The sequence below is a fragment of the Brevibacillus dissolubilis genome (genome assembly GCF_006170445.1).
Taxonomy (GTDB): Bacteria; Bacillota; Bacilli; order Brevibacillales; family Brevibacillaceae; genus Brevibacillus_B; species Brevibacillus_B dissolubilis.
In genome coordinates this window covers 115343-173013 of sequence record NZ_VCNA01000010.1, presented here as the reverse complement: position 1 = coordinate 173013, position 57671 = coordinate 115343, and the positions used below count along the sequence as shown (strand labels likewise).

Sequence of the window (57671 nt, the reverse complement as noted above, 5' to 3'; positions counted from 1 at the left end):
ATCTCGCCTTCGTCTGGTTGTGTATAGGCGTGCAGAATCACGTTATTGCAGGCTTCCGATACAGCCACTTTCATATCTTCAATCTCTTCAAAGGAAAAGCCCATCCGTGTCGCCAAGCCATACAGGGAGAGGCGCACGACGTCGATAAATTCGGCATCGGCAGGAATCGTGATGCGGATGCGTTTGGTGGTCTGAATCATACCGCACCGCCTTTCTGTTCAGCGGTCTGGTCCGGTACTGGCCGCAGGAACTTAGAGATACCGGTCAGGTCGAGGAGACGCTGTACCTTTGGCGTCACATCCTCCACGATGAGCGTCTGACCCACTTCCTCCCGCACCTTGAGGATCGCCACGAGGATGCCCAGACCCGTACTGTCGATATAGCGCAGATCGCGCAGATTGAGCGTCAGTGTCTTGTCAGCATTCATCGCCAACGGTTCGACAACCGAGCGGAAATGAACAGCCATTGACAAGTCAAGCTGTCCAATCAAATATAGGGTTGTACCTGTGTCCGTCTCCTCGTGATGAATATGAAACAGATTAGGGTTAGTCACGTTCGGTCACCTCTTGGTCATGTGTTCGAGTCCTCTATAGCTTTCTTTAACCAATATGCGGGAAGATGAATCAGCCTTCCATAAAAATTAAAAATTTGACAGTTCATGTGGAAAAAGGTTCAGCCCTGGGGGTCGATTTTTTGACCTGGTGGGGGGCTGAACCTTCTTTTTCATTCGTCTGTTTGGGGGGTGAGAGCGGGAGACTCATCTGTTTTCCAGTCGCCTTTCCCCCTTTGGGGCCGGTCTCCTTACAAACAGATGAGTCTCCCGCTCTCTGCCGAGTGTCGTGCTTGATTTGAAAGTGTAGATGACAGCAGCCGGTCAAGAAAAATCTTGCGGGGCTGAATTGCGAGTGGGTTTATTTATACGGACGGCCGCCGGCGATGAAGCGGTAGCCCCATGAGGTGCCTTGGAAGTCGGTGATTTTGACGCCGCCGGATTCTTTGCTGTAGGTGTGGAGGACTTTGTTGTCGCCCATGTAGATGCCGATGTGGGTGATGCTTTGGGTGGCGGCATCGATGCCTGTGTAGTCAGATGCTTTGTAGCCGCGGTATTTCATGAAGAAAATCAGGTCGCCGCGTTTGAGCTGGTTGACGTCATGGAAGTAGACACCGTTGGCTTTGACGTATTTGGACTGGGAGGTAGCGCCTCCGCGTCCCATGTCGATGCCTGCGCCCTCTTTGTATGCCCACATGGTGAACTCGGAGCAGTCCATGGTGGTTTTGGTAGAACGCGTGGAGGCATATTCGTATGGAGTGCCGAGGTATTTGAGACCAGCTTGGATTACTTTTTCAGCGATGTCTGTAGAGGCTGGTGCAGGAGCAGGCGCTGGTGTCGGAGTTGTCGTTGGTGCGGTAGTGCTTGTCCCCAGCACACGGCGGCCGTCTGCAAAGCTTATAGCTACATTGCTGATGGTCTGCTCGACCACTTGGCCTTTTCCTTGGGATGCATATAAAAACTTGTCGTTGCCCACGTAGACGCCTGCATAGGTAGATGTGGACGATTTGAGAATCACGATGTCACCTGGCTGCAGGTTGACTCGAAGGACACTTGTCCCTGCGCTTTTGATTGCGGTCAGGTTGTCTGCGACAGTGACTCCCATCTGTTTCATCACATAGCTGACATAACCGGCGGAATCGAATCCTTCCGGCGTATTTCCATTGCTTACGTAAGGTTTGCCCATCATATTGTAGGCCACACTTACCACGTCTGCCGCATCTGCTTGCGGAAGCGGCATGCCCATCAGCAGGGAGGTGCTGAGCAAGACGGCGATTGACGATTTTTTCAACCATTCTCGTTTCATCATTGTTTGACTCCTCCTCTTTAGGTTTTCTTGCGTGGTGACTTGGCTGCGTCTCCAGCTTAATGCAAGAATTCCAGTGAAAGAAGAGTGAAAAAAATCCCAATTGGGAATATGGTTGAAACGGACTATGGTTTAGTGAGGTTGAACAATCGGGTTCGCCCTCAATAGATTAAAGGGACTTTCGTCTCTATTTATATAACAAAATAATCCAGATGAAATTCATTTTATCTACTTCTAAGCCAAGCATGGGTGTTCTATAATTTGACCAGAAATAAAAAAACAACGCATCACAGGGATGAGTTGTTTTTTGGTCAATCTCGCACTCCGGGGAATGAGAGAGGTTGGCTTATCGTTATCGGTAACCCGATGATAATACAGGGTAAAAATAATGTCAATGGGCGTGGTTTTCACATGGTGAATCATCTTTTTCAGTCTTTGGGCACGAAGGAACTCAAGATCTTTTTTGATGAATCCGGAAAAGGCGCAGACCGTCCCAATTTATTGGGCTCATTATCCATCCCGAAAAAAATCTACGATGAATCTGATGAGTACCGCTACTATAATCAATTCTTAAAAAGAATGGATCTGAAAATCCACTGGAATAAATACAGTGGCGATGCATTGAAGCGTTATAATCTGAAACATCTGATGGAACTCCTTTTGATTTACTCCCCTTTTATTGAGTTTCACGTCATTCACTATCACTACCATTACTTGATTGGAAGAGAGAATTTTCAGGAACGAGAGATTGAGAACACCATTTATCTGAAATTCCCGGAGAGACTGATTTACGGTCAAATGAGAGGATACGGCAACGAAATCTCGGTACTTGCAGATATCTTTATTGAGAAGGGTACCGAATATAAGAAGATGCAATTGGAACAAAAAATGAAAGAGATCTTAAATTCACATTCATTATATCGCAGCGGAAATTTCTACACGCGGAATTGTCTCATGCTCCCCAAAAATTCGGAAATAGGACTCGAGATGACCGATGTTCTGCTAGGAATCACCCGTATGCTCATCCAGAATCCCGATGCCTCTTCCAATGGAAAAGCCGCTAAGATCCAGTTTATTATGGAACTTTTGAACAATGATAGGTTCTTGGATTTTTTGAAGAATATCACCTATTTTGAATGGCGGGGTACCCAACAGTTGCAAAGGATTAACTTTATCGACTACATCAATCTGTTCAGAGTAAAGCATATGAAATTCCATTAAAAAAGCGCTAGGTAAATATCCCTAGCGCTTTTCGCTGTTCTAAACATGCCTTTTACCCCGCATCTTGTTCTAACAGATACATCGCAAACTGCAACGGTCTCTGCACCGACTTCTTATACAAGCCCATATTGCCCATCTTCTTGAAAATATCCCGCCCCGGCTTCGGATTAACCTCGATCAGCCAGACGCGGCCTTTGATATCGATGCCGATGTCGAGGCCGAACTCCATCATGGTGCCGAATTCCTCTTCGATGACATTCACTACGGTGTGGGCGAGCTGGTGGCATTCGCGCTGAATCTCCTGGATCTGCTCTTGATTGAAGCGTTCGGAGAGAAAGTTGGCAAATGAGACCGCTTTTCCGCCGCCGTGGAGGTTGGAGGTGGGGCTGTTCTTGCCGCCGACGCGGACGCCAAGGCCGGTGATACGCCATTCGCCCAGCTCGTTTTTCTGAATCAGCAGGCGGGTGTCTGCGACGCGTCCGGGGATCAGCTCTAGGTTGAGTCCCTGTTGGATCATAAAGTGGCCGTCGCGGATTTTTTCGGCTTTGACCCAGCGGTTGAGCCAGCGGGTAAGTCCTTGGAGGGTCTGAAAGGTAAGCCGTTTCTTGACGAGTGTGCGGCTGCGTCCGAGGACAGTGTAGCCGCCTTTGGTGTTCTTCTGATGCGAGATTTTGAGAATGCTGCGTCCGCCTGTACCGTTGCCTGGTTTGACATAGATCAGCTCATGCTTTTTGAGCATCTGGCGCAGATTCTCGGTGGAATAGATGACGGTCTCAGGAATCCAGCGGCGCATCGCTTCGTTTTGCATGAATCGTCTGGTTGCATTCCACTTATTGGTATATTTTTGGTTTACATAGCGGAACAGGGTGCTGTTGCGAATCTCGCGGTATTCGGGTGAGCCTTTGCGGCAACGGTCGATGACGATCTCGGGCCAGTTATAGATACGACTGACCCAGCCACCCTCTGGCGACGGGACGAAGCCGCGGATTTTGCGTTCCGCTGCAAAGATATCCTGATGTCCAAATAAAAAAACGGTAGCTCCCAACTCACGTCCTTCGCGAATCAGGCGGCGAAGATACGTGGGTTCTTCGAATTTGGTTCCTTCCCTCCATGTGAGTATGCCGATGATTGGTTTCCCCATTGTGGGACACCCTCCCTCGATGACTGGTTTTTCGTTCGGAACTGTCACTATAACCTATGTCATCTTTGGGTGGGACGTAACAAAACCCTAGTAAATACGGCGGGCGCCTAGATATTTGGGTCCCCAATAGGAGTTATCCAGATCATACACCCAGATGCCTTTGGAGTTGGTGGCGGAGATGAATTTGCCGTCTCCGACATAAAAACCGACGTGCGAGACTTCGCCCGGCTCGGTTAAGCCGAAAAAGACCAGATCCCCCACCTGCAGACCCTGACGTCCCACGGGAATCCCCATTTTGTACAGCTCACGGGAGGTGGTGCGTTCGCTGTCGATGCCGTGCTTCTGCAGCATGTAGTGGATAAAACCGGAGCAGTCGAAGCCAGACGGGGTCTCTCCGCCCCAGACATATGGTACGCCTGTGTAGTTGTATGCATCGCGGATCATATTTTTCTTGATCACGGCACGCTCGATAGCGGTTCGGGTGACGGGATCGGCCACACCTGTCGGGGTCAGTCCATATTCCCGCTGGAACTGCCGTACAGCCTCTTCGGTATAATTGCCAAACGTTCCGGTCGCCGTGTGGTAGTCGAAGTAGCCAAGGTAGTCAAGATGACGCTGCAAATAGGTGACACCATGCCCCTCCATCCCCTCTGCCAATGTAGGTGTGGCGGCTCCCGCTGCCTGCCCGCCCAAAAGCGGAATGGAGGCGATGATCATCGAGCCAAGGACAACTTTCGCTGCTTTGGCCCGGATATGCGGCAGTCTCTCCCTTATGTAATGGTGTACGGCTTGATCTACGGTCTCGGATTGCTGATTATGTGGTTCCATATGCTCTTGCGCAAACTCCGTCCTCTCGGTTTTGACGTACAGGATGACGACCAATTCGCCATTCTGGTCCTGCGTAAGCTCATGTCCGGCAATCATAATCATCAGGGGATCAATCCCTTCTTCTCCATACTTCACCTGTCAGTCTGCTCAAAAGGCACAGGATTTACGAATGGAAAATGGTAGCACCGAACAAGCTAACGCTATATGAAATGATGGGATACCCGGATGGACGATAAAGGATAGTGAAACGACCGATCTTGGAGAGGGGAGCATGCTTCGTGGCGAAACAGGTACCGGCGATCGAACTGATCAATGTGACCAAACAGGCGGGGAACCACAAGCTCATCGACAGTCTGACACTTGCCGTGAACCGCGGGGAAATCTTCGGCTTGCTAGGCCCCAGCGGCTCGGGTAAAACCACGCTGTTTCAGCTGATCACAGGACTTACCGAGCCTACCAGAGGACAAGTCCTGATCAACGGGCTGGATCTGCATAAGCATTTTCGCCGGGCAATCAGTCAGGTCGGAGCAGTGATTGATAACCCGCAGCTGTATCCTTTCCTTACCGGCTATCAGAATCTGTTGCACTTCGCCCGCATGACACCTGGACTCCGCTATGACCGCGCGAGCCTGCACGCCTTGCTCTCCCGTGTCGGACTGGACAAGGCGATCCATACCAAAGCCGCTGAATATACGCTTGGCATGTCATCACGGCTGGCCTTGGCACAGGCACTGCTGCACAAGCCATCTATTCTTTTGCTGGATGAGCCGACTGCCGGGCTTGATGCGACAGCGGTGCGGGAGCTAGGTGACTTGTTGCGTGATTTAACCGATCGTGATCAGGTGACCGTACTCGTCACCAGCCATCTGCTCGCGGAGATGGAGCTGTTGTGTGACCGAATCGGCGTGATGCAGATGGGACGCCTCGTGACAGTCAAGACAACTCCCGGTCTGGATGAAAGCGAGCTGGCCCTCTCCAACGTATTTATTGAGGTAGATCTATTGGAGGAAGCCAAAAAACTGCTGAGCACGCATTACCCGCAAGCCAACATCGTAGACTGCTGTCCGATGCTTGAATTGGGCGTCGTGATGCGAAAAGAAATCCCTGCGATCACCGAGATACTCGTCCAAAGCGGCATCAAGGTATACGGCATTCAAGCGGCGACCAAAAAGCTTGGCGACCGGTTCCGCGAGCTGAAAGGAAGTGGGACATGATGCTTAATCTGATCCGCAATGAGTGGATGAAAATGTTCAGTCGACCGCGAAGCTGGATTTTACTCGGGTTGTTAGTTTTTTTCGTGCTGTTGCAGGCATTGGTCACCAAAGGCTTTACGCCGAAACAGATCGAGGATACGTTTTCGGCTTGGACGTTTGCGCTGGAGGCTTCCGAGCAATCGCCATTGGTGCTGATTTTTACCCTGATCATCGCCGGGGACATCATTGCCAGTGAGTATGAGCTGGGGACAGTCAAAATGCTGCTCGTCCGCCCTTTTTACCGTTCGACCATTCTTGCTTCCAAGCTGATCGCCACCCTTCTGTTCGGGACAGTACTGCTTGCGCTGTTGTTTTCATCCAGCTATCTGTTGGGTGGGATCTTGTTCGGGTTTGATGGGAGTGATCAATTTTATAACCGGTATTTTCCGTATGGCTCTGGGTATCGTCCGCCTGATCTGACCAAATTCGTCGCACTCAATTACGGACTGCGCTGGCTGACACTTGTGGTGTATACAAGCTTCGGGCTGATGCTGTCGGCTTGGATTCGCAACAGCACGATTGCGATTACGGCGGCGATTCTGGTGCTGCTGTCGGGTCATACGCTGATTCAGATTTTGTACGAGTATGGTTGGGCGAAGTATATGCTGTTTGCCAATACGGATCTGACCGCATACTTTGGCGGGATTCCGCCTGTGCCGGGGGTTACGTTTGCTTTTTCGCTGATGATGCTTGGGTTATATTTTGTGCTGTTCTATGGGCTGACATGGGTGGCGTTCAGCAAGCGGGATGTGGCGTAGAGTCTTGGCGTGATATACGACGCGGGAAAACAGATCGGATAAGACGCAAAAAAGACCACCTTTCCGCAGCATAACGGATTCTGGTGGTCTTTATAGGGGATAGGCAGGTTGTCGTGGAAATACTGTCGGCTATATTAGGTAGCAAATGTCGATACGGACTCTTCCAGCCTTTCGGAACGTTTTGCCATTTCTTGAGCGCTCGCTTTGAGCTCCTCGACGACGGCACTCTGTTCCTCAGCGGATGCTGAGACTTCTTCGGCAGAAGAGGCGGACAGCTCCACCAGCTCACTGATCGCCTGCGTAGCTTGCAGGATCTCGGCTGCACCTGCACGCATGTGGGCGAACTGCTGTTGGACTCGGGTCGCTTCCTGTTCGGCCTCGGTTGTCGTCTCTACGATTCGCTGCAGGGCGTCACTTCCGCGCGTGATCAGCTCCACTTGTTGCTCGATAGCTGTGCGGTTGCTCTCCATCGTCTCCATCATGGTGCTGGTCTCGTTCTGCATCTCGTGGATCATCGTGGTGATCTGGGCCGCTGCCGTCTTGGACTGCTCCGCCAGCTTGCGTACTTCGTCTGCCACGATGGCAAAGCCTTTTCCATGCTCACCTGCACGCGCTGCTTCGATGGCTGCGTTGAGTGCAAGCAGGTTGGTCTGATCCGAGATAGCGGTGATCGCGGTGATGATTCCCCCGATCTGATCCGAGCGGCGGCCCAAGGCGATCATCCCCTCAGAGGCTTCACGGACATTGGCCGTCACTTGTGCCAGATGCGAGATCGCTTCGCGGATCGCCTGCTCCCCTTGGTGGGCGACTTCAGTAGAATGCAAAGCGCTTTCAACGGTACGGGCGATTTGGCCATTCCCCTCGGCTACCCGGTCTGTCGTCTCTTCCAGACGTTGAAGGATCAGATGAATGCTGTCTACTTGGCGGGTTGCTCCATCTGCTACTTTTTCAATCGCGACCGCCACTTGGTTGGCTGACTCGGTCGATTGCTCGGCGACCTCGCTCAGATAGTGACTGCTCTCATTGAGTGTCTTGGCGAAGGTCTGGATTTCACCGACCATGCTAAGCAGGTTGAGCCGCATATGCTCGAACGACTCAGCCAGTCTGCCGATCTCATCCTTGGTCGTGGCTTTGACTGGGGTACGCAGATTTTGGGCTGCGATGGCTTCAGCCGCAAGCCCCAATGCCTGAAGCGGCTTGGTGATCGAGCGGGTCAGCAGGAAGGTGATGATCAGGCAGGCGACGAATGCTCCGGCTGCTGTCAGTGCCAACTCTTGTAAAAAGTGATCGACCAGCGCTTCATACGGGGTGATCGGAACCCCGACATACAGCATCCCGACCGTTTTGCCTGAGCTGTCCCGGATTGGTTCATAGATCGTCTGGTTGTTCACACCAACTACTTCTGCTTCTCCTACGTACGTCTGCCCGCCTTTGAGCGTGGTCTCTTCGACGGTTGCGGATACTTGTGTGCCGACTGCTCGGCTGCCATCTGGTTTGGTTACGTTGGTCGCAATCCGGGTATTTTCATGAAAAATAGTGACGGTATCCCCGGTCAGCTTTCCTACCTTGTCGACGAACTCCTCCTGATCGTTGAGCGGAGTATCTCCTTTATACAGCTTACCATCCTTGGTCGACCATTCTCCCGGATGGATATAATCCAGCATGGCCTTGGTCATCTGCAGATCGGATCTAAGCTTCTCATGAGAGGCCAGCATCAGATCGTCCTTGACCACTATGGATGAAAACCAATAAACAACCCCAATGAACAAGAGCAATGTAACAATAAATGAAACTAGAATCTTACTCCCCAAACTGCGTATTCGCATCACGGTTCGACTCCTTCTGTTTTCTTGACGAATCCATGGTTTGTGTGGCTTGAGCTCTAAGTTGATGACCCCTGACTTTGGAATGGGGTCTTTTTTCTTAAAGTCTTTCGGCGTTCCTTTTTTTGTTTCCTGCTTGCAAAGGAAAAGACGCTGAATAGACACGCATGCTGGTTAGCACTGGGGAGTAGAAATCAAAACGCAAACTCCTGATTTACAATGGTAAATGTTACAGGTATGGCTTTTGGATCATTCGTCGTTTTGGACCGGAGCGAGTCTGGCAATTCATAGGAAAGATCAACGGCCTTAACCTGAACCTTCTCGGATGAAGAAAGCTGTAAACGGACACGAATCCCTTCATCAGGTACGCCTCCGTAATACTCCATCCCCCACGAGAAGCCATCTTTCGCTGCTGTTACATCAGCAGACTCCTTGATTGGCTTGCCGTTAATCCACGCAGCTTTTACTTTTGCATCCGAAGTGATAAAGAAAGAAAGTTCATCCGCCCCCCGTGGAGATGTCACCAAGAGTTCAAGCGATCTTCCCCCATCAATGGACTGATCGGATTGAACCTTTACCTCAGGACCCTGCACGTTTAGGAATGGAGCCTCACTTTTGATGACAGGTGCAGAATACGTAGGATTTAAGTCCGTTAATGTTCCTTCTGTTATCGCTTCACTCAAAAACTGCTTCGTCCAATTGCTTGGCTGTGCATCCGTGCTGGCAAATACGGCTCTATTTTCATTCGTATATTGACTGTACATCATATCGTGTACCGTCTGGTAAGTCTGACCACTTCCTGCTGTCACAACAAGCTGTGCGATGCACAATCCGATACCGATGACCAAGCCCGCAGCAGATAACATCCATTTGTTTTGCAGATTGATGAGAGTCCATTGCGGAATCAATAGCCCAAGCAATAAAATAAGCACCGCCATGAGCACTCCGGACATTTGCAAGGTAACAAAGAGATGCATGAAGTAAAAAAATGGGGTGAACAGGAGCACGGCGGGTATGGTTAGCAAGGATAATGCACCCAAATAGGCCCTGGATTGTTCCGTTGATTCTGCACGTCGGTATGTAACAAGCAGGCTGATTAATCCACAGAATAACGGCCATACGAACAGATAGTGCGCTCCCGGCAGAAATATATTGGTGCTAAGAACCAAAAGCAGCCACCATACATACATCCCCATCGCGAGATTCTGAAAACCTGCCAGCTTCTGTTGCCATAAAAACAGACCATAAAACACGGAACCTGTCAGGAATAACAAGCCGAGAACATAAGGATAGGAAAAATCCGGATCATTCAAGAGTGCGTCTGGAGATTCATAGAACAATTGAAGAAGCTTCCATACACCGGTTATCAGGAGATAGACCATGACCATACTACTCCCATTCAGAAAGAACCCGAACAGAACCTTTTTGACCGTTAGAGCACCCTTTTGCAAACCTAGCCAGAACACCCACCCAACTAACAAGAACGCCAGAACAGTAAGGGGAATCGTCCAACTGAGTGAATAGGTAATCACTAAGGTGTTCAGAACGTTAAAATAGGTGGCATTATTGTCCCGTTCTGCCGCAACGGTACGTTCCTTATTTCCGAAGGATTGTAACAGTGACAGCATGGTAGAACCATGATGCTGAAAGGTGGACATGTCCACATGCTCGATGTTGTCCAATGGGGTATGGTATGCAAAATATCCATCCACAAAAGCAAAATTCAATCCGGTTACTCCGTTTCTCTTAAAGACGGTCAAATCCGTATCGTTTGACAACCTGCTATACATATCAGACAGGAATGAATAGGCAACCGGATCAGGAACGGCTTGGGCAAACTCATTCATGATCCCATGGTTCCCCTCACCTGTTTCGAACAGTATAGAGGGCCCGGAGCTTCCTCTTGCCTCAAAGTTAAAAACCATCCCTATTTCCTTCGACCATCTGTGTTCCTGGATAAATGCCTGAGCTCCCAGTAAGCCAACCTCCTCCCCGTCGGTGAACAAGAAAATAACATCTTGTTGCAGAGCAGGGCCGGCTTTTAGCGCACGGATGGTTTCCAGCATGGCAGAGACAGCTATCCCGTCATCATTAGCCCCTGGGGAAAATGGGTCTGTGTCATAGTGGGCAGCGACCAATATCGCAGGGCCGTCACCTGTCCCCTCCAAGCGTCCCATAATATTTCGGATCTGACCGATCTGATGCACCCCCCAGTCTGCCAATCGGCTGGAAGTCGTCTCTTGGGTCTCGACAGGGATATTCAATTGGTTCAACTCGCTGACGATATAGTCATGAACCACGCTGTGTTGTTCGGAACCGATGGGATGTGGTTTGGCAGCGATTTGTTTCAGCTTTTCTCGTGCACGTTCTGCCGAAAATTCAGTTGCCGGTGCATCAATCGGGTTCGGCGGAGGGGGAATAAGAGGCTGTGCCCCCAATAACACAGCCAAGATGATGCATATGATAGGAAGTAGTGTTGCCGTCATTTTTTTCAACATCTTATTGCCCCTCTTTTGTAGTCCTTGGTGATATTTCCAGGAAAATATCGGAAGATGGTTTTGCTGCGCCGCGATAATCAATTTTTGGAATACGATGAAGCCCCTCCAATTGCCATGAATACAGACGGAATAAGGCATGCAACACCACACTGGCTTGGAGTTGGGTGAATGTCTTGGCCACGCACATATGGTGCCCACTGCCAAAACCAACAAGCCCGGACAATTGGTTCTGCTCAATCCGCGGTGCCAGATAACGAGCTGGATCAAACTCATCAGGTTGTTGGAATAAATCAGACTGTCGATGGGTCTCAAAGATGCTGTTGATCAGCTTACTCCCCTTTGGAATCCTATAATTCATAAAGATCAACTCTTGTGCCGCATATCTCTGGATGAAGGGTACCGGTGGATATAAACGCTCCACTTCCCGAAGCAAATTGAGCGTGAACGTCATGCTGTTGATTTTCTCTAACGTGAGCGGCTCAGTCCCAAGCAAAGTATGCTCCGCTCGAAACTGCTCCATCAAGTCAGGACGGGTAAGGAGAGCCGCAACAGCATAGGTAATCATGAGAGCAACGTCCCCTTCACCAAATTCAGTCAGCATATACGCGTAACCGAACAACTCCTCCTCTGTCATCACCAGTCCCTCTTGGCTTGAGATAATCGACATGGCGCTGAAGACATCCTTATTTTCCCGTTGTGCTTGCTGATCACGTACCCGGCGCATCAAGTGCCATAGTTTCTCCTTAGCCTCCATGCCCCGTTGGTATTTTCTATGAAAAGGGAATGCCCGCTTTCTTCCACGGTTAACCAAGTGCCAATATTCAGAGAAATAAGCTTGATATTCAGGAGAGTTTGGGTGAATTCCCAGCATGGTATAGACCGTAGCATCCAGTGTAAGTTGCCGCATTTTTTCCATTACGTTAAATCGTGGGGGCAACTCTTGAAGCCTCATTTCCACGATTTCATTCATCATCGTCACGTATTGGGTCAGATACTCGGGACGAAAGGCTTGCATCACAGCCCTCCGGTGTTTTTTGTGCAGTTCTCCGTCTTTTGACGCCAGTGTTGGAGGGCCGTCCTCTGCAAGTGGTGCACGCTGCACGAGAGCAGGGTCTGACAACATCACAAAACGGGAAGCCTCCATTCCGCTAAGAATAAAGGTACGATCATTGATCCGCACAACAGAACCATATAACTCGAAAAGCTTCCCCATGATTTCTACCGTATCTCTCGTTTGCAACCATTCCCGAAGCCACTTCCACTTCTCAATACCCCTAGGGCCTGGCGGGAGTGTCCTTTCAACGAGGGTTGAAGCGATGGAGGCAGTCTGTCCTAACTGATTATGAGGATGTTCCATGATTCACCTCTCCTTATGTCTCCTGTTTCTGGACAAGCAGGGATAGCGATTAAGGGGAAAGATACAGAATCAGTCCCCCCAATCGCATTTACCTGTTATTCCGGTTGGTTGCCAACCAGTGTCACTGTGCCTGCAAGCTCTGCAAGAGATCGTTTCAACCTGTTCCCTAATTGATCGATGTCTTCTGTCTCGAAGGCGGACACCTGATAATCGATTGAGATCCAAAGGCAGCCTGTCTCATCAATCATCGCGTTGAATTCAAGCGGATGGGATAATCGATTCTCCGGATGCCAGACTGAGCCGAAATCCAGATGGCTCGCGGTTAATAACGTCCCTTCTTTTTGAGACAGAATCCCTTTCGCCTCACCGAAATAGTTGAACAAAATCTGTGGGGAAAGCCTTTCAAGTTGAGGGATTCGTTGCAGGTAACGACCAATTCCGTAATTCACCCCGTTATTGGGCAATGACTCTAAGGTCTTCTTGATAACCTCCACGGTTGCGCGTTTGGATTGTTGCTTAGATACATGCACAGGATACATGCTGGTAAACCAGCCAATGGTTCGGGAGATATCCAAATCCGGGAACAACTCTTCTCGCCCGTGTCCTTCCAGTGTAATCAGCACGTCATCTGTGGAGAACACGTTTGAAACAGAATCGATCAGGCCAGCTAACAGAAGTACATTCATATTCGTGCTGTACTCCTTGCTTGCCATCCTCCGCAATGTCTCGGTTAGCACTGGGTCAAGACCTATTCTCTTATGTGCATAGGTGGCCGGATGAATGCTGTCATTGGTCTTGGTTACGAGATTCGTCTGAGCAGCTGCATCCAATTGCAGCCAGTAAGATACATCAACGGCTTCCTCTTTTGCGAAGTTCTCCAGCTTACTGCTCCACTCCTTGTAGGATGTAGTCTTACGTGGCAATGGCTCTGTCAGCTTCGTATCGTACAATCTTTCCACGTCCTGCAGCATGAATCGCCAGGAGACACCATCTATGACAAGGTGATGAACGATCAGCAACAGATACTTTCCTTGTTCAGCCAGATCGAATACGATCGCTTTGATCAACAAATCCTCTGAGAGATTCAGTTGATTCTGATGATAGACACTCAGCTCTTTGAGCTTCTCCATTCTTTCCACAGCTGGAACTGCCCGTAAATCAACAGAGTCTAACTTGAATGCCGGAGCTTCCTCGATCGAGCGATTATATTGCGAAATCTCACCATCTGTGATGACATATCTGCTCCGCAACAGATCGTGATGCTCAATTAACTTGGTAAACACCTGTTCCAGTAAACCGAGATCTACATCTACAGGCAGCTGGAATATCCTAGCCATATGAAAATAGTTAGGATATGGCTGATGTAGTTCTTTGAACCAATGCTGAATCGGAGTTAACGGGATCTCACCGCTCACTTCCTCTTGATTGATCCAATGGGTCTGGCTCGAAAATGAGTCATAATCGGAAAGCGCCTCAATTGTTTTATGTTCAAAAATATCCTTGACGGAAAGCTGTATCCCCAGCTCTTTTGCTTTTGATACCGCTTGAATCGCTTTGATCGAATCTCCGCCTAATTCAAAGAAGTCATCATGAATACTGACAGATGATACTCCCAGTACACCCGCCCAGATCATACCGATTTTCTCTTCTGTGCTGTTTCTTGGGCCAATAAATTTCCGTTCCTTTGAAAATGTCACCACAGGGTCAGGTAATCGCTTGACCTCGACCTTTCCGTTAATAGACAGAGGCAACTCGTGAATCGGAATAAAATGAGTTGGCACCATATACTCGGGCAAGGATTTTAACAGGTGGCCCCGGAGCTCGTTAGGCCCCAGCTCCTCCTGTGCAACATAATAGGCGCAGAGAATTTTCGTACCGTTCTCTCCATTGCGGTCAATGACAAATGCTTCCTTGATCTGTTCATGTGTAAGCAGTACACTCTCCACTTCGTCCAGCTCAATGCGGTAAGAGCGTATCTTGACTTGGCGGTCTATGCGACCCAAAAATTCAATCGTACCATCAGGCAGGAATCGGCCCAAATCACCTGTTCGGTACATGCGCTCAAATCCGTCGGTGGAAAATGGATTGTGGATAAACTTCTCTGCCGTTGCCTGATCATTTCGCAAATAGCCGCGGGCCAATCCTTTTCCTGCAATGTAGATCTCCCCAGACACACCAATCGGAACAGGCTGCCGTTGTTCATCCAGAATGTAGATGCTCGTGTTGGCAATCGGCTTGCCAATTTGTACATTCGCTTTGAGTTCAGCAAGGTTGTGGTCTTGGATTTTGAAGACAATGCAGCCAACGGTCGCTTCTGTAGGCCCGTACTCATTGTATATACAGATCTCTTCACGGACCTGCTTATATTCTTCTAGGGCAAACAATTGAGCGGCAAGCGACGCATTGAGAGATTCGCCCCCAACAATAAACGTCCGCAATGATTCGATCCGGTAAGGGCTCTGCAAAAGGTAGCCGAGATGGGCCGGGGTTAGCTTGATGGCATTGCTACGTCCGTCTTTTTCCATCTTGGACAATACATCGTCAAAATGATCATCATAGATCGTAAGCGCAGCACCACTCAGCAGAGGTACAAATATACTCGTGACCGTTAAATCAAATCCAAGGGACGAATAAACAGGAAACATCGGCTTTTCCAAAAGATCACCAAAATAGTAGTGGATACTCCACCAGATGTAATTGACTGCACTTCGATGCTCAATCACAACTCCTTTGGGCTTTCCTGTAGAACCAGACGTAAAAATGATGTAGGCCGCCTGATCTGGGCTGACCTTCACGGAAACCGGGTCAAGCGAACAATCGGTGAGGGCCGTCAAATCATATTGAACTTTTCGTTTTTCACGTTTGGTTACAGACGGCTCCTCCTTGTTCACTTGTAAAATGACATCATAGCGGTATTCGGTCAGCTCATTTGAAATCGTATAGTGCTTGTTGGAGATATGAACAGAAGTGATTTCTGCAAAATCCGCCTGTAGGTCTGTCCAGAATGCCGGCCAAATGAACAGTTCTGTATCCCATTCGGTTTTTGTTTTATAGCCTTTTCCTTGATTCTGCCGCTTGAACTCCTCTAAGGACTGTACCAGTTCCCTCTTCCGTTCACCATCCATCACATCGCCGATGAACAGAATTCCGTCATCCGCCAATAATTGAAGGGCTTTTTGGATCACCTGGCGCAGATAGTTGTGCCCGTTAAAACAGTGAATGACACTGTTGAGGATAATCACATCAAACTTCGCTTGGGTCTCGACCTGATCAATGTGATGGGCTTCGATGTTTTGGAAATCCACATGGGTATACCCTCGCTCTGCTGCGACACGAATATTATTTTCAATGATCTTTTTAGATAGATCGGTGCCCACACACTTGCTTACATAAGGAGCCAGATTAAACAGGGTAATCCCTGAGCCGCAACCGATTTCCAATACCGTACTGCTTGGATGCAGGTACGGCTTTAATTTGTTGAGAACATTCTGACTGTACTCATCCATCTCCTGTTGGCTGAAATGCTCTCCCGTATAAGAACTCACCCAGCCTGAGCCAGAAATCGCGTCATGCGCGCTCTCCGCTACGTAATCCCATATTTCCTGATTCATCAGCTCATTGGATTCACTTTCATCCTCCTCTTCTGCATGAACATGGCTGCTGTCCAAACAGATGTATGCTTGCAGAGTAGGGCATTCCCATTGCAGTCGATTCAGCTTGCCAATGTGCTTCTTCGTCGATAACACGAACGTAATGGCGGCTTCCTCCACAATCATTTGCAATCGGGACAGTGGATGCTTGGTATCTAATGGAACATACGCCGCTCCCGTTTTTAGAATGGCCAATATAGACAGGATCGTAGCCGGATGGTTTTCCATTAGAATCCCCACGTGGCTGTTTTCCCGTATTCCATTCTCCAAGAGGAAGTGTGCTAATTGATTGGTCCTTCTCTCGACCTCCGCATACGTGAGGGTCTGATCGTTGTACATGATCGCGGCTGTATCAGGGCCAGATGCGGCTTGTTGGGTAAACCACTCATGCAGAGTCAGATCAGGAACGGACATGATTTCCCCTTTATTAAAGCCGTTGACGACCTGCTCTCTTCGCTTTGGCGATAACAACTGAAGTTGACTGACGGTTTGATCTGGGTCAGTGGCGATTGAATCCAGCAGGCACAAATAGTTGTCGATCAGAGATTCAATCATTTCTGGTGAATAAATACCGGTATAGTATTCCAGCAAGCATTGAATCGAACCATCCTCCATCTCAACAAATTCAAACTCCAAGTCCCATTTGGCACTCGTGTGATCTGCGAAATGGATTGGCTCGACCTTGAACAGATCCCTTCCCCAATCTTTCTCAAACATTTGATTTGCGTTTTGCAATACCACGTTGATATTAAATAGTGGGGAACGAGATGTATCTCTAGTGAGTTGCAGCTTGTCGATCAACAGGTCAAAAGGATAATCCTGATTCTCAAAGCATTGGATCACTCTTTCCTTCACGTCCGAGATGAAGGTTCCGATACTCGCCTCTGGATCAACAGTGGTCTGTATCGCGAGTGTATTGACAAAAGAACCGATTAAATTCTTCACATCAAAATGAGCACGACCAGAAATCGGTGATCCAATGATGAGGTTCCGCTTGCCGGAATAGCGGTGCAGTAACAGATAGACCGAGGACAGAAGCGTCATGTAAAGGGTTGCCTGATGATCCAACGCAACCTGCTTCAGTTTTTCGGATGTCACGGGATCGAGCACAAAACTGCGCCGCCCTCCTTCAAAATGGAAGACAGAAGGACGTGAAAGATCACCGACGATTTCACATACAGGGATTTCCTCTGCGAATTGCTCTAACCAAAACTTCTCTTGATGTTTGATACTTTGGTCTGATAAAAACTGGTTTTGCCAAGCGCAATAGTCCTTGTATTGGATACGGTTTGGTTCAAGCTCGACAGATTCCCCTCTGCAAAGACTATGATAGATCGTCAGCAATTCGGAGATAAACAGTTCCATCGACCATCCATCTGAGATGATGTGATGCATAACCAGCAAGAGATGATAGGACTCATGTCCAACCTCATATAATTGAACCCGCCATAGTGGCCCCTGCTCCAGATCGAAGGGTTGATTCTTCGCTTCTTCTATATAGCCTTTTGCCAATTCTTCAGCACCCAGTTGGCTGGTGAGGTCCATGTACTCCAATTGTACGTTCAACTGTTCCAAGATTTTTTGCCGCAGCTCACCATTCTCCTCGAAGAATAGGGTCCGCAGGCTTTCTTGGCGTTCCATCACAATCTGGAGGGCCTCGCGCAATACGTTTCGATCAATTGCCCCTGTAACGGAAACTGCTTGGGCCATATTGTAGGCGATTCGTTTCGTCTGCATCTGATCAAGAATCCACATCCGTCTTTGTGAAAATGAAGCCGGATACGAATCTGATACAGGTTGAACCTCGATGGTATCGTAATGACCCCGTTCCCCATGAAAAATGGCTTTTGCCAAATCAGCAATAACCGGATTCATAAACAATTGCTCAACCGTGATCTTGGTTTTCAGTTCGTTATTGATCGCGTTGATCACCTGCATCCCCAACAGAGAATCCCCGCCCTGACGGAAAAAGTCGGAGTCCTTGTCCAAATCGGATACTCCCATTGCCAAAGACATAATCGCAACCAGTCTGGATTCTACTGTTTTCACATCTTGAATCAGATCAAGCGGCAGCTGCTCTACTTCTACGCTTTGGGCAGAGTCTGCTGCATTCGCTGCAAGACCAAACGTATACGGTGTCGAGCCCGCCAGTGACGATTGATCTACCCAATGACGTACCCGCTCAAACGGGTAGGTTGGCAACGGAATCCGTGTGAAGGCTCCATCCGCATACAGTTGATCCCAATTGATCGTCTCCCCTGCAAGGTAACGGGCCGTTATCTCAAGCAGTGGGTCAGTGATCCGCTCTTGATCATGCACTGCACCTGTACCTGCAATGGCAACCTCGTCATTACGCCATAACTCGTTCTCTAACTGCATCACTAAATCTTCGACACTGTGTGTTACCATGGCTACCCTCACAGGATGATGTTGCCGGCCTGTAGCAGCTGTAAAGCAGACATTCCCCAGAGGGATATCTGGATTTTCCTTCAAAAACGCAATGTAGCGTTGAATCAGCTCTCGTACGATTGTTTTTTTCCGTGCTGATAAGACAAATAAGAATGGGCCTTTCGCTTCGGGCTGTTCTCTGTCTGGCAATGGGGCTTCTTCCAGCAGGATATGTGCATTGGTCCCATTAAATCCAAACGCACTCACACCTGCTCTTCGCGGCTCCTCCTCTGTCTTCCAATCCTGCAGGCGGTCCACAACATAGACAGGTGATTGGAGGAAGTCAATTAGTGGGTTCGGGTCCTCAAAGTGAAGAGTTGGGGGAAGCTGTTTATGTTTCAGTGCGAGAACCGTTTTGATTAGTCCAGCAATCCCTGAAGCTCCATTGACAAGATGACCGATGTTGCTTTTCACTGAACCGATCCCACAAAATTGTCTCTCTTTTGTAAAAGGGGCAAATGCTCTGGTGATGGCCGCAATTTCGATAGGATCGCCCAGTTTTGTCCCGGTTCCGTGTGCTTCGAGGTACGCAATGCTGCGCGGATCAATATTTGCTTTTTTCCATACACTCGTCAGCATCTCCGCTTGGGCAACCGGATTGGGCGCAGAAATGCTGGTGGAGAGTCCATCATTATTTACGCCTGTCCCAATAATCGTCCCATAGATGTGGTCGCCGTCTGCCAATGCTCTCTTGAGCGGCTTGAGCAGCAGGACCGCTCCCCCTTCACCGCGTACCACTCCATTCGCTGCATTATCAAATGTTCGGCAGCGGCTCTCTTCGGAAACGATCCCGACCCGATAGGCACTGTCTGTCACGAGATCAACCGGGAATAAATAAAGGTTGATTGCCCCAGTCAAGGCTTGCTCACACTCCCCGTTCAACAGGGCTTGCACCGCATAATGAACAGCTACCAGAGAAGAAGAACATGTACTGGAAAATGCCAAGGCAGGCCCCCGCAGATTAAACACATAATTTACACGGGAAGCAATGATCGGAACATTCGTACCTGTCACAGCAAGAGGGGATTGATGATTGGCAATCATCCCATACTCCGTTGGGCAATTCCCGATATAGACTCCTGTTTTCGTGTTGTTGATTTTGCCATTCCCATAGCCTGCATCTTCCACGGCTTCATAGACCATCTCCAAAAAGATTCGTTGCTGCGGGTCCATGTATTTGGCTTCACCAGGGAGAATCTGGAATAGCTCGTGGTCGAATTTATCAATTTCATCCAGATAGCCAGCCTGCCAATAAGCATCGTCTCCCGCAAACAAATTCGGATTGATCTGACTCAAATAGTCATCAATATCTTTCCTTCTGCTGGTTGGGAAGTGGCGTATACTGTCTTTTCCTAACTTGATATTATGCCAGAAGGCCTCCTTGGAGGTAGCTTCTGGCATGCGGCAGCTCATACCGATGATCGCAATCTTATTCTCTTCCTCTGTGCCTGAACTTTTGGGGGTATGTGCCATATATTCTTTTAGCAGTGTATGGCCGGCTTCTTTGGAGATTTCTTTATTCTTCACAAGGTTCAATACGGTTTGTAAATATTTGTTATTATTCATCTCATCGACCTTCCATCAACAGATTCATTACGTGCAAACATGACCAAACCATTTTTTTGTACCTGTCTCAAGAAATAAGGATTCGAATCTCGCGTCCTGCTCTTCTTTTGGAAGCCGTTTGGTTTCAAAAACACTCCTGAGCATCTGTAATGCTTCTTGCATATGGACAGCCGTTACCTGTTGTTTTTCACTTTCCAACCGTTCCTTCAATGCCTTCATCTGTTGATAAGGCAGCACAGCTTTCTCTTGATATTCTTTTGCATCCGGATTGTAATTCTTCGTACTGACGGCCAACACTAGGCATTTTTTCAAAAAGCGCATTCCATCTGGCGGATTAGACTCCTTCTCTAACGAAGATACGGACAGTAATGTATGGTAATGTTCTACTCGTTCCATGGAATACGACTCGATATTCGGGAAACTCTGCTTCATCAACGATTTCAATACTTGTTTAGGCCCTATTTCCACGATGGTCTGAATCCCTGCATGATTCAAGTAGCTCATGATCTCGTACCAGCGAACAGGACTAGTGATTTGCTGTGCTAACAGATCAGGAATTTGTTCCGGCGAAGCATACGGCATGGCGGTGACATTGGACAGCACGGGCCAATCCATTTTGTTGAACACCGTGCTATTCAGTACGGCCTTCATCTGTTCTGCTGCGGGAGTCATTAACGGACTATGGAACGGTGCACTCACACTCAAGGTCTTGGCTGCTCCACCCAAGCCCTCAATCTTTTGCGTCGCCTTGATGACTGCGGACGAATGACCGGACAACACCACCTGTTGATGGCTGTTATGATTGGCAACGACAACGATCTCATCAGAAGATGTGATCTCGTGACAGATTTCGGCGATCACGTGGGGATCAAGACCGGTCACCGCTGTCATCAAGCCTGCTTTGGCAGGGACTGCTTCTTGCATCCATTTTCCCCGTAGATGTACAAGCCTCACAGCGTCAGCAAACGCCAATGCCCCTGAACATGTTAAGGCTGTATACTCTCCTAAACTGTGCCCCGCCCCATATATGGGTTTCGGAGAAAATTCTGCTTGCAGTACGCGAAAGGCTGCCACACTTGCCGTTAAGATTGCCGGCTGGGCATTTTCTGTCTTCATGAGCTGATCCGCGCTGCCTTCTGTACACAAGTGCAATAAATCAAATCCTACGACTTCACTTGCTTCTTGAAACGTATGCAAGGCTGCCTCAAAATGGCTGCATAAATCTATTCCCATCCCAATATACTGACTGCCCTGCCCTGGAAAAAGAAAAGCAATCGGATTCATGAACACTCCTCCAGACTTGATCCACCATAATCGTTCTACGTTTCCATTTTCTCCAATGCCCTCAGAGCGTCTTCTACCGATAATTCATCCTCGGTTAACACGTCTAAGAGATCGAATAGATCATCTTGCTTCGTGGTCTCTTTTATACTTGTATGAATATAGTCACGCATGGCCTCAAAAGAAGCGTATGTGTACAGATCAGCAACCTCAAAAGCAATCCCGAAGCGCAATGACACAAGCCGTATGAGCTTAACCGCACTTAAAGAGGTTCCCCCTAACTGGAAGAACTGTGCATAAGGATCAATCTCTTCATAGCCGAGCACCTCTTGCCACACTTCCGCAAGCATGTTGTCCACCTCTGCCAATGTATAGGTCGCTGGCTTATGAGAATCGAGCATTCCATTTTCTTTCCCAAGCAGGGTGGCTTCATTAATCTGGGCACGTTGGATTTCTTGAAGGAGCTTTCCTTCGAAATTGATTTTAATAACAGGTAAAACCACATGTAAGACTTCCATATCAAAATCTGAAATGACAACATAGTCTAGATCGTGTTGGAGGACATAGGCAAAGCAAGAAATAAAGTCTTCATATTTCATAGGGGGAATCATCGTTCTCTCAGGTGTTTTCCCAACTCGTTCCCCGGTATAAATCTCTGTGAGGTTTAAGGTGATCGTTTTACGTCCCTGCAGCTGACGGTAATCGGCAAAGGAATCTAAAAACGTATTGGCCGACGTACAATCACAGTTTTTAGGTCCCGCCATAACCGAAGAAATGGAGGCGAAATTGATAAAGAAATCCAACGCTTGATCTTTTGTATAGTGATCAATGAGCCAACTTCCGGCAATTTTGCTTTGGATTGAATTCGTAAACTCTGCCTCTGTGATTTCTTCAATTGTTTTCCCGTAAATATCTTTTATGGTGAAGAGAACCCCGTCTATTTTTCCATACTGCTGCACTACTTGGTGAATGGCTGCCTTCACATCGTTTTCTTTCATGAGATTAGTAGGAATGTAGAGGACTTCTGATCCGAGCTTCTCAATTTCCTCGATCCCTTTTAGCTGTGAATAGAGGCGGCTGTTTTCATCCTCGACTCTCAAAATATCCTCCCAACGTTCACGGGGTGGCAACGGTGTACGGTTCAACAGGACGATTTTGATCTTTTCTTGCTTGGCGAGATATTTCGCTGCCTCCATGCCCAAAAATCCAGCACCGGCAAACAGATATACGCCATTCTGCTTTACTTTTCGTTCTGACTGTTCAACCTGCTCCATGTCTAATCTTTTTAGCATTTGAATATATCTGTTCGAACGGCGATAGGCTACGAGCTCATCACGATAGCCACGATCAAGTGAAAGCTCACTCATGATGCATGCAAGCATTTCGTCTTGAGTCATCCCCTCAGAATTTAAATCAATCGAATAGGTAGCAATATTGGGAAATTCCTGAGAAATGACTTTCGTATAGCCGACCAATGGTGCTTTCTCTGGATAAATACGCTCTTCGCTGCCATCTACCCGATACACATGATCCGTGACAACCGTAAATGAAATTGGTCTTAACTCTTTGTGAGTAAGCAACGTCTTAGAGAGATAGAATGCACTATATACCCCTTCATACTGGGTCGCATGAAGACGGATCGGATCATTCAAATTTTCTTCACTGCTCTGGCACGTCCACATATGCAGGACGCCCGTGATCTGTCCAATCATCTCTTTTTCCAAAGAAGAAACGAATTGCTGATAGTCATCGATCGAATTTGGATTCAGGTGATACTCCGTTTCAGATACTTGTTTATACTGTTCACCCGGATAAATGAATAGGGCTTGTTGACCCTCAAGCTCCAACCTTTCGATCAATTTTTGTGTCAGAGGCTTACGATTTGCAAAAACAAGCCACACGCCGCCCTGCTTCATTGCTGTTTCTTGTGGGAAACCAAGTGGGTATTCACACCAGGATAGATCATACAGCAAGGATTGCAGCGGTGTTTCTGCCTTCGCCGCCACTTCCAGCTTTGGCCAACATCTGACCTGATTATAAGTACCGGAAGGCAGCGGTACCTTGTTGAATGGTTTTGCCTGATAAAAATACTCCCAATCCATGTGGTAACCGTCCAGATACGCTTCCAGTAAGGCTTCATTCTCATGCGGTTGAATCTTTCTTAGACGCTCTTGGGTATCAACTGCCGCCTTTTTATTTAAGTTACTATAGTAAATCCCTTCCGAACTCAAATTGGGGAAAAGCTCAATTTCACCGATGGCACTTACTCTCGAGAGTTTGACTCTGAGATCAGCCAGTGAAGATACCAGAATGGCAATGCGATGTTCGTGATGCTCCCTGCATCGATTAGCCGTATGTACGACATCAGTGAAAGAAAAAGCATTGTCTTGCAGAAAATCCTTGTATCGTTTCGCTAATCGAAGAACAGAGCGTTGACTTTTACCCGACAACGTAAACATCATCAGATGATTTTCTTCTGGCACTACAGGCTTCTCTGTTTGGAACTCTTCCAGAATCAGGTGACAATTGGTCCCGCTCATCCCAAATGAACTGATGCCCGCACGTCTCGGCGTACTTCCATCTCTCTCCCAAGTTTGCAATTGGTCATTTACGTATACAGGTGAGTTCTCAAAATCAATGTATGGATTGGCCTCATGAAAATGTAAGGATGCCGGGAGCTGTCCATGCTGGAAGCACAGCACTGCTTTCACTAAACTGGCAATCCCCGCAGCCGCATCCAAATGGCCAATATTCGTTTTAACCGAGCTGATGGCTACAAACTTCTTTTTCGTTGTGTATTTCCGGAAAGCTTCCGTAAGCCCTTGAATTTCAATAGGATCACCTAATTTTGTTCCTGTTCCATGAGCTTCGATATAGCTTATCGTTTCGGGGTTAATTCGTGATTGTTTCCACGCATCTATGACAACATCCCGTTGTGCTTCCGGATTTGGAGCTGTGATCCCATTGGTTAAGCCGTCATTGTTAACAGCACTGCCCTTGATAACAGCATAAATAAAGTCTTGATCCTTTAGCGCATCTGACAAGCGGCGTATGACAATCACACCTGCACCCTCACCAAAATTGGTTCCATCTGCGGAAGCATCAAAAGCTTTGCATCGTCCGTCGCCCGCTTCGTGCCCCTTGCGATAGTTTTCATCTAAGAGCGGGAACACTCCCACATTTACACCGCCTGCAATGGCTGTATCACATTCATTGTTTTTCAATGCCTGACACGCAGTATGGACAGCAACAAGTGAAGAAGAACATGTCGTATCGATGGTCATGCTGGGACCGCGTAGATTGAAAAGGTAGGAGACCCGTGCAGCTATCATGGATGGCATATTCCCGATATCAGCCAGTGGGTCACCATTTCCCAACAGACTCTTGTAACGATTCTCCATCGAATGCCCTACAAAAACCCCGGTACGTGAGCCTTTTAGCTTTTCCTTCGAATAGTTGCCATTCTCCAATGCCTCCCAGGCTACCTCTAAGAAAAATCGCTGATTCGGCTCCATAGCCTTCGCTTCTGCTGGAGTAATGTTAAAAAAAGCAGGATCAAATAAATCGACTCTTTCCAGATACCCACCCGGCCGAAATTTTGCCCCTTTCATTTTTTCAAAATAATCTTGATTGATATGAGTTACATCATCAATACGGCTTTGTGGATACGGAGCAATTGAGTCTTTCCCTTGGGTCAGGTTCTTCCAGAATGCTTCCACATTAGGGGCGTCAGGAAAACGGCCGGCCATTCCCACAATGGCATATTGTTCACACGGTTCAACAGGTTGCCGCTCTGCTTCTTGGTTTAAGAACTGTAAGAATTGCAAGGCATCCTTCGAATTTAATGATTGATTGGCAACCTGCTCCAAAATATAGTTCTTCAGTCTTTCCATGGTACGCTCCCCCTTCAAAGCAGCTATTTGCTCAGGACCTTCATTTTCTCCTTGGCTACCTCTACGTCAATTTGGCCGGACTCTAATTTTTTCAAAATAGTCTCAAGGTCTTCTTGTTCGTCAACTTCTTGCTTTGTCCGAATAAAAGAGGCCAACATCTGGATCGTATGCTGTGAGAATAAGTCTGCAACGGTTACTTCAACAGTGAACTCTTTTTTGAGTGCATTGAATAACTTCAGGATGAGCATAGAGTTTCCACCTAAATCAAAAAAACTCTGATTTCTTGTGATGTGCCCAACCCCGAGAACCTCTTGCCAGATGCTAACCAATCTTCTCTCGACATCGTCCTCCAGCTGACCTTCCGAAACGTGAAGATCCTGATTTTCAATCGGAAAAGGAAGAGCACGATAGTCGATCTTCGCATTATGAGTAAGTGGCAAGCTTTCGAGAAGCATATAATGAGTCGGTATCATGTAGTCGGGTAATCGCCCCGACAAGTAAGCACGTAATTCGTCAAAATGACGGTCAAACGCCGGAATGGAGCTTGTCACATAAGCACAAAGCATTTGAATTCCGGTGTGGTTCTGATGCACATGCACGGCGGCACTTTTTATGTGTGGATAGGTCAACATGACTTTTTCAATCTCACCGATCTCCACTCGATATCCACGAATTTTGATCTGGTGATCATTACGACCCATGAATTCAACTACACCCTGCTCATTCCATCTGGCCATGTCACCAGTCCGATACATTCGGCTACCAGACGAAAATGGATCGTCAACAAATTTGGTTTGGGTCAATTCCGCTCGATTGTGATATCCCTTCGCTACCCCTCTTCCGCCAATGTACAATTCCCCAGGCACCCCAATCGGTTGAGGCTTCAATTGTTCATCCAGAATATAGTAGCTTGTGTTAGGCATCGGCTTTCCGATCGGCACCTGGCTGGTATTCGCATAGTGATTCGCCAATTCGTCCAGGCTTGACTCAAAATAGCTGGAATCAATCGTCGTTTCGGTTGTGCCATAGCTATTCACAATCCGCATGTGGGAACCAAATCGCTCAACCAATCTTTCATAGTCCCGCAAGGCAAGCTGATCGGATCCAAGAATTAACAGCTTCATGCTGTCGACCGGCAAATCAGTATCATGAATATAGTCGAATAAGGGAACGAGTAATGCTGGTGTTGACTCTACAATCGATACCTGATTTTCATGAATCAATTGGTAGAGAGCCGGTAAATCAAGCTTTGATTTTTCTGGACAGATGATCATGCGTCCGCCGCTGATGATGGTACGCACTAAATCTCCGGCAAATACGTCAAACGATGTACTTGCGATTTGCAAGAGCGACACTGCAAATGTATCCAATTGATATTCCTTCAACCAGGCGTACCCGATGTTGATCAAAGACTGATGCTGCACCATGACTCCCTTGGGATTTCCCGTTGATCCAGATGTATATATCATGTAGGCTAAGTCTTCTGCTTTATTACCTTGTCCCTTTGGCAAACTCGCAGGATAAGCGTTCAGGTTCTCCCACTCATCATCCAAACAGATGATTTGAGCCTCTCTGTCACCAATCCGCTCCATCAAGTTACTGGTCGTGACTACAAATTTTGCTGAACAATCGGTCAGCAGGTAGTGGAATCTCTCTTTCGGATAGGCCGGATCAATGGGGACATATGCTCCACCGGCTTTCATAATCCCAACGATCCCCACAATAAGCTCAATCGATTTATCCATAACCACAGCTACCGGCACGTTCGAAGATACACCCCGTTCAAGAAGATAGGCTGCAAGTTTGTTGGCCTTTTCATTCAGTTCTCCGTAGGTAATCACCCTGTCCCGATCAACAACAGCCGTCCTGGCAGGATCACGTTCTGCCCATTGCTCCAATATTTGATCAATGGTTTGATCTTGTGGGAAATCCTGTTCGGTTTGATTCCAGTTCTTGATTCGATTGAGTTCTTTTTCCGTAATGGACGGCAACTCTTGTATCAGTTGCTCTGGCTCCGAAACCAAATGGAGCAGCAACATTTCCAGATGATTCAACAAATCAGACATCGCTTCTGATGAGAATAGCTCCTGCTGATAGCTGATGCTAATGGACAATCGATCCAGTTTAGTGGAAGAAACCGTTACGGTTAATGGATAGTCGGTTTCCTCTCGAAACGATACGTCTTTTATTTCAATATCATTTATGATCGATTCGAGGGAATGAACAGGGTAGTTCTCAAAAACGAAGATACTCGCAAATAATGGTTCTCCCTTTTGGTTGTCACTCCATTCGTGAATCTTAGACAAAGGGGTGTAATCGAATTCTTGAACTTCTACAAACTTCTTCTGAACTTGTTCGAGATAAGTATGGACCTTCATCGTTGGGTCTATTTTCATCCGCATCGGCAGCGTATTGATAAATAACCCAATCATGGACTCGACTCCAGATAATGCAGGAGGTCTGCCTGAGACGGTGAGACCATATAGAACGTCGTCATCCTGGGAATATCTCCGTAAAAGTAATGCCCATGCTCCCTGAATGATTGTGCTTACTGTATACCGGCTTGAGCGTGCGTAATCTCTTATTTTGGCAGTAAGAGAATCTGGAAGCAGGATGGTTTGTTCCGCTATGGCAGGGACTTTGAGCACATCCCTTCCTCTGCTGCTGAGCCATCTGGTAGAGGAAGACGAGAGATCACGCAGTTCTTGTCGCCAATAATTCTCTGCTTTCTCTACATCTTGTTGATCCAACCAACTGATATACGCTTTGTAGGGAGAAACCTGTCTTACATTCAGCTCCTCCTGACGATCCTTGTTCTGATAGAACCCAAAAAGCTCACGCAGCAACAGCGGGATAGACCAGCCGTCCAAAATGATATGATGATGGGTCCATACCAACCGATGTACCTCATCTTCCGTTTGGATCAGGGTAATCCGCATTAAAGGCGAGTTGGCAAAATCGAATCCAAGGGCGAGATCATCTGCCAGAATTTCGTTCCATTTTTCTTCCTTCTCCTCTGCCGATAAAGCCCTCCAATCCAACATATTCGGGGAAAAATCCACGTGACGGTACACTACTTGAACCGGTTTCTCAAGATCCTCCCAATAGAATGCGGTTCGCAGGATGGGATGACGATGGATTACCTCGCGCCAGGCTTGCAAAAAAGTTGGAAGCTGCAGCTTGCCTTCTATCACACATTGAAATTGTTGGATATAGGCGTTGGATTGAGGAAACGCGATACTATGAAAAAGCATTCCCTGCTGCATGGGAGAAAGCTCATAAATATCTTCAAGATTTTCCAGTTGCATGCTCCACTCCTCCAGCGTTCTGAGAGATTTTCTTCAGCAATTTCGTAAGATCCGTCTGGCTTAATTTCGCTTGTGGGAAATCAGAAGGTGTATACGAATGTTCGCCATTCATCGAATTCATTCGAATCCAATCGATTAACGTATTCTTGTATGCATCTGCAAGGGACTCCATGGTGGACCCCTGATAGGTTTGATTACTGTAGGACCAATTCATATGCAACTGGTCATCCACGACAAGACAATTGATTTCTATTTTGTAGAGCATCTTCTCATCATCACTTTTGGAATAAGGAACATGTTCTTTTACAGGTGTAAGGAGAGCATTGCTGGACTTTTCATCCCGAAACTGTCCTAAGTAATTAAAGAGAATGTCGGCCCGGGGAGCCTCCCTGAGCTTTTCTTCCTCTCCCACATAACGCAGGACTCCATAACTCATCCCACCATGAGGCATGTTTTCTCTCTTCTCTTTGATCATTGCAATCAAGGATTGAAGATCGGATTTCGCTGTACGTTCGACATACATCGGAAAAATACTTGTAAACCAACCAAGCGTCCTTGATAGATCCATCTCTGGTACAAACGGTTCCCTGCCATGGCCTTCCAAATCTATGCGGACCGCTGCACCCTTCGTCAAGATTTCTAATGACGATACCAAAGCCGCCATCAATAGATCGATGACTTGTACATGTTGCTTGCCCGAGCGAGCCACCAACAGTTTACCCGTCTCCTCTTTAGAAAGAAGTCTGCTGACCGTTACTTTTGAGGACTCCGTCATCTCTCCGTTTAAGTCGGTTGGCAACGCTTGCGCTTCTCCATTGGCCTGAGTCACCCAATAGGATAAATCCCTTGAACAATCGTCTGTTTGAGCAAAATGGAGCAGGCTTTCCGCATATGTTTTGAATGAAGTTGTTTTATTCTCTACATGTGCCCTCTCGCCGTTCTCGAAGGCACGCAACCATTTTTCCAGATCATGAAACAAGATTCGCCATGAAACACCATCGATGACCAAATGGTGGATGATTAAGAGAAGACGGCTTTTTTGAGGGGGCGCACATTGGAAGTAAGCCGCTTGCAACAGCGGTCCCTTTGTTAGGTCCAGTGAGCTTTGCAATTCCTTTGTGATGTTGTCCATGAAGGTTTCGGCTTCCGATCGGCTTTTCGCGGAAAGATCATACGAATGAAAGAAAGAAGTGCCATCCTGATGTTCTTGATAAGATAGATTACGTTGCACCCACTGATTCTCTTGTGGCCAAAAACGCATACGCAGAGCATCATGATGCAAAATGATTTCATTCAGAGCCTGATGGACATGCTCTTCTTTGACTTCCTGATTGATTTGCAGCATGACAGCTTGATTCCAATGATTGACGTTAACGAGTGATTGATCGAAGAAAAATCTTTGAATAGGTGTAAGGGGTACCAACCCTTCCACTTCTCCTTGATCAATAACGGATTCCGTCCCCGATGCCAAATGAGATTCAATCTGCTTGGCCAGTTCATGAATCGTTTTTAGGTCGAATATTTGTTTCAAGGTCAGATGCAGCCCCGCCTCATTCGCCCGGGCCACTACCTGCAGGCTCAGAATCGAATCTCCTCCCAGATCAAAAAAGTCCTGATGAACCCCGATCTTCTCCACATTCAAAACCTGGGACCATATTTCGGCCAGCTTCCGTTCTGTTTCAGTTGATGGGGAGTGCGACAATTCGATTGGCTCATTGGTCAGATCAAATTGTGGCTCTGGCAGCAAATGACGATTGACTTTGCCATTGGGAAGTAAGGGGATTTCATCTACAGTCATGATTTTGGAAGGTATCATAAATAGAGGCAGGTGCTGCTTGAGGAACTGTTTCAGCTCTTGCTCGGAACATGGATCGTCATACATGACTGCATACACGACCAATTTTTCACTTCCGTTTTTATCTGTCTTCACGAGGGCAACCGCTTGACGGATGGAAGGGTGACTATGTAAAATCGCCTCAATTTCCCCCAGCTCGATACGATTTCCCCGTAACTTCACCTGATGATCAATTCGTCCAATATAATCAATAGAACCATCTGGCAGGTAACGTGCTAAATCACCCGTCTTATATAAGCGGGAATCTGCTTGAAAAGGATCGGGAATGAACTTTTCACGGGTCAACTCCGGTCGTTTATGATAGCCTCTTGCAAGCCCGATTCCGCCAATATGCAGCTCTCCCGTTACACCGATGGGAACTGGCTGCAAATGTTTATCCAATACGTATAACGAAATATTGGCTATCGGATATCCGATCGGAACCCGTTGATGGTTATGGGTGTTCAGGCAGGTCCACGAGGTTACATCTACGGCTGCCTCTGTTGGACCGTATAAGTTGTGCAATTGAATCCGTGTATCGAATTTCTCAAAAAATTTATCTTTCAGCTCACTAGGAAGCGCCTCCCCACTACAGAAAACATGGCGCAGGGACGGGATCGAGCCCAATGTTTTTTCTTCCAAAAATGCCCGAAGCATGGTAGGAACGAAATGCAGCACAGAAATTCGCTTTTCTTCCATAATCTCAACCAGATATCTCGAATCCTTATGCCCCTCTGGCTTCGCGATCACCAGTTTGGCCCCACACATCAACGGCCAGAAAAATTCCCACACCGATACATCAAAGCTGAAAGGCGTTTTTTGCAGGACGTGATCTTCTGCTGTTAAGGGAAACGCATCCTGCATCCAAAAAATTCGGTTGCAGATCGCTTCATGCGTTACCAGAACCCCTTTCGGCCTTCCTGTAGAACCGGACGTATAGATCATATAAGCCAGGTTCTTGGGCGATACCGCTTTTGCTGTAGGACTCTGCTCTCTCTCAGCTTCTTCCCAATTGATTTGGTCAAGAAGAATGGCGTCCTTACTCATAAATGGGAGGGAAGCCATACATTCTTTATTCCCCAACATCACGGAAACCTCAGAATCTTCTAACATGAATTTGAGCCGCTCTTGCGGGTAATCCGGATCAAACGGAACGTAGGCTCCCCCTGCTTTGAGGATGGCATAGATTCCGATGACCATCTCCAATGACCGTTCCATGCAGACGCCAACGAGTTGATCTGGGCCGACCCCTCTCTCTTGCAAAAGGCAGGCAAGATGGGTAACCCGTTCGTGTAATTGTTGATAAGTCAATGCTTGTTGTTCAAATTCGACCGCAATTTGATCTGGAGTCAGGTAGGCCTGTCTTTCAAATAATTGGTGCAGACATACGTTTCGTTCATAATGCTTACCGGTATCGTTCCAATCCTCACAGATTCGCTTTCTTTCGCTCGGGGATAGAAGAGGCATTCGATCAATGGCTTGATCTAACGGATTTTTCTCAAAAACAGACATCGAACTGTTCATTTGATTGTTCATTTCACTAAACACCTACTTCTATGTGACTAGTTATATAATCAATAAGATTTTTGAAGTGGCTGGCCATTCGAATGATTGTATCTTTTTCAAACAAATCTCGATTATATTCAATGGATAGCGTGAAACTGCCATCGGCTGGGATTACGAACAAAGTCATATCGAACTTCGATGTACCATTCGTGATATCAAGATAGTCGATCTCCAACCCTGTCATATTTAATTTTGGCATCGGCATATTCTGATATGAAAACATAACTTGGAATACAGAGCTTTTCTCTGCATGCTTGTCCAGATTCAACTGTTGCACCATCTGTTCATACGGATAATCCTGATTGATATACGCCTGGTTCACACACGTATGTATCTGCTTAAGCAGACTGCGAAAGGAAACACCTTCGTCCAATTTTGTCCGGATCGGCAGTGTATTTACGAAGCATCCAGCCAAGCCCTCTATTTCTAGCTTGTTACGATTGGCGATAGGAATCCCAATCATCATGTCCGTCTGACCTGAATAGCGATACAAGAGAATATGAAATAACGTAAACCATACATCAAACAAAGATACATGTTCTTCCTTACTAATCTGCTCCAACTTACTTGTAACATGGTGTGGGATTTCAAATTGATAGCGGTCACCATTATAGGTTTGCTCATTTGTGCGTGGGTGATCGGTCGGAAGCTCTAGGACTGTTTGGAGATCTCTTAATTGACGCTTCCAGTATTCTGCTTGCAGCAAGAAAGACTCTTCTTCTTTTCCGCTCGACCTTTGCCAGGCAGCAAAATCACCATATTGATAACGTAATGGGGGCAGGTTGCCTTGCTGATGGAACTGATTTTCCTGATACAATTCGGATAATTCCCGGATGAGGACCCCCATCGACCATCCATCCGCGATAATATGATGAACAACTACGAGTAATACGTACTCTTGCCGGCCCAGCTGGAACAGCTTCACCCAAATAAGCGGCCCTCGTTCCAAATCAAACGTCACTTTCAACTCATGATTGACTCGTTGGATCAACTCTTCTTCATCCTCGATCTGTAACTCTTCCACCTGTAAAGCAAAATCGATCTCGGCTGCAACGGTTTGATACATTTGTCCTGACGTTACGTGAAAGGTCGTTCGCAATATCTCATGACGGGCAATCAATTTTTTCCATGCTGCTTCCAGTAATCCAATGTTTAGCTCACCTTTTATTGATAAAGCAGCAGAGATGTTATAAACCGTTTTGTCAGAAATAAATTGATGAAGAAACCACATGCGCTGTTGCGCAAAGGAAAGAGGGAAGCTTGTCCGCTCCCCTTGCACAGGAATGGAATCCAACCCTCTATTACGCATAGATTTTTGGGCGCGTACTAACGTCAACAGCTGTAATTGTTCATCAGAAAGTGCCTCGATGCGGTCAACTAAATTTTTCATCATAGCACCCCTTCTTCGTCCAGTCTCTTGCGTATTTCTTCAGCTGACAGTTGTTCAATTTGATCCAGCAGATCTGCAAAAGAATGTTCTTCTTCTTGGCTTTCCTTTATTTTTTTCAATTGCGAGCATAACTCTTCAATGGTCGGATACTTAAATAAGCTGTGAACATGCATCTGAATATGAAATTCGTTACGGATTCGCGATACCAATTGGGTAGCTATTAATGAATGTCCACCTAAATCAAAGAAATTGTGGCGGATACTGACCCGTTCGCATCCAAACAGGCTGGCCCATATTTCCGCCATCTTTTCCTCCACCTCATCTCTCGGCATCACAAGCTCAACGCTCTCGTCATGCTGTTGATCAGGTAAGGCCAACCGGTTAATCTTGCCGGTAGGTGTCAATGGGATCGAATCCATAAACACAAAATAGGAAGGAATCATAAAAATTGGTAGTTTATCGCGTAAAAAGTCACGGAGTTCGCTTGATGCCAGCTTTCGTCCCTCGCTGGATACGAGGTAGGCAACCAAGTGCTGTTCCCCTCTTTCTCCCTTAGCGAGTACCACTGTTTCCCTAATCTCGGGGTGAGTTACTATCGCTTCTTCAATTTCGCCAAGCTCAATCCGAAATCCACGAATTTTGACTTGGGAGTCTTTTCGGCCCATAAAAACGTAATGGTCATCAGGCGTTCTCCGTCCCATATCTCCCGTCTTGTAAATCGTCTTACTCGGATCCTCGGGACACGGGATAAATACTTGTTTGGTTAACTCCGGCTGATTCCAATACCCAAGAGCATTGTGGGACCCCCTGATTGCAATTTCACCAGAAACGCCGGCTCTCTGGTTGTTTTCATCCAATAACAGGATCTCAATGTCTTTCACCGGTTTTCCGACTGGGAATGTCCCCTTCCGAACCTTGGTAGATTTATTACACATAAACTGCATAGCGACCGTGCATTCACTAGGTCCATATCCATTTACCAGGATACATTGGTCTGAGAAATACTCCTTATATAAAACAGCATCCCGCTCGAACACCTCTTCTCCACCCAACACAACGTATCGTATGGTCGAAAGCAGACTCTTATCGGACAACTTGTTCAACAGGTAGCGATAAACCGTAGGTGTCGAATGGTAAATCGTAATCTTGTTCTCGTACAAAAAGTCTTCGATGCGATCGATCTCTTCTTTGGTATCAAAAGGAAATAAGGTTGCCCCATTTAACAAAGCAGCATAGATATCCATAATCCCTGCATCAACACTGTAGGACGGAATCAGAGTTACGCGGTCTTCGTGTTGGATTCCGAGATTTGCAGAATACGTTTCCATATGCTTCATCACATTTTTATGGCTTTGCATAATGCCTTTTGGTTTCCCCGTTGATCCAGAGGTAAAGAGAATATAGGCTTCCGCATCAGGCTGTACGCTAACATGTACATTAGCTGTTGAGATAGAGAAGTCCATGTCATCAATCGTGATGATCCGCTCATCCCCTTGCAGCTGTTGGGCAAGAGCCAAAAACGGTCTGCTCGTTACGATGGTGGAAGCTCCACATTCCTGCACGATGTAGGAAAGACGCTCAATCGGGTAGGTGGGGTCTAGAGGTACATACGTTTTTCCTGCTTTTAACGCACCTAACGTACCAATAATCATGGCGGAACTATTATCGAATAACAAAAAGATTCTTTGCTCCTGTGCCGGCACCTGTTCAAGAAGATAGCCGGCGACATGATTCGCTGCTTGATTTAGCTCGTGGTAAGACAGAGTGGAATCCTTTGTCTTGATCGCAATATGGTCAGGAACTCGTAGAGCCTGCTCCTCAAAAACAGAATGAATCGTTGAATGAGCCTCCCATTTGGAAGGAGCATCTGTCTGAACAACGTCTTGGTATCCAGCAGAACGAAGTGGAATATCTGCAATCCGTTGAGCTTGTCCTCCATTGCAGACCGATTGGATCACCTGCTGGTATTGCTCCAGCATTTCTTCAATGGTATCCCGCTCAAACAGGTCGGTCCGATATACCAATTGCCCTTCCAGTCCCTCTGATGTTTCGGTAAAGGAGAGAGTCAAATCAAATTTGGATGTCCCATTATCCACGTGAATGGATGTGACGGAGAGATTTGGCAGCTCGAATGGATGGAGCGGTGCATTCTGAAGGATAAACATCACCTGAAAAACAGGCATGTAGCTCGGATTTCGTATAGGATTGATCTCGTCTACTATTTTTTCGAAAGGGACACTCTGATTGGAATAGGCTTCTAAGGTTGTCTGTTTGATCTGCTGCAGCAAGTCACGGAATGTCAGATTGTTAGACAAATCTGTTCGAATCGCCAGTGTATTGATAAAATAACCGATTAACTCCTCTATCTCATGATCATTTCGATTGGCAACCGGAGTTCCAACAATCAGGTCCGTTTGTCCCGAATACCGATACAGGATCACCTTAAAGATGGCAAGCATCAGCATAGATAAAGTAACCCCTTCTTGCTGGCACAAAGAGGAAAGATGGTTCTGAATCGACTTTGGAATCAAAAATGTTACAGCAACACCTGCTCCACTCGGTACAGGCGGACGGGTAAAATCCGTAGGCAGCTGCAATACGGGAAGCTCACCAGACAATTTTTGTTTCCAATAGTCGATTTGTGATTGGATAGCATCACCTTCTAACAGCTCTCTCTGCCATTCCGAAAAATCTGCATATTGAATGGCAAGCTCCTGCAATGGTGATGGCTCATTCCTGTAAATAGCCTGATAAATCGCTGAGATTTCTTTAATTAAGATCCCGATGGACCATCCATCCGAAATGATATGGTGCATGGTTAGGCACAAGATATGTTCTTGCCCGCCCAGCTTTAAAAGGTGAAAGCGTATTAATGGCCCTGTCTCCAGATTAAATGGAATTTGAGCCTGTTGTTCCATCCATTCATGTGCTTTTTTTTCTCGCTCTTCTTCATGATCAAAGTCAGTAAAAGGAATGATCGGTATTTCTAGATGGAAGGCAGAGGAGATGACTTGGATGGGAACATCATTTTGCTCGGAAAACGTGGTTCTTAGCGTCTCGTGACGGCGAATCACCTCATGAATACTTCTATGCAGGGCCGAAACATCAAGGCTTCCTGTCATTTTCATCGCTTTCATGATATTGTATCTCGCCGAGTCAGCCTCCATCTTATATCGATACCATAAGCTTTGCTGAGCAAACGATGCAGGAAAGATGTAGGTTTCTTGTTGAGACTGTACGGCTGTGTCACATTCCATCTGATCATTTTGGAAATAACTCATACTTCATCCCCTTCATCTGTTTCTGATCATGGCTACATCTCACTCTTGATCCGATTACACACGATATTTCTCGCGGTTGCGTCGGGCAATGGCCGGAAGCGGACTTGAGGGTTTTGCATGATCAGCGTTATTTATGATTTTTTCAGCTAAAAACGCGATAGTCGGATTCGAGAAGAAATCGATCAGACGCAGGTCGACTCCCCATTTCCCCCTTACCCGTGTAAGAACCCGGACCGCCTGCAAAGAATTCCCACCGAGATGTAAGAACTGATTCTTCGTTCCGATTTTTTCGACCCCAAGTATTTCTCTCCAGATCGCTACCAACGACTCTTCCACTTCGTTCACAGGCGCACAATATTCCTCAACCATCCTCAGCGAATTTTCCGTTGGGGCAGGCAGTGCTTTACGGTCAATCTTTCCGTTCGGTGTTAAAGGAAACGATTCGAGTGGAATCCAGATGGATGGGATCATGTAAGGCGGCAATTTTTCTCTTGCAAACATCGTTATTTCAGCCGCATCAATCTCAGACTTACCAGTCACATAGGCAACCAAGTGTTGATATCCCTTTTCATCCACATGTACAGTGACCAATGCTTTTTCTACACTCTCATGGCTGTTCACGATCACTTCAATCTCTTGCAGCTCGATCCTTTGTCCATTCATTTTTACTTGGAAATCCATGCGACCTAGATATTCGAGGTTCCCATCTGCCAGATAACGAACCAAGTCGCCCGTCTTATACAGGGTTGTCTGCTCGGATGTAAATGGATTGGGAACAAACTTTTCCTTCGTCAAATGATCCAGGTTTACATATCCTGCTGTTAATCCATCTCCACCGATATACAGCTCCCCAGGAATGCCAATCGGTACAGGCTGCATGTGCTGATCCAATACATAGAAGGTCGTATTATGAATCGGACGGCCAATTGTGATCGGTTCTTTTCCACTCTGATCGATTAGCGCGAAGCTTGAATAGGTCGTATCTTCTGAGGGGCCATATAAGTTCCATATTTTCTCCACAGATGCAATTTTCGATAATTCCTGAACGAGTTTAGGAGGTACAGGTTCCCCGGCCAGATTGACAATCCGAACAGAATCAGGAAGCTTTTCGGTACGCAGCAGCTCGGTCATGATGGACGGAACGGTATTGATCAAAGTAACTTCTGATGCTTGCGATAAATGCACCAGTTGTAATGCATGCTCTACGAGAATGATTTTCCCACCTCGCATCAGTGTTACAAAAATTTCAAAGACCGAGAGATCGAAACAAATCGAGGTAGAAGCCAACACTCCGTTCATATCTGAATCCGAATAAATATGTTTGCTCCAGTTCATCAAAGCCCCCACACTGCGATGCCTGATGGGTACCCCTTTTGGTTTGCCTGTCGAACCAGATGTGTAGATGAAGTAGGCTGGTTGTTCTGCATCGACACAAGGATTGGTACCATTCACACAAGAAGATTGTGACCAATCCATCTCATCCAGATAGAGGCTGTTCTCCACATGGAACTGGTTGTTCATTGTTTTTTGCGTGATCAGTAAGGAAGCTTGTGCATCCTGCATAATATACGAAAGTCGATCACTCGGATAAGCAGGATCGAGAGGAACATAAGTAGCACCGGCTTTTAGTATTCCAAGCATTCCTACTATTAAAGTAGCGGTACGCTCCATGCAAATACCGATTTTTGTACCAATGCCTGCTCCCGCTTGCCTTATATGCTGGGCAACTATATTCGCTCTTTCGTTTAATTCTGCATAGGTCAGCATCTCTGTTCCATCTGTGAGCGCTATGGCATTCGGCTTTGCCTCCACCTGTTCCTCGATATACTGGTGGATGCTCTTTTCGCGAGGGTATTCTGATTGAGTTTGATTCCAATCCACCAATACTTTTTGTTTCTCATCGCTTGGCAATAACGTTAGGAGTTCAATCCTTTCTTCTGGATTCTCCAATACACACTCCAGTAGCGTGAGATACTGTTGAGCCATGCGATTTATCGTTTCATACTGATAGAGTTCCGGATTATATTTAAAACTTGCTATAATCGAATCCTCACCCTCTACTACTTCCAGCATCAGATTGAATTGCTGTGATCTTTGTTCGATAAAACGAGGCGTAACCATGAGTCCGCCAAACTGGGTGAATTCCGCTTCTCCGCTTGGTTTCGTTATGAATCTGAGGTCATGAAGCAAATGACTCTTCAGGAAAACAAACATCGTCTGAAAAATAGGATGATCATGGATGGAACGCTCTACTTGCAGACGGTCAACCAGCAACGAAAACGGATAATTTTGATGGGCAGTCCCAGCAAGCGTAACCGCACGAACTTGATCCAAAAATTCGAAGAAGGTAGGATTTCCAGCTATTCTTGTGCGTAGCGCAATTGGATTCACAAAATAACCGACGGTGTCCTGAAACTCCCTTTGGCTGCGGCTGGCTGTCGGAGATCCGACGATCATATCGTCTGTTCCCGTGTAACGGAACAACAGGATCTTATACAAGGAGAGTAGGAACATGTAAGTCGTAACATCTTTACTTGCCGCAAATGCTTTTAATTTTTGGGCTAATGCTGGTTGCAGCTCAATGCTCACCACACTGGTCTTTGCAACAAGATTGTCATCTGTCAGGTGGTCTTGTGGAAGTTTTAATACAGGGAGTGGTCCTTCCAGTTGTTTGCTCCAGTAACTCCAGAGCCTGTCTCCCTCTTCCCCCTGTAGCATTTCGGCTTGCCATTTGCAAAAGTCAGAATATTGCATGTTCGGTAGAGTGACGGCTGGAATCTTTCCATTCGAGAACTCTTCATAATAATCCCGCAACTCGGACATTAAGACCGAAATGGACCATAGGTCGGTAATGATGTGATGAAATACGAATAACAGGACATATTCACTGGAGGTTCTCTCAAAAAGATGGATGTAGCACAAAGGATCGTTCAGTAAATCAAAAGGGGTATGTATGAAACGCTCCAGCTCTTGTTGAAGCTCTTGCTCACTCCATTGGCTGGCATCTCTGATATGGAATTGCAATGCTTGCCGTTCATTGCCACCAAAGCGTTGCATAGGTTCTGATTGGACTTCCTCAAAAGTGGAGGTTAGGATCGGATGCCGTTTAAAAAGCAAGGCAATACTTTTTCCCAAGGCTTCAATATTCAATTCAGAATGAATGTTCATCGCATAATGAACGTTATAGGCCGTATCTGCTTCCTTTAGATGTTGCATGACCCACATTGATTTTTGCCCGTAAGAAAGCGGATGAAGCATGTCCTTCCCGTATTCCTTCCCGTTGTCTGCTGCTCCCTGCTGTACATGTGCATCTGATTTGAAACCACCACTTTTTAGAATGGTTTCTGCCAATTGCTCGATCGAGTTCTCTTTCAACAGATCCACCTCCGAAACGATGTAATGGGTCTCTTGGTCAATCCTATTTTTTAATTCAATCGCAGCTAATGAGTCAACACCAAGTGAAACAAACGTGTGACCATATTCCTTTGGCGTAATCGGTGTTTTCAATATCGTGGATGTTACATGTACCAGATAATCAAGGATTTTCTTTTTCTCTTCATCCTCCACAGGGTTATGCGAGGAGCTATTTTCACTGTCTGCAGGCTGATCCATCTGTGTAACACGGTGCTCTGGGTCAATCACTTTCAGGTTATTCGCAAGATATAGATCCCGGCATAAAAAACGTTGAACCTTTCCACTCGTTGTTTTGGGAATTCCACCCGGATAGACAAACACGATGTCAGAAACATGCAGCTCATGCGCCAATCCAACCGCTTCACGCGTGATACGTGCTAACTCCTCTACGTCGACATCCTTTCTCGCTTCACGCTTGATTTCTTGCACGATGACGACCTTCTCCCCGCTCTCCGATCCAACTGAAAAAGCAGCACATGCTGATGGCTGAAACGCGTTGTGACTTTTCTCGACGGTATGTTCGATATCGTGAGGGTAGTAGTTTCTTCCACGGATAATAATCAGATCTTTAATTCTTCCCGTAACATACAATTCACCCACTTCGATGAATCCTACATCACCGGTTCGCAAAAAGGGACCTTCATTGGTATCCGCTGTATACGCATGGAAGGTTTTGTGCGTTTCTTTGCTTTTCTGCCAATATCCCTTGGTCACACTTGGGCCAGATATCCAGATTTCACCCACCTCGCCTGATCTGCATTCCACCAGCGTGTCGGGATTCACAATCTTTATCAAATCTTGACCCATTGTCCGGCCACAGCTGACCCGATTGTTTTCTCCCTTGTTGGAGCCAAAAAGTGGATCGCTTGGTCCCCCCGTCACAAATAAAGTGGACTCTGCTAAGCCATAGCATGGGAAAAAGGCGGATTCTTGGAAGCCACACACGGAAAACTTTTTCGCGAATGCCTGGAGGGTATTAGCCCGAATCGGTTCTGCTCCGTTGAAGGCGATTTTCCATGAGCTTACATCCAGTTGCTTCAACTGCTCATCCGTAATCTTGTCCACACATAATTCATAGGCGAAATTGGGCCCACCACTGGTTGTCGCTTTGTAGTCGGATATGCCCTTCAACCACAAAAACGGGTTTTGGATAAAATCCATAGGTGACATGAAAACACACGTTGCTCCAGAATAAAGCGGCTGTAGGATGTTTCCAATCAAGCCCATATCATGATATAAAGGCAACCACCCAAAAATAACCGAGTTGGAATCTTGTTTAAATGCACGCTGAATGGTGCGCTCATTATGCATCAGATTGTGATGCGTAACCATTACTCCTTTTGGTGTTCCTGTGGAGCCGGATGTATATTGCAGAAAAGCGATCATCTCTCCATCTACTGTGTAGGGATGATCTTGTTCGGTTCCCGCTGGATCGATCTTATCGACGGTAATCCAAAGCCGTTCATTCAAAAATTCATTCTGGCGGCTTACCGTTTTTTCATAGACTTTGTCCGTTGTCAAAATCACTTGCGGCTGGGCATCCTCCATAATAGATTGGAGTTGACTCACGTGCCGGTTCGCTTTAATCGGATAAGCAGGTACGGCAATAACGCCAGCATACAGGCACCCAATAAAGGCTTTTATGAAATCTAATCCCGGATTGAACAAGAGTAAAGCACGCATACCTGGCATCATACCCGCTTCTTTCAATCGTGTGGCAATAGCACAGGCGTATTGATCCAATTCGTGATAAGTTAGGCTGGTTTCCTTGCTGAAGTTGTTTTCCAAAAACGTGAAGGCGCGTTTGTCCGGTTGAAGTTTTGCATAGGATTGTAAGACCTCGACCAAGGTAGAACTGCTTTTCATAATTTGCATGGTACTCCTCCCGCATTTTCGTCTTCATTTAATATGTAGCTGAGATCATCATTCTGTTGCCGTGTTGGCTGGTTTTGCCGTGGAATCTTTGAGCTGCTCCATCATACGAGACAGCACCAATCCCGACACGATTAGTAATAAGGCAAAGATTATATACATGACCCTGCCACTAAAGGCGGTAAGCAACACTCCTCCGAGGAAAGGTCCAAGCGCTTCCGAAACCCTCCAATGAAGTCCAAAGATCGAAAAATATCGACCCCGCATATCTGCTGGAGCATACACAGAAATAAACTTGTCGAGATGAATATTGTAGAGCGTGTTTCCAACTACCGAAATGACACGTACGGCAACCAACACGCCATAATGGATGAAAAAAGCATAGCCTAGGGCTGCGGAGGCTGCGATCATATATCCGATAAGAACGGCACGGCTCGCACTCCGTTTTTCTACTAACGTTGCAATCCAAATCTGTAGGGTGGCTGAAGCTGCTGCTCCAATAGATAAAAGGGAGGAATACATCCAATCATAATGTTGCGGGGCTTGCTCCTTTAAATAGAGGGGAAATGTAGACCAGTCCTGAGTAGCAAAAAGTGATGTAGGAATGGCTAGGAGAGTAATTAAAAACAGATGCTTATGCTTTCGTACTGAAATTTTATAAATATTTGCCTGTTTTCTATTTTCTGTATGATCAGATAATACTGGGAGCGTCTCGGGGATTTTCCACCATACGAGAGCGAGATATAGAAAGGAAACACAGGCGAAAAATAAGAACACAAAATCAGGATTTGCTTGAAAGGTAAATAAACCAATAATAGGACCGACTGCGATCCCAAGAGAAGCTGCTGTTCCCAGCATAGCGTACACCTTAGCACGCTTTTCTACAGGTACACTATCCGCGATCTGGGCATCCGCTGCCGGAAAAAAAATATAACTTCCTGCTCCCAGAATCACGATCAGCACAGCAAATAACCAGAGTGAATCAGCAAAAATAAACCCAGTTAAGCAGATAGCCTGTACAGCAAGAGAGACCATCATCGTTAGCTTTCGGCCAACCCGATCTGAAAGTCCTCCTAAAAATAAGTTAATAAGGAATCCAGCGATCGACTCAAGTCCAATAATGGCTGTAACGACTGTCACAGGGGAGTCAAATTTTTCAGTCATATACAACACCAAAAATGGATACATCATAAATTGTGCGATTTTGGTGAGGAACGTACCACATACACGTACCCATATGGCATCATCGTATTGATTAAAAACTTGAAACAAACGCTTCATCGAATGATCCCCTCTCGTAAACATCCCTTGCTCTATATGTTCATTCCTTACAAGATCACATTAAATCAGGAATCATCGCCGAATTACAATATTTGGTTTTCTACATCTCCAATCGATAGTAACTTATTTCCTTTTTTATATCAATATGTATTTTTAGGTAATTACAAGAGCGGATAGTGCGGTCATTTTACCTACTGTTGCAACCGTAATTGGCAAATAAGGTCTAGGCCATCCTTTACCCTATATGCATGGAACAGCTGTTTGGACATACTTACTTACCAAAAAAGGTTGCCTGCAAAACAAGGCAACCTTTTTACTATTCGAATGGATCGTTACTCCCGCTTCAGTACATCGACGACTTTCTCCGCCGGCATGGGCCGTCCGAAGAGATAGCCCTGCATCTCGGTACAGCCGAGATTCTGCAGAAATTCCTGCTGCATCTCGCTCTCTACCCCCTCGGCGATGACATTGAGCTTGAGGCTTTGGGCCATGGCGACGATGGCGGTGACGATGGCGGCATCATCGCTGTCATGCGAGATGTCACGGACGAAGGACTGGGCGATTTTGAGCGTATCGATAGGGAATTTTTTGAGGTAGTGCAGGGACGAGTAGCCGGTGCCGAAATCATCGATGTAGATGGTGACGCCAAGTTCTTTGAGCGCCTGCAGCTTGTGAATCACCCACTCCATGTCATAGACGGCAATCCCTTCGGTAATCTCCAGCCCGAGGTATTCGGGAGCCAGCCCTGTTTCGTGCAGAACCTGGGCGATCAGCTCAACGATGTTGTTCTGCTGAAACTGCAGCGGCGAGAGATTGATCGAGACTCGTACGGGCTGGTAGCCTAGCATCGTCCACTCTTTCATCTGGCGGCAGGCGGTGCGCAGTACCCACTCCCCGATCGGGATGATCAGTCCAGTCTCCTCTGTCAGCGGGATGAAGTCCCCCGGTGGGATCAGACCCCATGTCGGATGATTCCAGCGGATCAGTGCCTCGACCCCCACCATCTCCCCCGTCTGCATGTCGATCTGCGGCTGATAGTACAGCACGAACTCCTCGGTGTCCAATGCCTTGCGCAGGCCGTTTTCGAGCATCATTTTGCGCGAGATGGCTTCGTTCATCTCGGAGCGGTAGAATTGGAAGTTGTTTTTGCCATTGTCCTTGACGCGGTACATCGCGGTGTCTGCGTGCTTCATCAAGGTCTTGGTGTCATGCCCGTCATCCGGATAGAGCGCCACGCCGATACTGCTGGTGATGCGCAATTCATGTTCCCCTACATCAAAAGGATGTGAAAGCACCTCGATGATCTTCTTGGCAATCATCCCCACATCCTCAATATCGCTGATCTGATCGAGGATCACGGCGAATTCATCCCCGCCCTGCCTAGACACGGTATCTGACTCGCGCACACAGCTTTTGAGACGGTCGGCAACGCTTTTGAGCAGCAGATCACCGACAGAGTGGCTGAGTGTATCATTGATCATCTTGAATCGATCCAGGTCGAGGAACAGCACGGCTACCTTGGTGTTGGAACGGTTGGCGAGCAGCAGCGAGCGGCTCAGCCGCTCCTCAAACAGGCGTCGGTTGGGTAGACCTGTGACCACATCATGATAAGCCAGCTGGCGCATCATCTCCTCTGTCTGCCGCTGGCGGGTGACATCCCGGCCCACCACCAGAATCGAAGGAGCACCGTTATCCGACATCATGATCCCGCGTGCTTCCACATCAATGATCTCCCCGTCAACACGCCGCGCCTTCAGATCAGGGAACTCGATTTTCCCGATCTCCCGCATCCGGTGGGGGGAGACATGATTGAATCCACGCGCCTTTTCCAAGACTGCACGTCGATACTCCGGCAGGATAAACGAGTAGATCGATTTCCCCAGAATCTGATTCACGTCATGCACCCCAAACATCTCAGCACCGGATGCATTGATATAAGTAATCACGCCATTCTGCATCACAGCGATGGCTTCGGGTGAATATTCAATCAGACGGCGGTATTTCTCCTCACTCTCCTGCAGTGCCCTCTCGGCGATTTTGCGCTCGGTGATATCCACCGTGCTGCCGACTACCTCTACCACACGGCCATTTTCCCATGTCGGGGAGACCGAGTTAAAAAACATCCGTCCCCGCGCCTCCAGCTCATAATGCAGACGCTCCCCCTGAAAGGCCCGCTCATACGTCTTCACCAAAAAATCGGCCTGACTCCGTGGGAAGGCATCATGGAAGGTTTTCCCGATCATCCACTTGGTATCAATGCCTAAGTCCTGCGCGATTTTGCCCTCAAAAAAAGAACAGTACATCCTGCCCGTCTCGTCCCGCTTCATCTTAAAGACGAGGGACATCGAGTTCTCAACCGTATTGCGGAAATCATCCTCCAGCGCTTTTTGCAGCGCATCCTCAGAGCGTTTGCGTCTGAGCGCCCCGCCGATGCTACCTGCTGCCGCGAGCAGGATTGCCTCTTCATTGCGGCTCCAGCGGCGTTCTTCCCGACAATCATCAAAGCCAATCTGCCCCCAGAACTCCTCCTCGACAAAAATCGGCACGATTAATACCGATCGGACCCCAATACTGCGGAAAAAGACCTGTTCCTCCTCCGGCAGGTCGCGGATGATCGATACCATCGTTTTGCCCGCAGATAATTGCTCCATCATGCGGTCAATTCCCGGCTGACGGGAGCATTTTTCCAAAAGGGGATTACCGATCTGCGAATATTTCGCGTCTTTGCACCATTCGTACCTCCGCTTGCTGACCATGCGGGGCTGGTCGTCGCCATAGCCGTTTTCAAACAGATAGACCCGGTCTGCCCCGGTCGCCTTGCCCAGAATCTCCAGCACATCGCGGACTGCCTCATCCAGATTTTGTTCAGTCAAAAGCCGGTTGGTCGCTTCCGCGGAGGCTTGGAGCAGCTCCTCTACACGTCTGCGGTGCGTGATGTTGGTACAGGTGCCGGTGATGCCCACTACCCGTCCCTGTTGATCCACAAGCACACGGGTATGCACTTCCATCCAGCCGAAGCCGCCGTCTTTTTTCAGATAACGTACTTCCCGATGTCCACTCTCCCGCTCACGGCTGATCAGTGTCGTCCATTCATAAAACAGTTTTTTACGGTCTGCGGGATGTACGAACTCGACAAACGGCTTGCCTATAGACTCCTCCACCGTATATCCGGTAATCTCGGTCCACGCCGGATTGAGATAGGTCCAGATCCCACTTGAGTTGGTCTGAAAAATAACTTCTTGGAGGTTGTTGACGACAGAGATATACTGCTCCTCGCTTTGGCGGAGCTTTTTGTCTGATGAGCGCTTGGTACGGTAGTTGATTAACAAGGCCAAGAGGAATATGCAGTAGGCAATCAGCCATGCACCTGTATAACTGGTAATAAGTGCCAGTCCCAACAAAACAACGGTAGAGACCAGCAAGATGATCCGTTGGTTTCTCAAAACGCCCGTCCCCTCTCTTCGTATTCCTTCCAATAACTACACTATGACGCTCATCTTGTTTGGTATAGACGAATCAGCCGTCAGGCAAAAAAGCTGTTCAATCAGGCGGTCGACGCCCAACTGAACAGCTTTTTCATCAATAGTCTCGTCCCTTCCCTGAATCGGTGATCTCCACCAAGGCTTCCGGATACGGGTTAAAAATCGTCTGATCCCGCAAATAATCATGCTCAAAGCGAATCACCCATGAGCGCAGGACTCCCAAGGGACTAGAAAGCGGTGCTTTACGGTTGCGGTATTTTTCAAGCAGCTCCAAAAAATACGTCTTCTCATTAGAAGAAAGCTCTTTGGAGAAGTAGCCCATAATATGGGTAAGCGTATTGATGTTGGTCGGCTGACGCGGTGAACGGCGAAGGGCATGATAGAGACCCTTTTCATATTGCTCATAGACGTCTTGTATCGGCAGCTTCTCATGATTGGCGACGATATTGCCGAGGCGCTTGAGTTCACTCTGGTTATAGGACATCAGCAGATATTTGTTATCGCTGTGGAACTTGACCAGCTCGCGCATCGAGGCCGTCTTTTTGATCTGACGGAATTGGGCCAGTGTAAACAGCTTCGTGAAAAAATGCTCACGGATGAGGAAGTTCTTCAGCCTGCCCTCCTCCTCCACAGCCAGATGGGAGAACGTCTCAAAGATCTTCCCGCCGAAAAAACCTCCGCCTGTCTCGATGACAGGTGCTTTTTCCAGACCAGAGTAGATCTTGACGTCCTTGACCCCGCAGCTGGGGGACCGGTTCTTGAGAATAAAGCCGTCCACTTCGCCCAAGGCTTGGATGAATGCATCGGTAAAACGGTTCATCGCATCAGACACGTCAGCACCTGTGCTTGGCTGCATCAGTCTGTTCTGCTCTCCATCCTTGACAATCCGGATCGTCTCACGGGGAGTCCCCAGTCCGATCTCGACCTCGGGACAGATCGGGACAAAGGTGACATAGGGCAACAGACTTTCCACGACAGGGTCATTGAGCATCTCGCCATTGTAGCGGCAGGCATCGAATTGCAGGCACTTGCTTACAACGATCACGGGTTTCTGAAATTCTCTCATGAGAGGCTACCTCCGCAGGGGACAAGCTTCTTATCTGTATGATTCCCGTTCTGCTTGCTTCCCCATAACTCCAATTTATGTAGATGTACATAACTTATACAACGATTATACATTCCAGATATACGAGTGTCGATACGTTTACCCTCTCATGTGTAAAAAAGAAAAACCACCTGCCGATGGTTGAAAGTAAAATCCTCCAACGGGTCAGGTGGTTTTCATGCTTACTTGCTCTTCACTTGTGTGGCAGCCTGTTCCTTCAGGGTTGCCTTGGTGTTTTTCACTGTGATCTCGATCTTGGTGCTTCGACGTTGGCTCGTTACCGTGATGGTTACTTTGGAGCCTGTTTTTGCCTTCGCGTTGATGGTGATTGTTCCGTCTTCGCTTACCGTTGCCACAGCGGTGTTGCTGGACTTGTAGCGGGTGCCGGATGCTTTGGCAGTGACGTCGAACTTGTTCTGATCAGAGGTGTAGGCATACAGCTTCAATTGAACCTGCTGGCCTGGTGCTGCTTGTACCGCTTTTTCGCTGAAGCCGATGCGGGAGACATGTGCCTCGGAGAGACGGAACTCGGTGTAGTGCGTGGTATCGAAGGAAGCAAGGCCGTTGGCAGTTGTGACTGCTGCAGCTGTTCCGTTCTCACTCACGGCTACCCATTTCTTGCTCGCTTCATTGAAGTAGTACGCGAGCAGTGGCTTGGTCGTTTTGAACTGATACGGTAAGGTGACGTGTACCTTGTTTGTACCGAACTGGGTGACAGGTTGGCCGTCTGCCGTGATGTTCAACACATAGCCTTGGCTGGTCTGCAGGTTGAAGCTTTTGGATACAGACGCTTTGGTGTTGGACTTGGTCATAGACAGCACCACTTCCTTGTCACCGATCTCATTCAAAAGACCGGTCGGCAGGATCATGCCTGCTTCGGCTGGGTTTTGCAGGGTGACATCAAAGTTGTTTTCATTGAGCTTGGTAACCACTTCTTGGGACAGGGTTACCGTCATGTCTTCTGTTGGTTCGCCCTCTTCGTCTGTGCCTGCGTGGAGTTCCACGTTACGGCTCACAGTGAGCAGGGAAGCATGGTCGCCGAGGCTTTCTGCAAAAGCATCTGTCGCCTGGGTGATCGCTTCGATCTGTTCGTCAAGGTTGGTGACTTGGCCATCAGCTGCCACTGTTACGTCATCCATTTTGTTCAGGAGGCTGGCAACTGTGGTGTTGAGGTTGGTTGCCATTTTGGTGGTGACTGCTTTGGTATCGAGGTTGGCGTAGACGGTAGACAGCATGCTGTTGACTACGGTATTCGCTTTGTCGATGGACTCGGTGTCATTGGCGTCGACAGTGTTGATCAGGGTGGTGATGACGCCTGTGATCAGTTTGTCGGCGGTTTGGGCTACGTCTTTTGGTTCGACGATGCCGTTGTCTAATTGGATTACCATTGCGCCAAGCACTTGGGTCACGGCGGTGTTAGTGGCATCCAGCTCTGCGCCTAGATCATTGTTCTCTCTTTTGAGCATGGTCGTCAGGCCGTTGATCACGTCATTCACCGCGCTGATGACTGTTTTGGCATCCGTTGCGTTGGTGATGGCAGCTGCGGTCTGGTTGCTCAGTTGCACCAATTCTTCCGGCGTGGTCGGCACGGTTGGTCTTGGTGTAGTTGGTGTGGTTGGCGGCGTTGTTGGTGTAGTCGGTGGTGTAGTCGGCGGCGTTGTTGGTGGCGTCGGAACGTCCACTTTGCGCAATTCTTGCGTGTTACGCACGCGGATGCGGATACCATCCGTGAACTTGCCTGTCAGACCTACCGCTTCATACGTGTCTCCTACTGCAAGCGCCGGAATCGGGCCGGACTGGTCTTTGATGTAACCGTCTACGAAGACAAGGATTGGGCCTGAGCCGTCATTGATTACATAGGAGTTGGCATCATATTGAGAGACGACCGTTCCTGTTACCTTCACCAAAAGACCTTGGTTGGCTTCTGCCGATGCTTGACCGGTCGAAAGCACAGTAGGCTCGATTGGAGTCGTGTGGCCTGTCTTGATGACATCCATCTTGAACTCATTGAATTCAAGCTCTAGGTTTTTCTCAAATGTCTTGATGTGACCATAGATACGTACGGTGTCACCCAAGGCAAGCGTTCCCTCTGGCACTTCATTGAATGCCATGATCCCGCCTGTTGCATCTTGTACATAGAACGCATCGAAGAAGTTGCCTGCCGGAGTGGTGACGACACCTTCGACGACAACATCGGTACCTTCTGCTTTGGTGCGTGCTTCGCCGATGGTAGAGACCTTGGTGCCGCGTCCTGCGAGCCAGTTGAATGCGTTGAGAGCCAGTTCATTGTTGCCTTTTGGCTCGTAGCTTTCATCCATCTGCTTGTCGTTCATGATGTTCATCCCAGAGACAACGATCTTCCCTTGTCCGACGAGCTCAGAGGCAATCGCTGGGATGGCGGAACCCCCTGTCGTATCGGATACATTGTCATAGGTGTAGCCGCCTTTGATGCTGGTTTGGTAGGTGGTTTCGTTACCAAAAGCAAGGACGGTGACGCTGTCGGTGTTGGTCAATGGTTGGTCGCCTGCCGCGGATAAGCTGGAACCGCTGTAGTAGTCAACGAACTTCACCCGGTCGGTGATGTAGTTCGGAACAAGACCTGGGAAGAGACGTACTGCATGTTTGGCAGTGAGTGGGTTCGACCAGAAGTTACCGGTCTTGGAGTCATCATAAATACCATCGTTGGTGAAACGGATGGTAGCACCCATCTCAGCCAAGAGGTCATTGTTGATAACGGTGTTGGTAGTACCGTAGTTAGATTTTTCCAAAAGGAACAGGGAACCGCCGTTGCGGACAAAGTTAGCCACTGCTGTGTTCTCTGCTGCGGTCAAATCTGTGACTGGATGTGAGATGACCAATACTTTGGTGCCTGCAAGCAGGCTATCGGTGATTGGGTCTTTATTTTCCACGACAGTGTAGCCTTCACGCTGCAACAAGATGGTGATCGATTTCAGGTTGTCTTTGTAGGTGCTGGTGTCGGTCGTGGTGTTCTCGTTTTTATGAGCCGCGTCGAATACAATTTTGATGCCGAGCGGTTCTTTGATGTGCACGTTGTCTTTGATGAATTGGTTGTCAGCCGGGTTGTCTGCGCCAGGTGCAGAGACAACGGCAATCAGCTTATGGTCACCGCTGATTGGGCTGGCCCATGTGACACTTGCTTTTCCTACGCTCTTGGCATTGAGAGTCGCAATCGTGGATTCACCGATCAGGTGTGCATTGTCCACTGCGTCATAGTAGAAACGTACGGTCAGTCCAGAAGTATTGTTGGTACCGAGGTTGGAGATACCTGCCTGCAGGGTAGCTGGGTTGCCTGCGATGATGGTCTCGCCTACGATTTCAATACCGCTGACTTTTACGTCATCTGCTACTTCTTGGGACCAGATCGGTGCAGAGTACATCTGCTCACCGTCTGCCTGTGTGACCTTGACGACGAACCATTGCTGACCGCCGATGATGTTCACAGATGGAGTCCATGTGAAGTCTTTGGTCAGTGGGGAGATGGTCTGGATGGCTTGCCCACCATTGGTGATCAGCTCTACTTTCGTGATGCGGTCATCGGATACATAGTCAGCAGGCAGGTAGCCATACTTCTCATCGGTGCGGGATTCCGTCACCAAGTCGCTGCCGGAGATCTCGAAGTTGATCGTGGAGCCGTCTACGACAGCACCCATATACTTGCCGTTTGCCTTCACATCGAGGGTGAAGTTCGGGTCCTCCACCATGTAGACACGCATGTTGCGCATCGCATGGAGCAAGGACGCTTGGGACAGATCGCTTGCTACGATAACGGTACGGCGGTTGGTCTGACCCCATGTACCTTCGTGGTTATCCTCACCAAAAGTAGGAGCGACGTGCCAGCCGAGGTCAAGAGCGCTGTAGAACTTCTTCTCCGCGTTAGCGTAGCCATAGTGACCGGAACCATTCCCCACTTCCATCATGGTGAACAGCTGGTCAACGTTTTTATCGTATGGCGTGAAGTTGTTGAATGCATTGGCAGACATATCCGGATGGTTGAACTGAGCCGCGATATTATCGTTGGTCAGTACCCATGCGTAGTATTGGTTCAGATCTTGGTACTTGCTGCCGCTGATTTTGCGGTCGATGAAGTTGTCTGTACCAAATACGTTGGAGTGACCCCATGAGGTGGATGTCATCTCAAAAGCCGGGAAGACGACGAATTCACCGTTTTGGGTGTATTGGTTAGCTAAAGACTTGGTCAATTGCCACTCGGTGCCACCTGTGCGTTCAGGCATCCCGTTTTTGTTGAGCAGGTCTGCTCCTGTCTCAATCAGTTCGGGGTCGATATCATGAGAGTGGTCAGAGTAGGCAAACCAGTCGTATTGATATTTTTTCGCTTCGACGAGGGCTTGTTCTGGTGTACCTGCCCCGTCATGAGAGATGTTGGTGTGGTTGTGAGTCGTACCACGGTAGTGCTGACCACCTGTGAACGTTTCCGTAACAGTGAACTCCCACGTGATGGTGCTTGGGTTGTTTTTCATATCTTTGGCGGTGATGCTTACCGTGTGCTTCGCGATGCTGAGCTCGCCTGAGAGGGTCAGCATTACTTTTCCGTCTGCAAAAGTGGCTGGAACAGATTGTCCATCCAACGTCGCAGTGATGGAAGCCTGATCGATCCCATTCGGGTCGGTGACGGCGACAGCAACTACCGGACTCTTATCTTCCACGCGAGACGTGTTCATCGGTTGCTCGTTGGTAAAGGCTGGGCCTTGCGTGTCTGCAATCAGCGTTACCACATATGGGGTCAGGCTGTCGCGGTTGTTCGCTGTTTTGGTCAGATTGCCTGCAGTGGCTTGGATGTAGTATTCGAAGCCCGCCTGTGGCACGTCTGCTTTTGGCAGGGTAACCGAATAGGTAGGTGCGGTTGTCTGTACCATGTCGGCCTTGGTGAAGTTCGCAGCACCTGTGGCCCGGTAGAACAGCGCTACACTGAGAGGATCGCTGGATTCTGCCTGTGCGGTAAACGTCAGATCGGTATCGGTGTAGCCTTGTGCGATTGGCGTATGCGCGAGGTTGATCGCCGTTACTTCTTTGATATCAGCGGTGGTTCTTGGGAACACTTGGTATCCAGAGGTATACGGAGCGGAAGAAGCGTACTGACTGAGCACACCAGTAATTTCGTAGGTTTTGTTCAGTACCAAAGCAGCCGTAGCGCTGATTCCGGTCGTGTTCATCACGCGTACAATCAACGATTGACCGTTTTCATCCTTAATCGTCACGTTATACGCTGATGTACCGCTCGCCATAACACTAGTGACTTTTCCGGTCACCTTCACCAGAGAGCCTTCCAGTGGTTCAGCCTTTTCTAATGCCGCTGTTCCGCTGAATGAATCGATGGTGACTGCTTTTGGCGCTGGTACGGAAGCGAGGTCAGAACCAATCACCGTAATGTCGGATGGTACCAGCTCGGTAAGACCTTTGAAAAAGTCAACTGTCCCTGTAATCCGCAGCTTATCGCCCACTTTATAAGCGGTTGTCACAACAGGATTGGTGAAGATATTGATCCCACCTGTCGCATCCTGCAGATAGAAGGAGCCGTTGCCAACCACATTGTTATCAATGGTGACAATCCCTTCTACTGTGACCGTCTGACCTTTCTTGGTCGTCGATCCATTCGCATCGACTTCGCGAAGGGCGGAGAGGTTGGTCAGCTGTACAGCCGGCTTTGGACCGATGGCAATCACAGCCGGATTGCTCTCGAAGTTGCGTCCGTACTGGGAATACGTCTGCTGGGTCACGTATACATTGGTGAGACCAAGCCCACTGTTCGTAAAGCCAAATGTGAAAGAACCGTCTGCACTTGCTTTGATCGCGCCAGTATTCAGCGGTTGCCCCCCATTTGCAGGGTCGCCATTATAGATGACCACATACGGTTGGTTCGCCGAGACAGCACCAGCTGTACCTACGACGGTTGCCTGACCGTTTTCTTCATAAAAATTGATTTTGGTTGCATCCAGTGACGGTGAAACCACCGCTGCGCGGATCTCTACAGGAGTACTTGGAGCTTTGTCTGCTCCGGTCGCCGTCACGAAGATCGTAGCGTCTGTATCTGCATTGTTGAAGGTGAGGCTAAATGTACCGTCTGAGTGTGCAGTCGTGTTAGCTGCCTCTGTCACGGAAGAGTCAACAGACGGATCTTGATAGAAAAGAGAAACCTTCGAGCCGCCGTAGACCGTACCTGTCACGGTTGCAGAAGCTTGATTTTCATTGTTGAAGAAGAACGTGCTGCCATCCGGCTTCAGGGTTGGCGGGAGTTGGCCTCCTGTCGGTGGCTGTTCGGCAGGCGAAGAAGTGTTTTGTGGATTCGGTGTGGTGGTCACTTGGAAATTGGATGCGTTTTCATCAGTGTCATAACCGTTCCCTTGACCGTCTGCCACAATTCCTGCGCTGCTGAAGCGCTCCGCACTGACAGTTCCGTTCAGAACCGGTGCCGCTGCACTTCCTTCATAAGCATTGGCACTCCCGTATCCGATGAAATCGACGACGCTCGCATCTGTTCTGGAGGTGATCGTGGTTTGGGAGTTGACCAGAGCTACTTTCCCGCTGGTTCCAGAAAGGTTGAGCGCGGTAGAGGAAGCTTGTGCGGCTGGAAGATCTGCACCGACACTGCCGCCAGCCCCTGATACCAGATAATAGCTGTATGGCTGAATGCTGCCGGTCAGATTCACCTTCCCTGAAAAACTGGTCCCGGTTGCTGACCCGTATTGGACAGACCAAGTGGACAAATCAACAGGCTGACTGGTCGGGTTGTAAAGTTCAATGAAGTCATTCTTGAACGGAGCGTTGGTACCGCCACCGCCGCCGAATACCTCACTGATGACCACGTGGTTGGCAATGGAAGCTTCTGCATGTGGAATCGCACCATATGGAAGCACCGATGTCACGAGGACAGCTGTGCTGAGCGCGAGGCTTTTCCACTTAGAAGGAATCGATAGGGAAAGCTTCATCTTTTTGGATCGCACCTCGTTTTTTAAAATTTTGCAAAAATAAGAATAGTTATTTCATTCCTCCTCTCCTAATTTTTTCGACATAAAACGATATAAAAGGACATGTAGCGAATACTATTCTATCAAAAATATTTTAATATTAATATTTAATTTTTTATTGTACTATCTTTTTATTTACAGAAATTAAAATTGAATCAACCTTCTTTTTCTGCTGTAATACTATAATGAGCGATGTTCCAAACAGTCGAAACCCGCATGAAGGGAGAGTTTACCATTTTATACAGATTCGCAGCATTCCTGTTGACCATGCTGTTCGGTGTGACGATTCCCTTTTCCCATGTCCATGCACACGCTTACAGTGTCAGCTACAGCACCTTGAAGATCGACGAGAATATTGTCGAATTATCTTACTCAATCGACACGTTGTCCGTCATCGAAGGTCTGGGAGGCGATGCCGATCAGAACGGTGTCTTGGAACAAAAAGAGCTGGAATCCATCGAAGAAAAGCTGGAAGAATGGGTGGAAGACAGCGTCGTCATCGAGTATGACAATCAGCAGCAAGCTGAAGAGATCAAGGAAATCAAAGTGACCCGTCTGCAGGACAAGCCTTTCGTCACCGTCGTGATGACCTATGCTCCGCCGAAAGCGGGCCAATTGCTCACGATGAACGATGGGATTCAGCCTACCTCTGCGGGCAGCAACTATGCTGACTTCGTGACCATTCACTATCAGGGACAGGTCAGCCAAGCGGTGCTGCAGGGTGACCAGCGTGAATGGTCGATGCTTTTGACAGAGCAGCAGGAACAGCAAGAGCAACAACCGCGCCCAGACCCGGCACAGGCTCAGCCATCTACGGGTCAAAACGGACAAGTTGCTGCCACTTCTCCTTGGATGTCCTTTTTCGTCTTGGGGACCGAGCATATCCTGACCGGCTATGATCACCTGTTATTCCTGCTCGCTCTCCTGATCGGACGCCAGTCGCTGAAGCAGTACATCTGGGTCATCACCTCGTTCACCATCGCGCACAGCATCACGCTGACACTGGCGGTGTTGGGTTGGATCGATCTGCCGGGTTGGATCGTCGAGCCGGTGATTGCCCTCTCCATCCTCTATGTCGCAGTGGAAAATATCTTCCGCCGCGAAATGAACCGCCGCTGGGCACTTACCTTTGCCTTTGGTCTGATCCATGGTCTGGGCTTCGCCAGTATCCTGCGTGAGATGAACCTGCCGACTGAGAATCTGGTAGCTTCTCTGCTGAGCTTTAATCTCGGTATCGAAGCCGTGCAGCTTTTGCTCGTGTTGATCCTCCTGCCCCTGCTCACATGGGTACAGAAGCAGGGCAACTACCGTCAGATTGCCAGCATCATCTCCATCGCTGTTGCCTTGATGGGCGGCTATTGGTTGATCGAACGCCTCTTTTTCTAAGCAAAAGAAGCCTGTCACGCTCCTACTTGTGTGGGGAGGGACAGGCTTCTTTTTTCATATTCATGCTCCCATCGACTGCTGCTCGTCTGTAGCATGGGTCAAGTCCAGAGGGTGATTCAGATCGGACGAATAGTGCGGTTCTATTGCAGGGTACGGTTCGAATATGTGAGGTGGTTGCGGCGAATCATAGTGTTCCAGCTCAAAGGTAGAATGGGTCTGCACCGAAAACAAAGCCAGTCCTTCCCCATTGACAGAGCGCATGAACGAATTGACGAGGAAGATACCAATCCCCCTGGTCAGATTGCGTACAGACGGTGATTTGCGCCGCGATCTGTCGAGCATCCGCAGTCCGTACTTCAGCGGGCGGTACAGGTACTCACGGCTGTTGGTCGGAATCCGCAGCCACTCTGCCATCTCGCGTCCCACCATATGCGGTAAAAAGACAGGAATGATCACCTTGCCGATCAACCGCCCCATGAATCCGCCGAGAAACAGGTTGGGCATCGCCCCAAGCAACACCTGTGTCAGCTCCTCCCCTTCCGCAGACGGGCCGAATTGACGCTCTCGGATTTTTTGGTAGAGATGACGGGCCTCCTGCATGTTTACAGGAATAGCATCTGGCCGAATTCCCATCATCTCACCTGCCACCTGCCAGAGGTACATGTAATCCTCAGCATCCTGTTTGTTGATTCTCGCGCCTAGAATTCGTAATTTTTGGACAACGGTGTAGCTAAAGGCGAGCAAGGTACAGAGCAAATCCTCCTGACAGATCGGCACCCCATACTGCTCAACAGGCCATTTGGAACGATGCAGGACCATATAGCGAGCCGCCGCGTGAATCAAACGAATTTTCTGAATCGCCATGATACCATCTGCAAACAACCGATCAGGAGCCATGATCAGGATACCGAACCGTGCCGTCTCCAAAATCCGCTGCTCCACATCACGGGTCAGACGGCTGGAATGCTGGAGCACCTTCACTCCGATCTTCACGGCATAAGACTCGATCAGTGAGGCGGTGACAAGGATCATGTAGACCCCCAGCACATTTTCAACAAAAAACTGGCTGGCCCGCATCAGTCTCTGCTTGTCGATATGGGGTGGAACCAGCTCCTGCGAGTGCAAAAAAGCCTGCACCACAGGGGGAAAGCTCTCAATCTCACAACCTTCCGGCT

The 57671-nt window shown here is 48.0% G+C and carries 25 protein-coding genes (2 of these 25 running past the window's edge); 4 read left to right on the top strand and 21 right to left on the bottom strand.

Features of this window, described 5'->3' with window-relative positions:
- The 3 genes from rsbW to FGI41_RS18675 all read right to left on the bottom strand — a co-directional run.
- On the bottom strand, positions 1-200 hold the 5' portion of the coding sequence (rsbW, locus tag FGI41_RS18685; RefSeq protein ID WP_139491855.1) for an anti-sigma B factor RsbW. Its footprint begins 292 nt before the window's first position; 200 of the gene's 492 nt are visible here — the first part of the coding sequence; its start codon is at positions 198-200; the stop codon falls past the left edge of the window.
- Positions 197-553, bottom strand: coding sequence for an STAS domain-containing protein (locus FGI41_RS18680; protein WP_139491854.1), 357 nt, complete (start codon positions 551-553; stop codon positions 197-199). Before FGI41_RS18680 ends, rsbW begins: the two co-directional genes overlap by 4 nt.
- A 358-nt stretch (positions 554-911) precedes the next feature.
- Positions 912-1859, bottom strand: coding sequence for a C40 family peptidase (locus tag FGI41_RS18675; protein WP_139491853.1), 948 nt, complete (start codon positions 1857-1859; stop codon positions 912-914).
- 258 nt (positions 1860-2117) lie between these two features.
- On the opposite strand from FGI41_RS18675, the gene FGI41_RS18670 reads away from it, so the two are divergent.
- Positions 2118-3077, top strand: a complete 960-nt coding sequence (locus tag FGI41_RS18670) for a hypothetical protein (protein WP_139491852.1) — start codon at positions 2118-2120, stop codon at positions 3075-3077.
- Between the two features lie 52 nt (positions 3078-3129).
- Here FGI41_RS18670 and FGI41_RS18665 read toward each other — a convergent pair whose 3' ends face one another.
- The gene (locus tag FGI41_RS18665) at positions 3130-4218 is read right to left on the bottom strand and encodes a YheC/YheD family endospore coat-associated protein (protein WP_139491851.1); all 1089 of its coding nucleotides are present in this window, start codon (positions 4216-4218) and stop codon (positions 3130-3132) included.
- 87 nt (positions 4219-4305) lie between these two features.
- Entirely contained in the window at positions 4306-5181 is an 876-nt protein-coding gene (locus tag FGI41_RS18660; protein ID WP_139491850.1) for a C40 family peptidase, read from the bottom strand.
- A gap of 143 nt (positions 5182-5324) precedes the next feature.
- Here FGI41_RS18660 and FGI41_RS18655 point away from each other — a divergent pair, with 143 nt between their 5' ends.
- Both FGI41_RS18655 and FGI41_RS18650 read left to right on the top strand, forming a co-directional pair.
- A complete protein-coding gene (locus FGI41_RS18655; protein WP_176560347.1) occupies positions 5325-6260 on the top strand; it encodes an ABC transporter ATP-binding protein in 936 nt (311 codons plus the stop codon).
- On the top strand, positions 6257-7057 hold the full coding sequence (locus FGI41_RS18650) for an ABC transporter permease (RefSeq protein WP_139491848.1): 801 nt from the start codon (positions 6257-6259) through the stop codon (positions 7055-7057). Before FGI41_RS18655 ends, FGI41_RS18650 begins: the two co-directional genes overlap by 4 nt.
- Positions 7058-7191: 134 nt before the next feature.
- On the opposite strand, the gene FGI41_RS18645 is transcribed toward FGI41_RS18650, so the two are convergent.
- The 15 genes from FGI41_RS18645 to FGI41_RS18575 all read right to left on the bottom strand — a co-directional run bounded on the left by FGI41_RS18645 (position 7192) and on the right by FGI41_RS18575 (position 55071).
- Positions 7192-8883, bottom strand: coding sequence for a methyl-accepting chemotaxis protein (locus FGI41_RS18645; RefSeq protein ID WP_139491847.1), 1692 nt, complete (start codon positions 8881-8883; stop codon positions 7192-7194).
- Positions 8884-9074: 191 nt separating this feature from the next.
- A complete protein-coding gene (locus tag FGI41_RS18640) occupies positions 9075-11378 on the bottom strand; it encodes a M28 family peptidase (RefSeq protein WP_176560346.1) in 2304 nt (767 codons plus the stop codon).
- Between the two features lies 1 nt (position 11379).
- The gene (locus FGI41_RS18635) at positions 11380-12735 is read right to left on the bottom strand and encodes a cytochrome P450 (protein ID WP_139491845.1); all 1356 of its coding nucleotides are present in this window, start codon (positions 12733-12735) and stop codon (positions 11380-11382) included.
- A 95-nt stretch (positions 12736-12830) separates the two neighbouring features.
- Entirely contained in the window at positions 12831-20399 is a 7569-nt protein-coding gene (locus tag FGI41_RS18630) for a non-ribosomal peptide synthetase (RefSeq protein ID WP_139491844.1), read from the bottom strand.
- A 27-nt stretch (positions 20400-20426) separates the two neighbouring features.
- Complete coding sequence (gene fabD, locus FGI41_RS18625; protein ID WP_139491843.1) at positions 20427-21683, bottom strand: ACP S-malonyltransferase; 1257 nt, start codon at positions 21681-21683, stop codon at positions 20427-20429.
- Positions 21684-21718: 35 nt separating this feature from the next.
- Positions 21719-25573: a beta-ketoacyl synthase N-terminal-like domain-containing protein gene (locus tag FGI41_RS18620; RefSeq protein ID WP_139491842.1), complete on the bottom strand. Its 3855-nt coding sequence runs from the start codon at positions 25571-25573 to the stop codon at positions 21719-21721.
- A 23-nt stretch (positions 25574-25596) separates the two neighbouring features.
- Positions 25597-28881, bottom strand: a complete 3285-nt coding sequence (locus FGI41_RS18615; protein ID WP_139491841.1) for a non-ribosomal peptide synthetase — start codon at positions 28879-28881, stop codon at positions 25597-25599.
- Positions 28862-32251, bottom strand: a complete 3390-nt coding sequence (locus tag FGI41_RS18610) for a non-ribosomal peptide synthetase (protein WP_139491840.1) — start codon at positions 32249-32251, stop codon at positions 28862-28864. Before FGI41_RS18610 ends, FGI41_RS18615 begins: the two co-directional genes overlap by 20 nt.
- Positions 32252-32255: 4 nt before the next feature.
- Positions 32256-33674 carry a condensation domain-containing protein gene (locus FGI41_RS18605; protein ID WP_139491839.1) on the bottom strand — a complete coding sequence of 473 codons (1419 nt, stop codon included), beginning with the start codon at positions 33672-33674 and terminating at the stop codon, positions 32256-32258.
- The gene (locus tag FGI41_RS18600) at positions 33671-36952 is read right to left on the bottom strand and encodes a non-ribosomal peptide synthetase (RefSeq protein ID WP_139491838.1); all 3282 of its coding nucleotides are present in this window, start codon (positions 36950-36952) and stop codon (positions 33671-33673) included. Before FGI41_RS18600 ends, FGI41_RS18605 begins: the two co-directional genes overlap by 4 nt.
- A gap of 54 nt (positions 36953-37006) precedes the next feature.
- Positions 37007-42241 carry a non-ribosomal peptide synthetase gene (locus FGI41_RS18595; protein ID WP_139491837.1) on the bottom strand — a complete coding sequence of 1745 codons (5235 nt, stop codon included), beginning with the start codon at positions 42239-42241 and terminating at the stop codon, positions 37007-37009.
- A gap of 48 nt (positions 42242-42289) precedes the next feature.
- Positions 42290-43519 (bottom strand): MDR family MFS transporter, encoded by a 1230-nt coding sequence (locus FGI41_RS18590; protein WP_176560345.1) that lies wholly within the window; start codon positions 43517-43519, stop codon positions 42290-42292.
- A 332-nt stretch (positions 43520-43851) separates the two neighbouring features.
- Positions 43852-46962, bottom strand: a complete 3111-nt coding sequence (locus tag FGI41_RS18585; protein WP_176560344.1) for a bifunctional diguanylate cyclase/phosphodiesterase — start codon at positions 46960-46962, stop codon at positions 43852-43854.
- Positions 46963-47098: 136 nt separating this feature from the next.
- The gene (locus tag FGI41_RS18580; RefSeq protein WP_139491834.1) at positions 47099-48067 is read right to left on the bottom strand and encodes a YbgA family protein; all 969 of its coding nucleotides are present in this window, start codon (positions 48065-48067) and stop codon (positions 47099-47101) included.
- Positions 48068-48288: 221 nt separating this feature from the next.
- A complete protein-coding gene (locus FGI41_RS18575; RefSeq protein ID WP_139491833.1) occupies positions 48289-55071 on the bottom strand; it encodes a DUF4350 domain-containing protein in 6783 nt (2260 codons plus the stop codon).
- Between the two features lie 231 nt (positions 55072-55302).
- Here FGI41_RS18575 and FGI41_RS18570 point away from each other — a divergent pair, with 231 nt between their 5' ends.
- Complete coding sequence (locus tag FGI41_RS18570; RefSeq protein ID WP_139491832.1) at positions 55303-56496, top strand: HupE/UreJ family protein; 1194 nt, start codon at positions 55303-55305, stop codon at positions 56494-56496.
- Between the two features lie 60 nt (positions 56497-56556).
- On the opposite strand, the gene FGI41_RS18565 is transcribed toward FGI41_RS18570, so the two are convergent.
- Positions 56557-57671, bottom strand: partial view of an oxygenase MpaB family protein gene (locus FGI41_RS18565; protein ID WP_139491831.1) — the 3' portion only. It continues 130 nt past the right edge of the window; the window shows 1115 of its 1245 coding nt (coding positions 131-1245); its start codon lies off the right edge, out of view; it ends in the stop codon at positions 56557-56559.

Coding starts and splice junctions, on each gene's coding strand:
- FGI41_RS18675 (WP_139491853.1), bottom strand. CDS start 1,859: ATGATGAAACGAGAATGGTTGAAAAAATCGTCAATCGCCGTCTTGCTC.
- FGI41_RS18665 (WP_139491851.1), bottom strand. CDS start 4,218: ATGGGGAAACCAATCATCGGCATACTCACATGGAGGGAAGGAACCAAA.
- FGI41_RS18650 (WP_139491848.1), top strand. CDS start 6,257: ATGATGCTTAATCTGATCCGCAATGAGTGGATGAAAATGTTCAGTCGA.
- FGI41_RS18645 (WP_139491847.1), bottom strand. CDS start 8,883: ATGCGAATACGCAGTTTGGGGAGTAAGATTCTAGTTTCATTTATTGTT.
- FGI41_RS18640 (WP_176560346.1), bottom strand. CDS start 11,378: ATGTTGAAAAAAATGACGGCAACACTACTTCCTATCATATGCATCATC.
- FGI41_RS18635 (WP_139491845.1), bottom strand. CDS start 12,735: ATGGAACATCCTCATAATCAGTTAGGACAGACTGCCTCCATCGCTTCA.
- FGI41_RS18630 (WP_139491844.1), bottom strand. CDS start 20,399: ATGAATAATAACAAATATTTACAAACCGTATTGAACCTTGTGAAGAAT.
- fabD (WP_139491843.1), bottom strand. CDS start 21,683: ATGAATCCGATTGCTTTTCTTTTTCCAGGGCAGGGCAGTCAGTATATT.
- FGI41_RS18620 (WP_139491842.1), bottom strand. CDS start 25,573: ATGGAAAGACTGAAGAACTATATTTTGGAGCAGGTTGCCAATCAATCA.
- FGI41_RS18615 (WP_139491841.1), bottom strand. CDS start 28,881: ATGCAACTGGAAAATCTTGAAGATATTTATGAGCTTTCTCCCATGCAG.
- FGI41_RS18610 (WP_139491840.1), bottom strand. CDS start 32,251: ATGAACAATCAAATGAACAGTTCGATGTCTGTTTTTGAGAAAAATCCG.
- FGI41_RS18605 (WP_139491839.1), bottom strand. CDS start 33,674: ATGATGAAAAATTTAGTTGACCGCATCGAGGCACTTTCTGATGAACAA.
- FGI41_RS18600 (WP_139491838.1), bottom strand. CDS start 36,952: ATGAGTTATTTCCAAAATGATCAGATGGAATGTGACACAGCCGTACAG.
- FGI41_RS18595 (WP_139491837.1), bottom strand. CDS start 42,241: ATGCAAATTATGAAAAGCAGTTCTACCTTGGTCGAGGTCTTACAATCC.
- FGI41_RS18590 (WP_176560345.1), bottom strand. CDS start 43,519: ATGAAGCGTTTGTTTCAAGTTTTTAATCAATACGATGATGCCATATGG.
- FGI41_RS18580 (WP_139491834.1), bottom strand. CDS start 48,067: ATGAGAGAATTTCAGAAACCCGTGATCGTTGTAAGCAAGTGCCTGCAA.
- FGI41_RS18575 (WP_139491833.1), bottom strand. CDS start 55,071: ATGAAGCTTTCCCTATCGATTCCTTCTAAGTGGAAAAGCCTCGCGCTC.
- FGI41_RS18570 (WP_139491832.1), top strand. CDS start 55,303: ATGTTCCAAACAGTCGAAACCCGCATGAAGGGAGAGTTTACCATTTTA.